The organism is Streptomyces sp. 142MFCol3.1 (assembly GCF_000424945.1).
In the GTDB taxonomy this organism is placed as follows: Bacteria; Actinomycetota; Actinomycetes; order Streptomycetales; family Streptomycetaceae; genus Streptomyces; species Streptomyces siamensis.
The window spans coordinates 1-57430 of the sequence record NZ_AUKV01000037.1 but is presented as its reverse complement, the minus strand read 5'-3'; the positions used below and the strand labels follow the sequence as shown (position 1 = coordinate 57430).

49 protein-coding genes and 2 pseudogenes (1 of these 51 cut by a window edge) are annotated in these 57430 nt (G+C 69.8%); 25 read left to right on the top strand and 26 right to left on the bottom strand.

What is annotated here, in order from left to right:
- The 5 genes from H305_RS0137390 to H305_RS0137370 form a co-directional block, all read left to right on the top strand.
- Positions 1-1365, top strand: the end of a protein-coding gene (locus H305_RS0137390; RefSeq protein WP_028804957.1) for an ATP-binding protein. 1380 nt of this gene lie to the left of the window's left edge; 1365 of the gene's 2745 nt are visible here — the last part of the coding sequence; the start codon falls outside the window, past its left edge; it ends in the stop codon at positions 1363-1365.
- A gap of 83 nt (positions 1366-1448) precedes the next feature.
- Positions 1449-2216: an alpha/beta hydrolase gene (locus H305_RS0137385; protein WP_324608133.1), complete on the top strand. Its 768-nt coding sequence runs from the start codon at positions 1449-1451 to the stop codon at positions 2214-2216.
- A gap of 305 nt (positions 2217-2521) precedes the next feature.
- Entirely contained in the window at positions 2522-3772 is a 1251-nt protein-coding gene (locus tag H305_RS0137380) for an ABC transporter substrate-binding protein (RefSeq protein ID WP_037766587.1), read from the top strand.
- 112 nt (positions 3773-3884) lie between these two features.
- On the top strand, positions 3885-4778 hold the full coding sequence (locus tag H305_RS0137375; RefSeq protein WP_028804954.1) for a carbohydrate ABC transporter permease: 894 nt from the start codon (positions 3885-3887) through the stop codon (positions 4776-4778).
- 11 nt (positions 4779-4789) lie between these two features.
- Positions 4790-5605: a carbohydrate ABC transporter permease gene (locus H305_RS0137370; RefSeq protein WP_028804953.1), complete on the top strand. Its 816-nt coding sequence runs from the start codon at positions 4790-4792 to the stop codon at positions 5603-5605.
- A gap of 104 nt (positions 5606-5709) precedes the next feature.
- On the opposite strand, the gene H305_RS0137365 is transcribed toward H305_RS0137370, so the two are convergent.
- From H305_RS0137365 to H305_RS0137340, 6 genes are all read right to left on the bottom strand, one after another.
- Positions 5710-6048, bottom strand: a complete 339-nt coding sequence (locus tag H305_RS0137365; RefSeq protein ID WP_028804952.1) for a GNAT family N-acetyltransferase — start codon at positions 6046-6048, stop codon at positions 5710-5712.
- Positions 6049-6104: 56 nt separating this feature from the next.
- Positions 6105-7856 carry an MFS transporter gene (locus H305_RS48205; RefSeq protein ID WP_078629435.1) on the bottom strand — a complete coding sequence of 584 codons (1752 nt, stop codon included), beginning with the start codon at positions 7854-7856 and terminating at the stop codon, positions 6105-6107.
- A gap of 167 nt (positions 7857-8023) precedes the next feature.
- Complete coding sequence (locus tag H305_RS0137355) at positions 8024-8761, bottom strand: YoaK family protein (RefSeq protein WP_028804951.1); 738 nt, start codon at positions 8759-8761, stop codon at positions 8024-8026.
- On the bottom strand, positions 8742-9266 hold the full coding sequence (locus H305_RS0137350) for a DoxX family protein (protein ID WP_028804973.1): 525 nt from the start codon (positions 9264-9266) through the stop codon (positions 8742-8744). Before H305_RS0137350 ends, H305_RS0137355 begins: the two co-directional genes overlap by 20 nt.
- Positions 9267-9309: 43 nt before the next feature.
- Positions 9310-9972: a hydrolase gene (locus tag H305_RS0137345; protein WP_028804950.1), complete on the bottom strand. Its 663-nt coding sequence runs from the start codon at positions 9970-9972 to the stop codon at positions 9310-9312.
- 127 nt (positions 9973-10099) lie between these two features.
- Positions 10100-11989 (bottom strand): amidohydrolase, encoded by a 1890-nt coding sequence (locus H305_RS0137340; RefSeq protein WP_028804949.1) that lies wholly within the window; start codon positions 11987-11989, stop codon positions 10100-10102.
- 419 nt (positions 11990-12408) lie between these two features.
- On the opposite strand from H305_RS0137340, the gene H305_RS0137335 reads away from it, so the two are divergent.
- Together H305_RS0137335 and H305_RS0137330 are read left to right on the top strand one after the other, a co-directional pair.
- On the top strand, positions 12409-13380 hold the full coding sequence (locus H305_RS0137335; protein ID WP_028804948.1) for an alpha/beta hydrolase: 972 nt from the start codon (positions 12409-12411) through the stop codon (positions 13378-13380).
- A 20-nt stretch (positions 13381-13400) separates the two neighbouring features.
- Positions 13401-14120, top strand: a complete 720-nt coding sequence (locus tag H305_RS0137330; RefSeq protein ID WP_028804947.1) for an alpha/beta fold hydrolase — start codon at positions 13401-13403, stop codon at positions 14118-14120.
- Positions 14121-14181: 61 nt separating this feature from the next.
- On the opposite strand, the gene H305_RS0137325 is transcribed toward H305_RS0137330, so the two are convergent.
- Positions 14182-15324 (bottom strand): low temperature requirement protein A, encoded by a 1143-nt coding sequence (locus H305_RS0137325; protein WP_028804946.1) that lies wholly within the window; start codon positions 15322-15324, stop codon positions 14182-14184.
- A gap of 62 nt (positions 15325-15386) precedes the next feature.
- Positions 15387-16754, bottom strand: coding sequence for a dihydrolipoyl dehydrogenase family protein (locus tag H305_RS0137320; protein ID WP_063611384.1), 1368 nt, complete (start codon positions 16752-16754; stop codon positions 15387-15389).
- 231 nt (positions 16755-16985) lie between these two features.
- Here H305_RS0137320 and H305_RS0137315 point away from each other — a divergent pair, with 231 nt between their 5' ends.
- Positions 16986-17561: a Dps family protein gene (locus tag H305_RS0137315; RefSeq protein WP_028804944.1), complete on the top strand. Its 576-nt coding sequence runs from the start codon at positions 16986-16988 to the stop codon at positions 17559-17561.
- A 389-nt stretch (positions 17562-17950) separates the two neighbouring features.
- Here the strand turns inward: H305_RS0137315 and H305_RS55335 are convergent.
- Positions 17951-18022 (bottom strand): annotated as a pseudogene (locus tag H305_RS55335) (GNAT family N-acetyltransferase); the annotation flags it as partial.
- Between the two features lie 1357 nt (positions 18023-19379).
- Here H305_RS55335 and H305_RS0137310 point away from each other — a divergent pair.
- Complete coding sequence (locus H305_RS0137310) at positions 19380-19592, top strand: hypothetical protein (protein WP_037766584.1); 213 nt, start codon at positions 19380-19382, stop codon at positions 19590-19592.
- 502 nt (positions 19593-20094) lie between these two features.
- Positions 20095-22185 carry a SpoIIE family protein phosphatase gene (locus H305_RS48200; protein WP_051371401.1) on the top strand — a complete coding sequence of 697 codons (2091 nt, stop codon included), beginning with the start codon at positions 20095-20097 and terminating at the stop codon, positions 22183-22185.
- Positions 22186-22780: 595 nt separating this feature from the next.
- Here the strand turns inward: H305_RS48200 and H305_RS0137300 are convergent.
- Entirely contained in the window at positions 22781-23446 is a 666-nt protein-coding gene (locus H305_RS0137300; protein ID WP_051371398.1) for a TetR/AcrR family transcriptional regulator, read from the bottom strand.
- A gap of 156 nt (positions 23447-23602) precedes the next feature.
- On the opposite strand from H305_RS0137300, the gene H305_RS0137295 reads away from it, so the two are divergent.
- The 5 genes from H305_RS0137295 (at position 23603) to H305_RS0137275 (ending at position 30443) form a co-directional block, all read left to right on the top strand.
- Entirely contained in the window at positions 23603-24556 is a 954-nt protein-coding gene (locus tag H305_RS0137295; protein ID WP_028804941.1) for a fumarylacetoacetate hydrolase family protein, read from the top strand.
- 95 nt (positions 24557-24651) lie between these two features.
- A complete protein-coding gene (locus tag H305_RS0137290; protein WP_028804940.1) occupies positions 24652-26589 on the top strand; it encodes an acyl-CoA synthetase in 1938 nt (645 codons plus the stop codon).
- Positions 26586-26936: a DoxX family protein gene (locus H305_RS0137285; protein WP_028804939.1), complete on the top strand. Its 351-nt coding sequence runs from the start codon at positions 26586-26588 to the stop codon at positions 26934-26936. Before H305_RS0137290 ends, H305_RS0137285 begins: the two co-directional genes overlap by 4 nt.
- A 443-nt stretch (positions 26937-27379) precedes the next feature.
- The gene (locus H305_RS0137280) at positions 27380-29146 is read left to right on the top strand and encodes an FAD-dependent monooxygenase (protein WP_028804938.1); all 1767 of its coding nucleotides are present in this window, start codon (positions 27380-27382) and stop codon (positions 29144-29146) included.
- A 154-nt stretch (positions 29147-29300) separates the two neighbouring features.
- Positions 29301-30443, top strand: coding sequence for a VOC family protein (locus H305_RS0137275; protein WP_028804937.1), 1143 nt, complete (start codon positions 29301-29303; stop codon positions 30441-30443).
- Between the two features lie 354 nt (positions 30444-30797).
- Here H305_RS0137275 and H305_RS0137270 read toward each other — a convergent pair whose 3' ends face one another.
- From H305_RS0137270 to H305_RS0137245, 6 genes are all read right to left on the bottom strand, one after another.
- Complete coding sequence (locus H305_RS0137270; RefSeq protein ID WP_028804936.1) at positions 30798-31490, bottom strand: hypothetical protein; 693 nt, start codon at positions 31488-31490, stop codon at positions 30798-30800.
- 140 nt (positions 31491-31630) lie between these two features.
- A complete protein-coding gene (locus H305_RS0137265) occupies positions 31631-31984 on the bottom strand; it encodes a DoxX family protein (RefSeq protein ID WP_028804935.1) in 354 nt (117 codons plus the stop codon).
- Positions 31981-34014 (bottom strand): acetoacetate--CoA ligase, encoded by a 2034-nt coding sequence (locus H305_RS0137260; RefSeq protein WP_028804934.1) that lies wholly within the window; start codon positions 34012-34014, stop codon positions 31981-31983. The genes H305_RS0137265 and H305_RS0137260 overlap by 4 nt, the downstream gene beginning before the upstream one ends.
- Positions 34015-34030: 16 nt before the next feature.
- Entirely contained in the window at positions 34031-35644 is a 1614-nt protein-coding gene (locus H305_RS0137255) for a bifunctional 3-(3-hydroxy-phenyl)propionate/3-hydroxycinnamic acid hydroxylase (protein ID WP_028804933.1), read from the bottom strand.
- Positions 35641-36579: a fumarylacetoacetate hydrolase family protein gene (locus H305_RS0137250; protein ID WP_028804932.1), complete on the bottom strand. Its 939-nt coding sequence runs from the start codon at positions 36577-36579 to the stop codon at positions 35641-35643. Before H305_RS0137250 ends, H305_RS0137255 begins: the two co-directional genes overlap by 4 nt.
- A complete protein-coding gene (locus tag H305_RS0137245) occupies positions 36576-37721 on the bottom strand; it encodes a VOC family protein (RefSeq protein WP_028804931.1) in 1146 nt (381 codons plus the stop codon). The genes H305_RS0137250 and H305_RS0137245 overlap by 4 nt, the downstream gene beginning before the upstream one ends.
- A 138-nt stretch (positions 37722-37859) precedes the next feature.
- Between H305_RS0137245 and H305_RS0137240 the strand changes: the two genes are divergently transcribed.
- Positions 37860-38498: a TetR/AcrR family transcriptional regulator gene (locus H305_RS0137240; RefSeq protein WP_028804930.1), complete on the top strand. Its 639-nt coding sequence runs from the start codon at positions 37860-37862 to the stop codon at positions 38496-38498.
- Here the strand turns inward: H305_RS0137240 and H305_RS0137235 are convergent.
- The 3 genes from H305_RS0137235 to H305_RS0137225 all read right to left on the bottom strand — a co-directional run bounded on the left by H305_RS0137235 (position 38464) and on the right by H305_RS0137225 (position 43651).
- Entirely contained in the window at positions 38464-39114 is a 651-nt protein-coding gene (locus H305_RS0137235) for a TetR/AcrR family transcriptional regulator (protein WP_028804929.1), read from the bottom strand. The genes H305_RS0137240 and H305_RS0137235 overlap by 35 nt on opposite strands.
- 108 nt (positions 39115-39222) lie before the next feature.
- Positions 39223-40269, bottom strand: coding sequence for a zinc-binding dehydrogenase (locus tag H305_RS0137230; RefSeq protein WP_028804928.1), 1047 nt, complete (start codon positions 40267-40269; stop codon positions 39223-39225).
- A 160-nt stretch (positions 40270-40429) separates the two neighbouring features.
- Positions 40430-43651: a bifunctional cytochrome P450/NADPH--P450 reductase gene (locus tag H305_RS0137225; protein ID WP_028804927.1), complete on the bottom strand. Its 3222-nt coding sequence runs from the start codon at positions 43649-43651 to the stop codon at positions 40430-40432.
- Between the two features lie 244 nt (positions 43652-43895).
- Between H305_RS0137225 and H305_RS0137220 the strand changes: the two genes are divergently transcribed.
- Positions 43896-44549, top strand: a complete 654-nt coding sequence (locus H305_RS0137220) for a TetR/AcrR family transcriptional regulator (protein ID WP_028804926.1) — start codon at positions 43896-43898, stop codon at positions 44547-44549.
- A 459-nt stretch (positions 44550-45008) separates the two neighbouring features.
- Here the strand turns inward: H305_RS0137220 and H305_RS55330 are convergent.
- From H305_RS55330 to H305_RS0137200, 5 genes and pseudogenes are all read right to left on the bottom strand, one after another.
- Positions 45009-45135 (bottom strand): annotated as a pseudogene (locus H305_RS55330) (protein phosphatase); the annotation flags it as partial.
- Between the two features lie 462 nt (positions 45136-45597).
- Positions 45598-46023 carry an SsgA family sporulation/cell division regulator gene (locus H305_RS0137215; RefSeq protein WP_037766580.1) on the bottom strand — a complete coding sequence of 142 codons (426 nt, stop codon included), beginning with the start codon at positions 46021-46023 and terminating at the stop codon, positions 45598-45600.
- 520 nt (positions 46024-46543) lie between these two features.
- Positions 46544-46873, bottom strand: coding sequence for an NIPSNAP family protein (locus tag H305_RS0137210; protein ID WP_028804924.1), 330 nt, complete (start codon positions 46871-46873; stop codon positions 46544-46546).
- 40 nt (positions 46874-46913) lie between these two features.
- Entirely contained in the window at positions 46914-47336 is a 423-nt protein-coding gene (locus H305_RS0137205; RefSeq protein WP_028804923.1) for an SsgA family sporulation/cell division regulator, read from the bottom strand.
- A gap of 244 nt (positions 47337-47580) precedes the next feature.
- Positions 47581-47994, bottom strand: a complete 414-nt coding sequence (locus H305_RS0137200) for a hypothetical protein (protein WP_028804922.1) — start codon at positions 47992-47994, stop codon at positions 47581-47583.
- 808 nt (positions 47995-48802) lie between these two features.
- On the opposite strand from H305_RS0137200, the gene H305_RS0137195 reads away from it, so the two are divergent.
- The 8 genes from H305_RS0137195 to H305_RS0137160 all read left to right on the top strand — a co-directional run bounded on the left by H305_RS0137195 (position 48803) and on the right by H305_RS0137160 (position 56284).
- Positions 48803-49021 (top strand): ferredoxin, encoded by a 219-nt coding sequence (locus tag H305_RS0137195; RefSeq protein ID WP_028804921.1) that lies wholly within the window; start codon positions 48803-48805, stop codon positions 49019-49021.
- Positions 49018-50421 (top strand): NAD(P)/FAD-dependent oxidoreductase, encoded by a 1404-nt coding sequence (locus H305_RS0137190; protein WP_028804920.1) that lies wholly within the window; start codon positions 49018-49020, stop codon positions 50419-50421. The genes H305_RS0137195 and H305_RS0137190 overlap by 4 nt, the downstream gene beginning before the upstream one ends.
- 60 nt (positions 50422-50481) lie before the next feature.
- Positions 50482-51750, top strand: coding sequence for a cytochrome P450 (locus tag H305_RS0137185; RefSeq protein ID WP_028804919.1), 1269 nt, complete (start codon positions 50482-50484; stop codon positions 51748-51750).
- A 23-nt stretch (positions 51751-51773) separates the two neighbouring features.
- On the top strand, positions 51774-52820 hold the full coding sequence (locus tag H305_RS0137180; RefSeq protein WP_028804918.1) for an NAD(P)-dependent alcohol dehydrogenase: 1047 nt from the start codon (positions 51774-51776) through the stop codon (positions 52818-52820).
- Positions 52821-52931: 111 nt separating this feature from the next.
- Positions 52932-53387 carry a transposase gene (locus tag H305_RS48195; protein WP_234021382.1) on the top strand — a complete coding sequence of 152 codons (456 nt, stop codon included), beginning with the start codon at positions 52932-52934 and terminating at the stop codon, positions 53385-53387.
- A 32-nt stretch (positions 53388-53419) separates the two neighbouring features.
- Positions 53420-54715, top strand: coding sequence for a 4-carboxymuconolactone decarboxylase (pcaC, locus tag H305_RS0137170; RefSeq protein ID WP_028804917.1), 1296 nt, complete (start codon positions 53420-53422; stop codon positions 54713-54715).
- Positions 54716-54748: 33 nt separating this feature from the next.
- The gene (locus tag H305_RS0137165; protein WP_028804916.1) at positions 54749-55384 is read left to right on the top strand and encodes an MBL fold metallo-hydrolase; all 636 of its coding nucleotides are present in this window, start codon (positions 54749-54751) and stop codon (positions 55382-55384) included.
- 120 nt (positions 55385-55504) lie between these two features.
- A complete protein-coding gene (locus H305_RS0137160) occupies positions 55505-56284 on the top strand; it encodes an exodeoxyribonuclease III (protein ID WP_028804915.1) in 780 nt (259 codons plus the stop codon).
- Between the two features lie 30 nt (positions 56285-56314).
- Here H305_RS0137160 and fdxA read toward each other — a convergent pair whose 3' ends face one another.
- Both fdxA and H305_RS48190 read right to left on the bottom strand, forming a co-directional pair.
- Positions 56315-56635, bottom strand: coding sequence for a ferredoxin (gene fdxA / locus H305_RS0137155; protein WP_028804914.1), 321 nt, complete (start codon positions 56633-56635; stop codon positions 56315-56317).
- The coding region (locus H305_RS48190; protein ID WP_051371396.1) for a thiamine pyrophosphate-dependent enzyme at positions 56604-57430 on the bottom strand (827 nt) is incomplete at its 5' end. The genes H305_RS48190 and fdxA, both read right to left, overlap by 32 nt.

Sequence of the window (57430 nt, the reverse complement as noted above, 5' to 3'; positions counted from 1 at the left end):
ATGGATCTCGCCGACGAATTGCGCCGCCGGGCCGAAACGGCCCTCGCAGTCGGGGGCGCCGCCCCGGAGGTCGGGGCGAGGCTGGCCGCCCTGCGTACGCTGGCCCTGTCGCGAGGGCATGATCTTGTCGCGGCACGTGAGGCCGGCGAGAACACGCTGCGCGAGGCCATCGCGATCGGTGACCGGGAGGCGCACGTCCTGGCGCTGTTCGGGCTCGGCGAGATCGCGCTCAACACGGGAGAGAACGCCGTCGCACTGGAGCGCTTCACCGCGCTCAGCGCCGTCGATTCCGCCTTCCTTCCCGAAGAGATCGTCGCGTACCAGCACCTGGATGACTTCGAGTCCAGCGAACGGCTGCTGCAGGCAGCAGACAACGCCGGGTCGCCCCGTCAGGCAATGCTGCTGTGGGCCCAGGCCCAGCAGCATCTGGGGCTTGGCAGGCTCGACGACGCCGAGGCCGACTTCGTGACGATGGAGCGCCTGGAAGAAGACGTACAGGTACCCGTCCAGCAGCTGAACTCTCGCGTGATCCGCTCCCGGATCGCACTTCTGCGCGGCGACCGGGAAGCGGCGCGGCAGCACCTGGCCGCAGCGCGGGAAAGACTGGTGATCAAACCGAACCCGGGCAACACGGCCGCGGTGCGCTTCCTGGAAGCGGTCCTCGCCGAGGACGACGGCGACATCGGGCTTGCGATCGACAAGATTCGGCAGGTGCAGGAGAAAGGTTCCTTCATGCGCTGGCGGCTGTTGCGCACCTGGGTCGACTCCGCGATACGCGTGGCTCTGCGAGGCGCGGACCAGGGGCTCGCCGAGGACCTGGCCGCACAGGCCCAGGCCCACGCCGAACGCAACCCGGCCGTGCCCACCGCCACCGGCATCGCGGCGCAGGCCCTCGGGCTTGTGAACAAGGATCTCGCCATGCTGGAACGTTCCGTAGCACTGCTCAAGGCGAGCCCTCGCCCGCTGGTCCGGGCCGCCGCCTCTGCCGACCTCGGACAGGCACTACTGGCAGGGGGCCGGAAAGCTGAAGCAGTGGCCACCCTGGCTCACGCCCATGCCACGTTCGCCGAGTCAGGCGCCCACGCGGCAGCGGCACGCGCGCAGCGTGACATGCGTGGTGCGGCGGCCGGCAGCCGCAGGTCAGAGACCAGGCAGCGCCCCGTCCAGGGATGGGAGGCCCTCACGGCCTCGGAGAAGAAGATCGCCCGCCTCATTGCCGAGGGTCACACCAACCGGTCGGCCGCCGACCTGCTCGTCGTCTCCCCGCACACGGTCAACACTCACCTGACCTCCGCCTTCCGCAAGCTGTCGGTCAACTCCCGGGTCCAACTCGCCAACCTCGTCATGGCCTTGCGCGACGACTGAGCGGACACGTTGGTACGTTCACGCGATGCCTGCCCCACCTGGACGCGCTTGGCTGGGACCGAACGCATTCGGAGGCCACCGACGTGCACGGACCCACCCCCTTACTGCCGACCATCGTGCTTGTGCACGGGGCATTCACCGACGCCTCATCCTGGGCGGGGGTCATCAGACTTCTTCACGCCGCCGGACTGACGGTGCGTGCCCCGGCGAACCCGCTGCGCGGCCTGGCGCAGGACGCCGCCTACATCAGGAGCGTGGTGTGCCACCTCGACGTCCCGGTCGTGCTGGTCGGCCACGGCTACGGTGGCGCGGTCATCACGCAGGCCGCTGCCGACGCCGACAACATCGTGGCGTTGTGCTACGTCGCGGCGTTCGGCCTCGACGCCGGAGAGTGCGTTGCGGACATCACGAACCGTTTTGCCCCGATGCCGGTGACCGACGCGACCGTCACCGTCGCTCTCCCCGGCCGGTTTCCCGCCGAGCCGGACAGCGAGCTGAACATCCGTAAGGAACGCTTCCCGCAGGTGTACGCCGCCGACCTGCCGCCCCGCGTCACGGATGTCCTGTCCGTGGCGCAACGCCCGATCGCCTGGAGCGCGCTGACCGGAAGATCGGGCCCGCCGGCGTGGGCCTCCAAGCCGTCCTGGTACGCCATCGCGACCGCCGACCGGATGCTCAACCCCACCGCTCAGCGCTTCATGGCACAGCGCATGGCGGCCACCGAACACCTGCTGGACGGTTCGCACGCCGTCGTGCTGTCGCAGCCCGGCGCCGTGGCATCGATGATCCGCGAAGCCGCCGAACAGGGCACCGGTCGCGGAGACGGCGACAGGCTTCGACGAACCTTGTGAGCGGATGAAGGAGGCAACGGCAGAGTCTCGCCGGGTGCTGTGTCCTCCCCGAGCCGCTGTGTGGCGGGACGGCCACCGTCGAGCAGCTCAATGGCCGCAGCCTGTCCTCGCAGCTGACCTGGGCGAACGCCGGGCTTGATGGTCACCGGGAAGTCGCTGCTACAGACCGCCTTGTTACCGACCCGGACGTCTTGGCCTTGACCCGTGCGCTTACGCTGACCGAGTCGTCACGGGACCCTCGAATCTCCTTCACTTCCCGAGACCGACATTCCGGCCACAGATGTCACTCGGGAACAGGCACCATCATGTTTTCACCGGTCAGACCGCCGGCGCGGCGGTTCGCCGCCCTCTTCGGATCCGTCGCCCTGGTACTGGCTGCCACCGGCTGCGGTGGCGGAACCGGCGGGGGATCCGCCACCGGCAAGGTCACCTCCATCACCGCGCTTGACTACTACACCGACGCAACCGAACACAGCCAGTGGGGCACACGCCTCACCGCCTGCGGCAAGAGCGTCGGCGTGAAGGTCGAGCACACCAGCGTTCCAGGCGCGTCGCTCATCCCGAAGGTCCTGCAGCAGGCGTCGTCACGGACCCTTCCCGACCTGTTGATGCTGGACAACCCCGACCTGCAGCAGATCGCAGGGACCGGCGCGCTGACCCCACTGGACCAGTACGGCATCGACTCCAGCGGCTTCGCCGAGGGCATCCTGTCGGCGGGCACCTACAAGGGAAAGGTGTACGGGCTGGCACCCACCGTCAGCACGATCGCGCTCGTCTACAACAAGGACATGCTCGCAGAGGCCGGCGTCGCCGTGCCGAGGACCTGGGACGAGCTGAAGGCGGCGGCGGCCAAGCTGACCCGCCCGGGACGCTACGGCATGGCGGTCGACGCCAACGCCACTTTCGAGGGCACCTGGCAGTTCCTGCCCTTCCTGTGGTCCAACGGCGGGGACGAGAAGCAGTTGGACACACCGCAGGCCGCGCAGGCACTCCAGTTGTGGGTCGACCTGGTGAAGAGCGGTTCCATGTCGAAGTCGGTGCTGAACTGGACCCAGGCCGACGTCCACGACCAGTTCGTCGCCGGCAAGGCAGCCATGATGGTCAACGGCCCCTGGCGGATCCCCGCCCTGAACCAAGCCAAGAACCTGCACTGGGCGGTGGCACCCATCCCTGTCCCCCGGGCGGGGCAGGCACCTGTCACACCACTCGGCGGTGAGGTGTGGACGGTCCCGCAGACCAGTTCCGAGGCCCGGCAGGAGAAGGCCGCCCAGGTACTGGCCTGCCTGAACGACTCCAAGAACATGCTCGCCCTGGCCAAGCAGTACTTCACCGTTCCCTCCCGCACTGCGGTGGCCTCCCAGTACGCCGAACAGGTCCCGTCGATGGCTGCCTTCGTAAGAAGCGCTGAAGGGGCCCGGGCCCGTACCCGCGAGCTCGGCGTCAAGTGGCCGAAGGCGGCGACCGGGATATACACCGCGATCCAGTCCGCGCTGACCGGCGAGCAGACACCGGAGGAAGCGCTCAAGGATGCACAGCTGATCGCGACGGGTTCCTGATCTGTCCAGGGCCCTGCGGACCGGCACCGGGCAGGAAGCCGGCGCCGCCGACGCCGGGACACCCGGCACTGGTGCGACAGAGGACGAGGACGCGCGCCGCAGGGAGAGGGTCGTGGTCCGGGCACGCAGGTGGGAGTCCCTCGCCCGGGGGATGTTCATCGTGCCCGCCGCGGCGTACCTGCTGCTCTTCTTCGGCTACCCGATCGTCAAGAACATCGTGATGAGCTTCCAGCAGTACACGCCCGCGACGTTCTACACCGGTGCCGCGCCGTTCGTGGGGGTGGAGAACTACTCAAGGATCCTGTCGTCGGACCTGTTCCCCAAGGTCTTGCTGACCACGGTCCTGTTCACCGCCGGGTCGCTGTTCGTGCAGTTTGTGCTCGGCCTGGCGTTCGCCCTGTTCTTCCAGCGGCGCTTCCCGCTCGGCGGTGTTCTGCGGTCCCTCCTGTTGCTGCCGTGGCTGCTGCCACTGGTCGTCTCCGGAACGACGTGGAGGTGGATGCTCGACACCGACTCGGGAGTCGTCAACAGCACACTCCGTCACCTCCACCTGCTGTCGTCCGGCATCCCCTGGCTCACCGGCACCTCGCAGGCGCTCGTGTCGGTGATCCTGATCAACATCTGGGTCGGAATACCCTTCAACACCACGATCCTCTACGGCGGCCTACAGGACATCCCTACACATCTGTACGAGGCGGCGAAGCTGGACGGCGCCGGTCCGGTGAAGTCGTTTCGCCATGTCACCTGGCCACTGCTGCGGCCCGTGGTCAGCGTCGTTCTGGTGCTGGGCGTGGTCTACACGGTCAAGGTGCTGGACATCATCCTCGTGGTGACGGGCGGAGGACCGGCCAACGCCACGGAGACCCTCGCCACCCAGTCCTACGAACTGTCCTTTCAGCAGTTCGAGTTCGGACGCGGCGCCGCGATGAGCAACCTGCTCATCGTCATCTCGCTCGTCTTCGCCCTCGTCTACCTGCGCGCCAACCGGCGCGCCCAGAACGCCTGAGAGGAGGTCTCGTGAAGCGCGCGCCGAAGCGGGGCTGGCCGTCCACGATCGTCGGGATCTTCCTGCTCGCGCTGATGCTGTTTCCCGTCTACTGGATGGTGAATGCTTCCCTGCAGCCGGCGGGCAACGCACTGTACGGAGCCTGGTTCCCCTTCCACCCGGACTTCAGCGGTTACGCCACGGCACTGCGCGATCAGGGACGCAACCTCGTAACCAGCCTCGTCGTGGCTCTCGGCAGCGTTGCGCTCAGCCTGGTGCTCGCCACCCCGGCGGCCTACGCGCTGGCCCAGTTCCGCCTCCGAGGAACCAACCTCGTGCTCTTCGGCGTTCTGATCACACAGATGGTTCCGAGCATCGTCGTGGCCAACGCGCTCTACAGCGCGTATACAGACCTGGGGCTCCTGAACTCCTACCTCGGACTGATCCTCGCCGACTCGACCGCCGGAGTCCCCTTCGCGATCATCATCCTGCGTTCGTTCATGCAGGGCATTCCCAGGGAGATCATCGACGCCGCGCGAGTGGACGGCGCGGGGAGGCTGCGCGCTCTCCGCTCCGTGGTGCTTCCGGTGAGTGTGAACGCGTTGATCACTACCGCCCTCTTCACCTTCCTCTTCACGTGGAGCGACTTCCTCTTCGCCCTCACGCTGACCACCACGGAGACCGTACGGCCGATCACCCTGGGCATCTACCAGTACATCGGCGCCCACACGAACCAGTGGAACGCCATCATGGCCACCGCCGTTCTGGCTTCCGTCCCGGCGGCCGTGCTGCTTGTCGTCGCTCAGCGCCACGTCGCCGCCGGCGTCACCAGCGGAGCCACCAAATGAGAGGCGGTCCCCTCTCCATGCCTATACGTCGGTGACCTGCCGATGGTCAGCGAGGGTCCCAGTTGCGAGGCGGGAGGACGCCGCCGCATGGCCTCTCCCGGCCGTCAGCCCAACTCCGTGTCCAGCCACTGCAGGATCTCCGGGGTCACCGAGTCGGTGATGTCGTTGAACTCCTCATGCCGGTTCAGGTACTTGGCCACATAGGGACAGACCGGCACGATGCGCTTGCCCGACGCGCGCACATCGGTGAGTGCCTCATGGACCAGCTGCGCGGCCAGCCCCTGTCCGGCGAAGGCGTCGTCGACTTCCGTGTGGAAGAAGACCCGCTGCTCACCACGGTCGCGGTACGCGGTCAGGCCGACGCGCTGTCCGTCGACGAGGATTTCGTATCGTTGTTGGTTGTCCACCCGCTCGACGGTCGGGGTGGCGGAAGGCTGGCTCATCGGGATCCTTTCGGTTGGTGCTGGTCAGCGGCGCGGTGGATTTCCACGCGGTGCGATCACGGTTCTGTTTCGAGGTTGCTCACCACGCACCGCCTCCCTTCCACGACTTGGTTCGTTGCCTGCTGATCCTGTTCCTCCGGTATGCGACGGAGGCTCGGCGTCGGGATCCCTTCGCCGTCTTCCGGGACGACGGGTCCCGAGGACGTGTCGAAGGCATGGGTGACCTCTGGCCGGGTGCCTGGGACGAGGAGACGGCGTGCCCGCTCCTCGTAGCGGCGGTCGGTGAGGGTGAGCCTGTCGCTGTGCTGGGCGAGATGCTCGGACCAGGAGGCGACGAGGTAGTTCTCGATGAAGTGCCCGGGATCCTGTCCGTCCTGGTACAGCCCCCATGTGAGGGCTCCTGTGCGCAGCCGGGAACGGGCGACGTGATCCATGCAGTCACTGAAGGCGGATCCGTTCCCGGGGGCGACGCGGTAGGAGACGGTGACCAGCACGGGGCCGGCGGCCGGCCCGGGCTCGAACACCAGGGGCGGGACCGGCCAGTGCTCGGACAGGGAGGGGTCGACGCCCTCCGCCCCGTACAGCGGCCAGCGGCGCAGGCTGATGGTACTGACCAGGAGCAACGCGCTGCCGGCCAGGAGGGGGACGGCGAGCCCCAGCCGGTCGGCGAGGGCGCCCCACAGTGGCGCCACCAGCGCCTGGCCGCCTTGGAAGACAAGGAGATAGACGGCGAGGCCACGGGCCCGGACCCAGCCGGGGAGCCGCGTCAGCATGGCCGCGTTGAGGGTGGACAGGACCCCGATCCACGCCAGACCCGCGAACAGCAGCACCACCGTCACCAGCCACGGGATGTGTACGGTGGTCAGTACCACCAGGACGCCCGCGAAGACCAGGGCACCGCTGCCCAGAGTGCCGTTGGCGCCGAGCACCCGGTTGCTGTGGGGCAGTACGAAGGCGCCCGCGACCGCTCCGGCGCCGACCGCGCCCAGGAGTAGCCCGTAGCCGCCCGAGCCCAGGTGCAGGGAGCGGCTCGCGACGAGCGGCAGCAGCGCCCACAGAGCGGCGCCACCAGGGATGAACAGCATCATGCGCAGGAGGACCCGGCGGATGCCCGGTGCGTACCACACGTAGCGACGGCCCGCGTCGAGGGCGGTCAGCAGCTTCTCACCGCTGAGGGCGGGGACAACCGTCCGGGGAGGCCGCCAGAGCAGCAGGACGGCGGCGATGCCGAGATAGGAGGCGGCGTTGAAGGCGAATACCCACCCCGCGCCCGCCGCTGCCACGACCACTCCGCCCACGGCCGGTCCGAGGGCGCGGGCCAGATTCATGTTGACGCCGCCGAGCGCGGCAGCCTGCCCTAGCTGGCGGCGTTCCACCAGCTCCGGCTGGATCGCCTGCCAGGCCGGGCCCATCAACGCGGTGCCGCATCCCAGCAGGAAGGTGAGCACCAGCAGCAGCACCGGGGTGAGCGCGTCCGCGAACGCCAGCGCGGTGAGCGCGCCGGAGACCGCGAGCATGGCCAACTGCGCGGCCAGGAGCACCCTGCGACGGTCGTAGCGGTCGGCGACCACGCCCGAGGGCAGAGCCAGGAGCACGACGGGCAGGCTGGAGGCCGTCTGGACGAGCGCCACCAGTGCCGCGTCGTGCCCGATCAGCAGCCACTGGGCGCCCACCATCTGCATCCAGCTGCCGACGTTGGAGACCAACTGGGCGATCCACAGCGCCCGGAAGACGCGCGCCGCGAGCGGCGCCCATGGCGAATCCGGTTTTGGGGAGTGTGTCGGTGTGGTGGGTGGTGCGGGGCTCATGGTGGTCCATGCGGGGTGGGTGCGGACGCGTTGGCTCCGGCAGATGCCGCGTATGCCAGGCGGCTGTTGTCGTGTTGAAACTAGGACCGGCCCACCGGCTGTTGTTGACCGTCAGCGCACAGGGTGTGTGCCCTCAGCGCAGTGCCACGGGTGGGCCGGTGTGTTGTTCAGGGCCGTGGCCGGATCCAGGTGGCGTCGGCGGTCGAGAGAAGGTGGGTGCTCACGGAGGTGACCGCGAGCAGCACCAGCGTCAGGCCCAGGGTGAGGACGAGATGGCCGTGCAGGACGAGCTGCGCTCCGACGAGGGCGCCGAGGAACATGGCGAGCACGGAGAGGATCCGGCGGCCGGGACGTGGCGCCTCGCCGCCGGCCGGGGTGGAGTCCGCTGCCAGGCCCGTCAGGGTCAGGGTCAGGACGGTCGTGGTGAGGTCCGGAACGCCCAGGCGTCGGGCGACCGCGTTCTGCAGGCCCATGGCGAGCCCCAGGCACACGATGAGGGGGTACCGGACATCGGTGGTGACCTTGCCGTCCGATACGGCGGCGACCATCACGGCGACCGCGACCAGCACCGTCTGCACGGCCGTCGCCGTGCGCAGCAGGTGCCCGCGGTGCATGGCGAACCGCGTGCCGAGCCTGCCTCCTGCGAGCGCGCCGAGGAGGAATGCGGTCAACGAGACGATCGACGCGAGCGCGGACAGGCTCTTGGCGCCGGCCAGGGCGAACCCGAGGAAGACCACGTTGCCGGTCATGTTGGCGACGAAGACGTGTCCGAGCGCCAGGTAGCTCACGGCGTCGACAAGGCCGGTGGCCACTGTCAGGATCAGCATCAGAGGAGGCAGCGGTCCGTGCCGTTCCTCTCCGCGCGGTACCAGGGTGCGGACCGCGTCACTCAGCAGCCTGTGCATAACGCGTTCCTTCCGTTGCGGTGGCCGGCCGGTGCAGCACCACGCGGGTGAGCAGTGCGCTCGCCGGCCCGATCACGATCACGACGACGGCGAGCCACACCGGCCAGGAGGTGACCCCCAGTGCGTGGTCCACGGACCATCGCCCGGCCCCGGTGAGGGCCAGTGCGGCGGAGACGACGACAAGGACGAGGGGGTATTCGTAGCCGTCGTTCTGGACCCACAGTCCCTTGGGCCGCTTCACGGTGCCCGCGACCGTCATCACGCCCATGGCGACCATCGCGGCCAGGGGCGTGAGCAGGCCGGCCGCCAGGAAAAGGCCGGAACCGATCTGACTGGCTCCCGCGACGAGGGCGGTCAGCCGGCCGCCGCGGAAGCCGTCACGGCGGAACTCCTCGGTCCCTCCCGCCAATCCGTTGCCTCCGAGCCGGAAGCTCACCTTCTGCACCCCGTGCCCGGCTATGAGCAACCCCACCACCAGCCGGAGGACCAACAGTCCAGCGTCCATCGTGTTCCTGCCTGTTCCTGGCGTTCTTGTTCCAGCGTGAGGATCAGCCGGCGGCGTGGGCGCCGATGACGGCCTGCGCGTAGACCATCCCGAGGCCGTAGGCCCCGCCGTGCTCCTTGACCACGTCGCCCACGGCGGCATACGTCTCGGTACGGGCCCAGTCACGCTGGAGCTCCAGGAGGACCTGCACCCAGGTCACCGGGACCGCGCCGCCCTGCACCATGCGCTGGATCGCGTGCTCGTGGGCCTGCGGGCTGACACCGCCGGACGCGTCGGTGACCACGTAGACCTCGTAGCCCTGGGCGATGGCGGAGAGCGCGGGCAGGACGACGCAGACCTCGGTCCACAGGCCGGCGATGACGAGCTTCTTGCGGCCGGTGGCCTTGACCGCCTCGACGAAGGCGAGGTCCTCCCAGGCGTTCATCGTGCTGCGGTCGATGATCTTCTGCTCGGGGAAGACCGCCGCCAGCTGCGGCATGATCGGGCCGGAGAACGACTCGGCGGCCACGGTGCTCAGCACGACCGGCACGTCGAACGCCTTGGCGGACTTCGCCAGGCCCACGGTGGAGTTGATGATGGCGGTGCGGTCGCCGCTGCCGGTGCCGAAGAACATCTGCGGCTGGTGGTCGACGAACAGCACCGCACAGTTGTCTGGGGTGAGCAGGTCGGGGCTGGGGGCGGCGGTGACCTCGGAGATGTTGACCATGAGTGTGCCTTTCTCGGTAAGTGGTGGCGCGGACCGCTGTCCGTGCCGTGGGAAGAACCGTCCGGTTGGACGGAGCTGGTGGGTGTCCTGGAAGGGGCGGCTCAAGAGCCAGGCGCCTTATGGGAGTTCAGAGAACGAAGCAGGGATCGAAGGGGGTGCTCGCGGCCTCGGGAGTGAGACCCCGCGCGATGCGCCACTGGCGGTGCTGCTCCGACTCGGCGATGGCCTGGCCGAGCAGCTCCGCCTGGCGCGCGCCGGGAGGGGCCGCTCGACGGGACGCCTGGTAGCCGCCGAAGTGGGCTACTGGGCTCCAGGCAGGGCTGACGGGGGGAAGTTCCTCGTCGAGGCCCCCGTACTCGGCGGCGGCGTAGACGATCCGGCCGCCGGTCACGGTCAGCAGCGACTCGATGTGTGCGATGTCCGGTTCGGGCACGGCGAAGTAGTCCTCGGACAGCACCGCCAGGTCCGCGTAACACCCCGGCCGCAGCACGCCCTTGACCTCGTCCTCACCGGTCAGTGCGGCTCCGGCGCGCGTGAACATCGCCAGCGCCGTCTGCCGGTCGACGCGGTTCGTCGGCGGGCGCAGCGCCAGATCGCCGACCGAGCGGCCGCTGACGAGCCAGTGCAGGGCGACCCAGGGGTTGTAGGTGGAGACCCGGGTGGCATCGGTACCGGCGCCCACGGTCAGCCCGCGGTCCAGCATGGCTCGGATCGGCGGGGCGTCCGCGGCGGCTCCGGGGCCGTAGCGCCGTACGAACGCCTCGCCCTGGAAGGACAGGCGGTTCTGCACGGACATCGCGCCGCCGAGCGCGGCGATGCGATCGAGGCTGTCCGGGGAGACAGTCTCCGCGTGGTCGAACAGCCACCGGTTCCCGCCCGGGAAGAGCCCTTCCGAAGCGAGCTTCTCGAACACCGCCAGGTCACGGCGGATGGTTTCGTCATAGGTGGCGTGCAGCCGGAATCCCCAGCCGTTCTCCATGAGAAGGCGCACGGCCTTCTCGAATTCCACCTCGTAGTCGGGGGAGTGCTCGGGGCGCGGCTGTGCGAAGTTCTCGAAGTCCGCCGCCGCCCAAGTGAGATTCTCGCCGGCTCCGTTGAGACGCAGCCATTCGTCCCCGTCCTCTGGACGGACCATGCCGATCCAGCGGGTGAGGTCGTCGATCTCCTGGCCTGCGGTCTGCGGGAAGAGGTGATAGGCGATGCGCAGGGAGAGCTGTCCTTCCCTGGCCAGTTCCGTGACCGTCTCGTAGTTGTCGGGGAAGTTCTGGAATCCACCCGCCGCGTCGATCGCCGAGGTGAGGCCGAACCTGTTCAGCTCCCGCAGGAAATGGCGGGTGGACGTCTTTCTGTGCTCCTCGTCCAGCACCGGCGCCTTGGCGAGGGTCGAGTAGAGGATCAGGGCGCTGGGGGATGCCAGCAGCATGCCGGTCGGTTCCCCGTCCCGGCCTCGCACGATCTGGCCGCCCTTGGGGTCGGGTGTGTCCCTGGTGAAGCCGGCGGCCTTGAGCGCCGCCCGGTTCAGCACGGCCGACTGGTACAGGTGCAGGACGAACACCGGGGTGTCCGGTGCGGCGGCGTTCAGCTCGGCGACGGTGGGCAGCCGCCGCTCGGCGAACTGCTCGGCCGACCAGCCGCCGACCACCCGCACCCACTGGCCCTTGGGTGTGCGGGTCGCCTGCTCGCGCAGCATGGCCAGCCCCTGGCGCAGGGTGCGGACGCCGTCCCAGCGCAGCTCCAGCACGTAGTTGAGGCCCCCGCGGATCACGTGCAGATGAGCGTCGTTGAGGCCGGGGATCACCCGTCGCCCGAGCGCGTCGACCACCTTCGTGCCCGGGCCGACATGGGGAGCGACGTCCTTGTCGTCACCCATGACCGTGATGACGCCGTCGTGGACGGCGAGCGCCTCCGCATGCGGGCGGCCCGGGTCCCCGGTGTGGATCTTCGCGTTGCGGACGATGAGGTCCGCGGCATTCTCGATGGCATGTGGAACCAGCCCGCCGACAGGCATTGTTGACATCTCTTGAAACTCCCTCTGGGAAATCGACTTCGATTCGAGTCATGGTCGGAAGCGGCGGGCTTTGGCTATTCCGACCGCTCGCAGGCCCGTTTGCTCGAATCGCACCGAGCGAATTCCACCGACACTCGTCGTGCCCTGAGAACGAGGACAGGCCCTGTGTGTGAGAGGCCGCGGCTGCTTCGCCATCACGATAGGCACGGCAGATGCGCCCCCATGTTCTGCCCGTGCACAGGACTTGTCCCCTCAGTGCACTGACTCATCCGCGCTCTGAATGTGATGGGAGAGGCTCGAAGGCAGCCGTGCACTGTGAGGACAGCAGCGGTGCGCCCGTGGGCAATTGCCGCGTGCTCGGTGGTTCTAGCGTGGCGGCTGTATTGCCGGAAGGGCCGGCGTCCCCATGACCATTCCAGGAGACTCACATGTCCGATGCCATCGAGCCGGTTCAGCCGGTGCTGGAACCCGCGGCAGCCGCTTTCGCTAAGGCGACCGCCAATCCGCCGTACCTGTTCGACCTGCCTCCGGCGGAAGGGCGCAAGGCCGTCGACGAGGTGCAGTCCGGCGAGATCGACAAGCCGGCCGTCGACGAGGAGTGGATCACCGTCTCGGGCGGGCCGACGGGCAGCGTCCGCGCGCGCATCGTCAAGCCCGCCGGCGCCGAGGGCACCCTCCCGGTGATCATCTACATCCACGGCGCGGGCTGGGTGTTCGGCAACGCCCACACCCACGACCGCCTGGTGCGGGAACTCGCCGTCGGCGCGGGCGCCGCCGTGGTCTTCCCCGAGTACGACCTGTCGCCCGAAGCCCGCTACCCGGTCGCCATCGAGCAGAACTTCACGGTCGCCCAGTGGGTCGTGCGGCAGGGCGCGTCCAAGGGCCTGGACGGCAGCCGCCTCGCGGTTGCCGGCGACTCCGTCGGCGGCAACATGACCGCCGCGCTCACCCTGATGGCCAAGGAGCGCGGCGATGTCCCGCTGCTCCAGCAGGTCCTGTTCTACCCGGTCACCGACGCGAACTTCGACACCGGCTCCTACCACCAGTTCGCCACCGGCTACTTCCTGCGCCGCGACGGCATGCAGTGGTTCTGGGACCAGTACACGACCGACGATGCCGAACGGGCGCAGATCACCGCCTCCCCGCTGCGCGCCACCACCGAGCAGCTCGCGGGTCTGCCCCCGGCCCTGGTCATCACCGGCGAGGCGGACGTGCTGCGCGACGAGGGCGAGGCGTACGCCAACAAGCTGCGCGAGGCGGGCGTTCCGGTCACCGCGGTCCGCTTCCAGGGCATCATCCACGACTTCGTGATGCTCAACGCCCTGCGCGGGACCCACGCCGCCGAGGCCGCCATCACGCTGGCCACCGGCACCCTGCGCGCCGCCCTGCACACCGCCTGAACCCGAGGAGACACCCCGACATGACCACGACCACGCCCACCGTCCTGCTCGTCCATGGCGCCTTCGCCGACGCGGCCAGCTGGTCCGGCGTCATCGCCGAACTCCAGGGCTACGGCATCCCTGTGATCGCCCCGCCCAACCCCCTGCGCGGCCTCGCCGCCGACGCCGCCTACGTCGCCTCCGTGGCCGCCCAGATCGACGGCCCCGTCGTGCTGGTCGGCCACTCCTACGGCGGCGCCCTCATCACCGTGGCCGGCGTCACGGAGAACGTCGTCGGGCTCGTCTACGTCGCCGCCTACGCCCTGGAGGAAGGCGAGAGTCTCGGCGAACTGCAGGGCCGCTTCCCGCTCTCCCCGCTGGCCAGCAACCTGAAGCAGTGGACGTACCCCGTTGAGGACGGTGACCCCGCGGTCGAGGTCACCATCGCCGCCGACGCCTTCCCGTCGGTCTTCGCCGCTGACGTGCCCGCCGACGTCACCAAGGTCCTGGCCGTGGCCCAGCGGCCACTGGCCGCCGCGGCGTTCGAGGAGACGGCCGCCGCGGCCGCGTGGAAGACAAAGCCGTCCTGGGCCCTGGTGGCCGGAGCGGACGAGGCGATCAACCCCGAGGTCGAACGGTTCGGCGCCAAGCGCGCCGGGGCGACCGTCGTCGAGATCGAGGGCGCGTCGCACGCGGTCGCCGTCTCCCAGCCCAAGGAGGTAGCCGACCTGATCCGCGACGCCGTACGGGCGACGAGCTGAGATGAGGGGCAGAGCAGCTGCGCGGACGAACTCGTTTCGTCCGCGCAGCCGTGTTTTCACCTCAGTGCGGCACTCGCTCGGTCCGGTCGGCCACCGTGACCACGACGACCAGAGCCGCCGCCAGCAGACCGGCGATTACGGCCGGCGCCGGGGAGCGACCGGCCACCAGCACAGCGACCGCGACAGCGGGAAACGCAAGCTGTTCGGCCCCGCTCCGCTGGTGCGGCCGGACGTGTATGGCCCACACGGTGATCAGGAAGATCGCTGCCGGCATGGTGATCGCGACACCTGCTGCCGGCGATGGGACATCGGCGCGCCGCGTGATCAGCTTGGCGTACGCCGCCAGGCCGGCCCCCTCGGCGGCCGCCGAAGCGAAGATCAGGTAGTGGCCGTACGCCCAGGTGAACCTCTTGCGGTGGGCCTGGTGCGTCGTGGCGAGCAGAGTGTGCGCCGGTCTGGCGAAGTACAGCCACCACATGGCGAAGACCATGAGCAGGCCACCTGCCGCCAGCAGGTACAGCGCATCGGCGTTGTGGTGCCGGTCGAAGGCGCCGCGGACCGCCGTCGTGGCGGCTGCGACGGACTCACCGAGCACGATGAGAGTGAACAGTTCGTACCGCTCGGCGATGTGGTGCGGGTGCCACGGGGTCATCCCGGCGGACTGCGCCCACACCGGGACGGAAAGCTCGGCGACGATCAACCCGATGATGGCGGGCAGTTGTGCCGGGGCCGGGAGGAAGAGCACTCCGACCCAGCCGATCTGGCAGCCCGTCACTCCGACGGCGAAGCGAAGCGCCGTCCGCCGCCGGCCGGGGTCCGATCGCGCGGCACGCAACCATAGGACGGCCAGGGCCGTACGCAGTAGGGCGTATCCCAGCGTGATGACACGCAGGTCGCCTTCCTCGAATGCCCGTGGGACGCCGGCGGCGAGAATGAGGGACCCCGTGATCTGGACCAGCACCGTCAACCGGTACGGGACGTCGTCCGGGTCGTAGGCGGAAGCGAACCACGTGAAGTTCATCCACGCCCACCAGATGGTGAAGAACACCAGCGCGAAGCGCAGGGAGCCCGTGATGTAGTGCCCGCCGGTCACCGCTGTGCTCAGGCTCGCTGACGCCTGCGCCACCGCTATGACGAAGCACAGGTCGAAGAGGAGTTCCAGCGATGTGGCGGTCCTGTGCGGTTCACCGGGGTCCCGGCCCATGGTGCCGCCGGATCGCCCGTGCCATCGTCCGGCTCGCCGCGTACGTCGAGAGGAGAGGTGGCTCAGCGAAGGGCTCCCAGAGCGGCTTCCACAGTTCGGTGGAAGGTGGGATAGGTGTAGATCATGTGCCTGAGGCGCTCGACAGGCACCTCCGCGTGGACGGCGACGTTCAGCCCGTACAACACCTCACCTCCCACCGGTCCCGCCGACGTCGCCCCGATCAGCACGCCTCGGTCGGCATCCTCGACCAGTTTGATGAACCCCTCGTTGCCCCGCCCGTGGATCCAGCCGCGTGTGGAGGAGGCGATCGGCACCACGCTGGTGCGCACTCGCAGCCGCTGGTCGCGCGCCTGCCGTTCGGTGAGTCCCACGGCCGCGATCTCGGGGTCGGTGAAGGTGACGCGGGGCAGCGCCCGGTAGTCGGCGTCGGGGCCGGGACGCCCGAGGATGTCCCGTACGGCGATCTCCGCCTGGTACATCGACACATGCGTGAAATTGCCGTGGCCGGTGACGTCCCCGATCGCCCAGAGCCCTTCCTCGGCCCGCATCTGCCCGTCCGTGCGCACGGCTCGTGCCGAAGGGTCGAGACCCGCTGCATCGACACCCAACTCGGCGAGGTCGGCGCGGCGCCCGGTGGCGACGAGAAGCCGTTCGGCGCGCAAGGGCTCCTCCTCGCCCTCGAGGTGGACGATGAAGCCGGTGCCGTCATGGCCGACCTGTCGGGCCCGGACCGAGGTGAGAACGGCGACGCCGTCCGCCCGCAGGACCTCCTCGGCCAGCTCCCCGGCTTCCGGTTCCTCCTGCGACAGCAGCCGCTCCTGCCCCTCCACCACCGTGACCGCGCACCGGAAGCGGGCGAAGACCTGGGCGAGTTCCACGCCGATGGCGCCTCCGCCGAGCACGATCATCGAGGCCGGCAGCTCCTTGGCCGCTATGGCGTCCCGGTTGGTCCAGTACGGCGTCGAGGCCAGGCCCGGGACCGGAGGAATCCGGGGCCGGGTGCCGGTGGCAAGAACCACACCCCGCCGGGCGTCGAACGTGCGATCGCCGACCGTCACCTGCCGTGGTCCGGTGAGCCGTCCCGTTCCACGCACGAGCCGACCGCCCTTCGCCGCGAGGCGGTCGGCGGCTACCCGGTCGTTCCAGTCGTCGGTGGCCTCGCCTCGAATACGTCCGGCAACCGGGCCCCAATCGGGAGTCACCTCCGCCTCACCGGCGAGGAAGGGCACGCGGCCTGCCTCGGCGAGCAGGTTCCCGGCTCGGATCATCATCTTGCTGGGCACGCATCCCCAGTACGGGCACTCGCCCCCGACGAGCTCGGCCTCGATCCCCACCACATCCAGTCCGGCCTCTGCCAGCGTGCCTGCGACGTACTCGCCCCCGGGCCCCAGACCCAGGACGACCACATCGGCCTGCTCGCTCACCCTCATGTCTCTCCTCGCTGGTCGTCGGCTCACGCCGTCCGCGACAGGTTAGAAGGGCCAAGGCACCGGGCCCTGTCCGTCGGCGCACGGTGACTTGCCCGAGGACGCACAACGGGCACGGACCCCTCGCCCAGTGCGCTGCCGAGCACCACCGCATGCGCTCCTGGGCAACGAGTCCGCCGTGCGGGCACCTAGCGTCACCCCTGCACACAGAGCCCAGACCGCAGGAGGCGGATCATGACCACCAGTGCCCAGCACGTGAGCAGCCAGCCGTGGCTGCATCAGAAGGGAGAGATCATCCAGGAGTTCGGGACCGTCAAGCAGTTCCCTCTCGGCCTGTCCTACGAAACCCGCATGTACTCCTGTCAGCAGCTCAACAGAGTCCTGGCGGACACTCAGATCCTTTACGGCCTCTACAAGAAGCACCACTGGCTGATGCGCGGGGCGACCTTTTACCAGCTGCACCTGGTGCTGGACAAGCATGCTGGGGAGCAGCTCGAACTCGTCGACGCCCTCGCCGAACGGGTCCAGACCCTGGGCGGTGTTGCGGTGGGGGACCCCCGGCACGTCGCCGAGATCACCTCGATCCCACGCCCCCCGGACGGCGTGGAGGAGGTGCCGGCCATGCTGTCCCGGTTGCTGGCGGCGCACGAGACCATCCTGACCGAGGCCCACGACGCGGCTGCCCGTAGCGCGGAGTTGGGCGACGACGGCACCAACGACCTGCTGGTCTCACAGGTGATCCGGACAGGTGAACTCCAGGCGTGGTTCCTGGCCGAGCATTTGGTCGACACACCCCTGGTCCGTGCCTGAACGGGCCTGAAGCGCTGATGTTCGCGGCGTGGCTCGGCGCGAGCAACGCCGCGGCGTGCCGTTACACGGCGTGGGTCCGCGGTCAGCGGGGCGCGGGCTCTATGGCGGGAGCGGGCACCGGCCGCTCTGCGCCGCGCCCCGCGCCGGGTCCTCATCGCCTCGCGGCGTAGACTGACGGACCTTAACGCCCGGCTCGTCGACATCCGGACTCTGACCCCGCAGTCCGCTGCCGAGCTCATCACCAGTGCCCCACACACCGGCGATGAAGCTGATGACCACCCTGCCCGCGAACCCGACGCGCTGCTAGAACTCGCAGCCTTGTGCGGGTACCTGCCGCACGCACTGGAGATCGTGGTCAGTCTTCTGCGTAGACGCCGGCACTGCGCCAACTGCTCGGCGCCGTACGCCTCTAATCGCTCCAGCTCGGTGAACCCGAGCTTCGCCGCGAGGCGCATCGAGCGGACGTGGCTTGGCGTGTGGTCTTCGGTCACGCCGCCTGCTTGAGCTCGTGCTCGACAGGGCGGATCCAAGGCGCCATCGAGCGGTCGTCGGCCTCGGCGCGGACACAATCGTGTACGCAAGAGCCGCGCGAGGCGACAGGCGCAACGGCCGCACCCAGAGACGGGACCGTCTGGCCTTCCAAGGCAGCAGGCCGATGACCGTGGGAGCGCGCTGATCCCTGTCCGGTAGTTGGACCGGGGCCCGTCATGCGCTGGCGCCATTGGTGAAACTTGCGGGTTGAACGTGTTGTCGCCCTTCGTGATCCGTTGTGGTCGGCCAGAGGCGGATTCAGGGTGTTCCATGTGCTAGGGATTGAGCATGTTCTGCGGGCCTGGGCCGGGGGCTGTGGGTGTGAGGAGCATTGGTGGGTGCTGTCCTGCGGCGGGGTTTGACTCTTGAGATCTCTGACCGGGGTGTCTCGCTCACGCTGTGCCGACCGACACCCTGGACGCTACGGCTGCAGACCGCGCGTCTGGGCCCGATCCAACAAGTCAGGAGCCTGCCGATCAGTTGTGGCGTCGTCACGATTCTGACCGCCCGATGCGGCTCGGTACCGGCAACGTGACGCGCCATCGGACCGGAAGGGGGACGGGCATGTCCAGTTCGACCATGTCCAGTACGCTGCCTGCCCCGCAGACTTGTCGTCGACGCTCTGCGGGATACCGCGATCTGCTGAAGTAGGCCAGGAAGTGGGGAGCCGTGAGGCTGCCCGCGAGGTCTTCCACTTGGTCGGAAAGCTACAGCCAGGACCCCGCTCATAGGGGCTGTCGTGACAGATGAGAGGGTCAGACGGGTGAGCGAGACACCACCGAACACCCTCCAGTACCGCTTTGACGGGCCAGAAGACGCTCCTGTCCTGATCCTCGGTCCCTCACTCGGCACCACCTGGCACAGGTTGTAATGGCCGTCCATGGGCGTCCAGCCACTCCAGTGCGGGCACGAAACCGCAGGTCAGGGCCTCCTGGTTCGGGAGGGTCCGCCCAGTTCGTGATCGCTGTGTGATAGCGGGTGATACGGCGAAGCCCCTCCGGGAAGCATCCTGACGGGACTTCAGCGCGTGTCGGAGCCGTGAGACGACGAAGCCGCACCGGAGCGCTCCGGTGCGGCTTCGTCGTGAGATCGGGTGCGCTGGCGCGGACGATGCGGTCGGCGCTTCATGCGGTCCGTGTTCTGTGACGCTTCCGGGTGTGCGGGGATTTGCGATCGCACCCGTACCCCTCCGTACAAGGATCCGTTCCCCTGAGGACACGCCCCGCCCACGGATGGGCGGGAGCGCTCCCGAACCGCACCGGGGAAGCGCAGTGCTCAGGCGTGTGCGTGCCCGGTACGACGGCGTGCGACCCAGCCGAGGACGACGTCCACCGCGAGGAAGCCGGCGAGCGGGACTCCGGCAAGCGCCCCGGCAGCGCCCCCGCGGTCCCCAACACCACCAACACGACGGCCGATGATCGGTTACACCATCACGTGGGACGCCATCCCGCACATCCGCACCGCAGCCGCAGCGACTACGTCAGCCGTGAGGCGAGCTGACAGGCTCACTCGCGGACTACAACGGCCTGCTGCGCCATGGAACACGGGGGTCGCGACATCGCGGTCGCGGTGCTAGATCAGCCGGCCTCTCGGCCCTGGAGAGTCCTGGCTGCGACACCAGCCGCACCAGTCACACGTAGTGGTCAGACACTGTCTGGGACGGTGGGAGTGCCTGACGGGACTGCCGGGGCAGGACGCGTCCGCCAGAGCCTGCGCACCGCATCCGGCTTCTGCGATGCGGTGAGTGCCGTCTGGTCCGAGCCGCCGCCACGGCTGAGGTGCGCACCGATCGCCGACGTCGCCAGGCTCAGTACGGCGGCTGCGCACCGGGCGATCCGGAAGTTGTGACGTGAGGTGGCACCGATGTGGGAGCCGACCACCGCGACCAGGACGGTGACGCCGATCGCGGCAGAGATCTGGCGGCATGTCCGGGCACGTCGCGCGATGCGCGGGAGCGGCGCGCAGGAGCCAGGCGCAGTCTGGATAGTGGAGGTGGGTTGCCGTGGCGCACAACGAAGCCATTTCGCCCGTCGAGGGTGCGGCAGTACTGGAAGCTCTGTTCCACCGATCCCCGACTGGCCTGATGGTCCTGGACACGGAACTGCGGATCCTATGGACCAACGTCAACACGCCGGTCCTGAAATCGGGCCCCCCTGAAGAAATCATAGGCCGGTACTTCACCGACGTATATGACCTTTCCGCGCCCGGTGAGGTCGAGGCGATGCTGCACGGCGTGCTGGAGAGCGGTGCGCCCGCCCGGGGGCGACGAGTGGGGGTGCGTCCGAAGGGCGCGCCGGGGCCGGAGTACCGGTTCTCCGTCTCGGCATCTCGTCTTGAGGACGCGCAGGGCAGGATCTTGGGAGTGCTGACGGAGATACTTGGTGTCACCGAATGCGAACAGGTACGCGCCCGTCTGCGCCTCCTCGGCTCGGTACGCGACCGCGTGGGACAGACCCTCGACGTTGTGGCCACCTGCGAGGATTTGGTGCAGGCGGTGGTGCCGGACCTCGCCGACATCGCCGTGGTGGAAGTGGTGGAGGCAGTGGTGCGTGGCGAGGAACCTCCGCCGAGTCCTCTCGAACGGGGGGTGCCGCTGCGCCGTGCCGCCTTCGCCCGCAGCGGCGGCAAGGACCAGGTCCAGGCACATCCGGTGGGTGACGTGCGCGCTGTGCCGTTCCCGACGCCCTACGCCCAGACGCTGACCGACCTCAAGCCACGCCTCGTCGCCCTGGGTCCCGAAACACCTTGGCTGGCGGCCGTCCCGCAGCACGCCGAGGCGATCCGCGCCTCCGGTGCCCACAGCCTTATCACCACTCCCCTGACCTTGCGGGGAAAGGTGCTGGGACTCATGAGCCTGTACCGCACCAACCAGGGCGACGTCTACGATCAGGGCGATGTCACCCTCGCCGACGCAGTGGCCGCTCACGCCGCACTGTGCATCGACAACGCCCGCCGTTACACCCGCGAACACACCATCGCCCTGACGATCCAGCGCCACCTGCTGCTTCCCGAGGCTGCGACGCAGACGACCGTTGAGACCGCGCACATACTGGTGCCCTCTGAAACCGGCGGAGGCGGCGGGTTCGACACATTCGCCCTCTCCGGCGCCCGCACCGCACTGGTGGTCGGCGAAGTAGCCGGCCAAGGCATCCATGCGGCCACCACCATGGGACAGATAGGGACCGCCACGCGCTCCCTGGCCGCGCTCGACCTGGAGCCCGACGAGCTCCTCGCCCGCCTCAACGACTCCGCGATCAGCCTGGCCCAGGAACGCGCGGCTCTGCCGCCCGGCGACCCCATGCCGCTCACGGGAAGCTGCGCGTACGCGGTCTACGACCCGCTCGCTGGGACCTGCACCATCGCCCTGGCAGGCCACCCCCCACCCGTCATCGCCCATCCCGAGGGGAGCACCGAGATCCCTCACCTACCGAGCGGACCTCCCCTGGGCAGGACCGAAGGACCCCCCTTCGCGGCCACCACGGTCTCTCTCCCCGACGGCAGCATCCTCGCCTTCTACACGCCATCCCTCCTGCACACCTCCCAGGACCCGGAGACCCTCCAACGGGTGCTGGCCCACCCTGACCGGCCACTGCAGGATCTGTGCGACGACGTGCTCTACGGGCTGCGGAACGACACCCGCCACGGCGACGTCATCCTCCTCCTCGCCCGCACCCACACATTCCCCGCGGACCAGGTCGCCGCATGGCATCTCGACCCCCACCCCAAAGCCGTCGCCACGGCGCGCACCCACACCCGACACCAGCTCACCCATTGGGGAGTGGACGAGGAAACTGCCTACACCACCGAAATGATCGTCAGCGAACTGGTCACCAACGCCATCCGCTACGGCACACCGCCTGTGCAGTTGCGGCTCATCATGGACCACACGCTCACCTGCGAAGTCCACGACAGCAATGCCCTCGCGCCACGGCTGCGCCACGCGAAGACCATCGACGAAGGCGGGCGCGGCTTGTTCATCATCGCCCAACTCGCACAGAACTGGGGCGTCCGTTACTCCCTCGACGGCAAGACCGTCTGGGCCGAGCAGACTCTCCCGTCCGCAACCTCGCCCCGCCCCCAACAGCGGTCATAGCGGCACCGAGGACGCCCGGATCGTCGTCGGCCGGCCTTGCCGGCGAGAGCACGCCGGTGCAGCTGCAACTGCAGCTGCTCGGCCGGGTTTCGCCGAAGACGCCGAAGACGCCGCAAAGCACGAGCATCACGGCTCCGCCTTCGGCCAGGGCAGTCGCCCGGATTCAGCAACTGGGCAGCCGCTGGCGCTTTCAGCCGGGGAACTCCGCCACGGTATTCGGTCGCGCTCGAGGTCACCAGCAGCGGTCGCGGCCCCGCGGGACATGAAGTGGTTGTTGAAGGAGCCGAGGCCCATGTCCGCACGCTCCGCGATGGCTCGGACCGAGCGACTGCGTTCGAAGCCCTGGAGGCATGGCTGCGGACAGCCGCCTCCGCCGGGATCAGGAGGGCCACTCTGTCAGTGTCCAGCTGACAGGTGCCTCCGGCTCGATCGAGGTGCTGGTGGACGGAAAAGACGTCGCCCGGGGCAGCGCCTCCCGGGCAGGCAAAACCGTCCTCTACGCCGAGATCCGTCGGGGATCCGCCGCGCCCTCTGAGCGTCACAATCGCGGACATGGGCGACGTGTCTCATGCGTCACCGAACTTGCTCACCATTGTCAGGTCCGGGGCAGCGATGGCAGGGGCCGAGTGGCGATCTCCTGTGCTTCGGCGCGCGTCATGCCGAACATGCGCAGCAGGCGGAAGGCCAGCTGGTCGGAAACATGCGCGGCATCGAGGTCCGGGCGGGTCTCCAGCAGGTGGAGCACTCCGAGCAGGGCGCCGCCGACCATGGCCACGGAAGTGCGCGGGTCGTCGATGTCCAGCCGTCCGGTGTCGGCGGCGGCCCGCAGATCCCGCATCGCCTGCGGAGCCAATCCGCTGTCGGAAGTCAGATAGGACATGCCCGTACGGACGAGGATCCTGGCTATCTGTGTGTGGGTGCGCTGCAGTCGGCCGGTCAGGCGGACGCTGGCGGCGAAGATCTCCGCGGGGTCCTTCAGGTCTCCCACGACGGATTCCAGGAGTGCGCCGTGTTCCTCGAGGGTGAGGGCGACGGCCGCGTCGAACAGCTCGTCCTTGCTGGTGAAGTGGTTGTAGAAGGAGCCGAAGCCGACATCCGCCGCCTCGGTGATCTCCTGGATGCTCACATCGGTCCGCCCCTGATCCGCCAGGAACCGCTGCGCGGCGGCGATCAGCGCGGCACGGGTGCGCGCCTTGCGTCGGTCCACGCGGTTGGGCGTGTGGCTGGGTGTGTTGGCCCTGCCCTGTCGATCGATACTCATCTCTCCACCATGATCAGACGCATCATCTTTGATTGTTTCATCACGACTGACTGCTGTTGACGGGGTTGTCATCTGGACTGATTCTCTCATCACTGCTGACTGGAGCTGCTCGCGGGAGCGTTCCGGTCGGTGCCTGTCCAGGACTCAGGAGAGCCGATGAGTATCCAGGTCGTCCGCACCACAGACGGCTGGTGGGTGGAGAGCGGCACAGGACGGCTGCACCGCGTCGACACCGACGCGGACACCACCGCCGGCCTGCTCGCCGACCGTTCCGCCGTGCAGCAGGCGGCTGCCCGCGCCACGGGTGACCCCGACGCCGGGGTTTCGGTTGGAGAGGCCGAGCTGCTGTCGCCCGTCACCACGCCCTGCCGGGTGGTGGCGCAGATGGTCAACTACCGTTCCCACGCGGTGGACTCCGGATTCGACCCGGACACCGTCCCGCCAGCGTTCTTCCGCAAGGCGTCCGGGTCCGTCAGCGGGCCCTACCAGGACATCGAACGTCCACAGCACGTGCGTTTCCTGGACTACGAGGTGGAGCTCGGGCTGGTGATGGGTGCCGATCTGCCGGTCGGTACCGAGGTCACCGACTCCACTTTGCCGGCGTTCGTCGCCGCGCTGGTGGTCGCCGACGACGTCAGCGCCCGCGATCTGCAACTGCCCAAGACGCAGTTCTACGAGGCCAAGTCGTACCCGACCTTCACTCCGCTTGGGCCCCGGCTGCTCCTGGTAGATGCCGACGATCTGGCCCGCCTGCCGGACCTGCGGCTCACGCTGAAGGTCAACGGGGCCACCCGGCAGGACCGCACCACCACGGACATGATCGTCCGGCCCGCCCACGCCCTCAGTCTGCTCGCCCGCTTCCAGCACCTGCAGCCCGGTGACGTCCTGCTCACCGGAACCCCCGGCGGCACCGCGCTGAAGTCTCCGGGCAGGCTCCTGACCACGCTTGCCGCCCTGCTGCCCCCGCACAAGCGCTGGCAGAAGTTCTTCGCCCGCCAGCGGGCGAACCCCGACTACCTCAAGGACGGCGACGTCGTCACGGCCCGTATCGCGACCGACGACGGCGCACTCGATCTCGGCGAGCAGCGCACGGTGGTGCACGCCCGCTGACGGCTCCCGGGACCCCCGCCCGGGACCGGCCGGCCCGGCATCCCCGTACCGGGCCGGCCACCTGAACCCATCCCTCACCCTGCAAAGGCGCACCGGTGACACTCACACCCACCGACCTGCTGTGGCCCGCCCCCGACAGCAGCGCGGACCTGTCCGCGATCGAGGCCGTACCGCTGCACGAGCGCGGCCTGCCCGCCACCACCTACGATGCCCTGCTGCGCGCCGCCCGCCTGTGGCCCGACCGGCCGGCCCTGACGGTGCTACCCGATGCCGCTCGCTTCCTGCGCCCCGCCACCGCCACCTTCGCGCAACTGCGTGACCAGGTGCATCGCACCGCCAATCTTCTGGGCTCTCTCGGCGTCACCCGCCGGGCCGTCGTGGGCCTGCTCGCGCCGAACACCGCGGAGCTGCCCGGCGCGCTGCTGGCCGCGCAGGCCGCTGGCATCGCCGCCCCGGTCAACCCGGGCCTGGCGTCCGAGCACGTCGAGCAGTTGCTGCGGCGCAGCGGCGCGCGGGTGCTCATCGCCGCCGGTCCACAGCTGGATGCACAGGTGTGGGCCACGGCCCGGCAGGTCGCCACGGCCTTGCGGCTGGACGCGCTGCTGGCGCTGGCCCCCACCCTGGCTGACGGCCCCGCGCCCGCTCTGGACCCCATCGAGGGCGTACGCGTCGGCTATCTCACGGAGCTTGCCGCGTCCCATCCCGCCGATCGGCTGGTCGACATCAAAGCCCCGGCCGCCGACGACCTGGCCGCCTACTTCCACACCGGCGGCACCACCGGCATCCCCAAGCTTGCCGCCCATACGCACGCCAACGAGGTCGTCGACGCCTGGATGGTGGCCGCGAGCATCCCCCTCGACGATGACGCGGTGATGTTCGCGGCGCTGCCGTTGTTCCACGTCAACGCCCTGATCGTCACCCTGCTCGGCCCGCTGCTGCGCGCTCGGGAAGTGGTGTGGGCCGGGCCGCTGGGCTACCGCGATCCCGAGCTGTACGGCGTGTTCTGGAAGCTGGTGGAGCACTATCGCGTCGCCGCCATGTCGGCGGTGCCCACCGTGTACTCCGTCCTCGCCCATGTCCCCGTCGACGCGGACATATCCAGCATGCGGTTCGCCGCCGTCGGCGCCTCGCCGCTGCCGCCCGCCGTACGGGAGTCCTTCGAGAAGCATTCCGGTATCCCGCTGTGCGAGGGCTACGGGCTGACCGAGGCGACCTGCGCCTCCGCCCTCGGCCTGCCCGGCCACACCCGCCCCGGCAGTGTCGGCCGGCGCCTGCCCTACCAGCAGGTCAAGACGGTGCGGATCGACCTGGACACCGGTGAGTGGCACGACCTGCCGCCGGGCGCCACCGGGGTGCTCGCCGTCAGCGGCCCGGTCGTCTTCGCCGGGTACGTCGCCGAGCACACCGCCCACGGGCCAATCCTGGAGACCGCCGGGAAGATCCGCGACGGCTGGCTGGACACGGGCGACCTGGCCCGCATCGACGCCGACGGCTTCATCCATCTCGCCGGCCGAGCCAAGGACCTGATCATTCGCGGCGGCCACAACATCGATCCCGCCGCGATCGAGGACGCCCTCCTCACCCACCCCCAGGTCACCGCCGCCGCGGCGGTGGGCCGTCCCGACCCGCACGCCGGTGAGGTGCCCGTCGCCTACGTCACCGTCGCCCCCGGCGCCCAGACCGAGCCCGCCGAACTGCTCACCTGGGCCACCGAACGGGTCCCCGAGCGCGCCGCCACCCCGCGCGAGGTGCTCGTGATCGACGCCATCCCGCTCACCGCCGTCGGCAAGCCCTACAAGCTCGGCCTCCGCCTGGACGCAACCCGCCGCGCGGTCCACGCCGAACTGGCCGCCCAGGGCGCGGACTGCGACCCGGAACGCATCCTGTGCCGCCCGCACGACGGCGGTGTCCGCGTCACGGTGCCCGCCCCTGCCGACGAGGCGGTACAACGCAGGGTCACCGCAGCCCTCGACCGGTACGTCCTGCACTGGCAGTACGCCCCCAGCAAGCCACTTGAGAGAGAAACCCCATGAGCACCACCGCCATCGTTCTCGCCCTCCTCCTCGCCGGGATCCTCCTCCTGCTCGGGTCGGCCAAGCTCGCGGCAGTACCCGCGATGCGCCAGGCCGCGGCCCACGTCGGCATGACCACCACCCACTACCGCCTCCTGGGTGCCCTGGAGGTGGCGGCAGCGGCCGGCCTGCTGCTCGGCCTTCGGATCACCGCGCTCGGCGCCGCCGCATCGGTCGGCCTGATCCTGCTCATGGCCGGAGCCGTCGTCGTCCATCTGCGCAGCGGCGATCCGGCGGCCCGCTGCCTGCCGGCCGTCATCGCGGGTGCCTTGGCCGGAGCCCATCTCGTCGCGCTGGTCGGCGGCTAGCATTGCCGCCGCCTGGGCTCCGAGGAGCATCACGATGAGCCGCATCGACGTCCGCCAGCATCTGCCGCCCTGCGCCTCCACGCGGTGGCTGGCCTAGCACAGCGTTCATACCCAGCCCGCCTCCGCGGGCCGCCTTTCGCACGGCTCGGACGGCACCCACCGCATCTCACCGCCTTGGCCGCCGAGGCCGGGTGCGGCCTCTGAATCGACATCACTGTTTCCGGCGTCCCTTCCATGCCGTCCGGGCTGCCGACGCCCGCCCGTAGCGAGCGGGCGCCTCTCGGAACGACCAGCCTTTCGCATCCGTGCGCCGCCGCCCGCTCAATCCGCGGACACCCCGCCTCGATCAATCGACCGGGGAAACGCCCTTGGCGCTCTTCCCCCGCCGCTCCTGAGCCGTCCCCCACCCCATGGCCCCGAGCCGTGACACCCATGGAGTACCCATGAACGACATCGACGTCCCCGTCCTCATCGTCGGCGGAGGCGGTGCGGGGCTCACCGCCTCCATGCTGCTCAGCCGCATGGGCATCGAGTCCCTGCTGGTCACCGCCTGGCCCAGCACCTCCGTCCTGCCCAAGGCCCACGTCCTGAACCAGCGCGCCATGGAGATCATGCGCGACGCCGGCGTGGCCGACACCATCTACGCCGCCTCCACCCCGGCCGAGCAGATGTCCCACACCGCCTGGTACGTCGGCCTGGCAGGCGACCACGAAGATTACGGCCGCAGGGTCGCCAGGATGGAGGCTTGGGGAGCCGGCGGGCACTCTCCGGAGTGGCTCGCGGCCAGCCCCGAGCGGCAGGCCAACCTGCCCCAGATTCGCCTGGAGCCGGTCCTGCGCGCCGGCGCCGAGGAACTGGCGCCCGGCCGGGTCCGCTTCCACCACGAGCTGACCGAACTCGCCCAGGACGACGAGGGCGTCACCGCCGCCGTCACCGACCGCGAGACCGGCGAGACCTACCGGGTGCGTGCCCGCTACCTGCTGGGCTGCGACGGCGGCCGCACCGTCGGCCCCGCCGTGGGCATCGTCCAGGAGGGCGTGCGCAACCTCGCCCGCGTGGTCTCCTTCCACATCTCCGCCGACCTGTCCCAGGTGGCGACCGACCCTGACGTGCTGATCCGCTGGCTGTGGCTGCCCGACCTCGGCATCCCCGGTGTTCTCGTGCCCATGGGCCCCAAGCACTGGGGTCCCGAGTCCGAGGAGTGGGTCTTCCACCTCAACTACGGGCCCGATGACGGTCGCGCGCTGGACGACGAGTCCGTACTGGCCGACCTGCGCACGGGGCTGGGCCTGAGCGAGGAGGACGTGACGGTCCACATGATCTCCCGCTGGACCCTGGAGGGCGTGGTCGCCGACCGCTACCGCGCCGGCCGCGTCCTGATCGCCGGCGACGCCGCCCACCGGCATCCGCCCACCGGCGGCCTCGGCCTGACCTCCGCCATGCACGACGTCCAGAACCTCACCTGGAAGCTCGCCGCCGTGCTGAAGGGCCATGCCGGCGACGCCCTGCTGGACAGCTACGAGGCCGAGCGGCGACCGGCGGACGCCACCAACGTCCAGCGCTCGCTGGAGAACGCCATGAACCACATCGCCCTCAACGCCCTCTTCGGCGGCGGGCCCGGGGCGGGCGAGGAGGAGAACTGGCGGCAGGCCCGCCGCCTGTGGAGCGAGGACGCCGCCGACGGCGACTTCCGTCGCACCTTCCTGGCCGCCGTGGCCGCCCAGTCCATGGAGTTCAACGAACTGGGCGTCGAGTTCGGCTACACGTACGAGTCCGCGGCCGTCGTCCCCGACGGCACTCCCGCACCCGAGAACCCCGACCCGGTCCGCATCTACCAGCCCGCCGCCCGCCCCGGACACCCGCTGCCCCACGCCTGGCTTGAGGACCTCGACGGCCACGGCGTGGCCCTGGCCCGCCTGGTGCGCCCCGGCCGGTTCCTGCTGATCGCCGGGGAGGAGGGCCAGGCTTGGCGCGAAGCCGCCGCAAAGATCGCCGCCGAGAGGGGGCTGGCGCTGGATGCCATCCGGATCGGCCACGTCGACGGCGAGTACCGCGACCCGCGCTCCACCTGGACCGCCGCACGAGGCCACACACCGCAAGGCGCCATCCTCGTGCGCCCGGACCGCTTCATCGGCTGGCGCGCCCACGGCGCAGCCACCGACCCGGTCGCCGAACTCACCACCGCACTGGACACCCTGCTCGCACGGTAGGAACCGCTCACCTGCCGTGCCACCCGGCCTGCCGATCAGCGCCGCAGTCGGCGGGCCGGGCCCCCTAATCTCCGCCTCGCCTCCGGGACACAGCGGCACTGCGGCACCCGCCCCATCCTCGCGACAGGTCGTGGAGCCCACAGGAAGGAACCCCGTGAACGATCCGACACCCACCCCCGCCGACGCCCATCAGGGTCTGCACAGCGAGCAGGGCGCCCTGCGCGGGGAGCACCCCGGCCGCGCCGCCCAGCCCGTCATCAAGGTGGTCGACCTGGCCTGGCTGGAGTTCACCAAGCCCGACCTGGACCGCGCCGAGACCTTCGCCCACGACTTCGGGTTCACCACTGCCGCCCGCACCGGGGACACCCTCTTTCTGCGCGGCGCCCTGGCCGGACCGCACTGCCTGGTGATCCGCCGTGGTCCCGCCTCCCGGTTCATCGGCCCCGCCTTCCAGGCCGCCGACGCCGCCGACCTCGACCGGCTCGCCCGCGCCACCGGCCACACGGTCCGCACCCTGACCGAGTACGGCGGTGGCCGCGCCGTGGACCTGCTGGACCCCTCCGGCATCCCGGTCCGCGTCGTCCACGGCGTCACCGAGCAGCCCGCACAGCCGCTGCAACAGCCCCTGGTCCTCAACACGGGCACCACCACCGCGGCCGGCCGCATCAACGCCATCCAGCGCCCGCCCCGCGAACCCTCCCAGGTGCAGCGCCTGGGCCACGTCGTCCTCTCCACCCGGGTTTTCCGGCGCGCCCTGGACTGGTACCTGCAGCACCTCGGCCTGGTCGTCAGCGACTTCCTCTACCTGGACGGGCAGCGCGACCGCGGCCCCACCATGGCCTTCATCCGCTGCGACCGCGGCAGCGAACCCGCCGACCACCACACCCTGGCCATGCACCTCGGCCCCGACACGGGCTACGTCCACTCCGCCTACCAGGTCGCCGACCTCGACACGCTGGCCGCCGGAGGCGAGTACCTGCGCGAACGCGGCTACCACCACTCCTGGGGCATCGGCCGGCACATCCAGGGCAGCCAGATCTTCGACTACTGGCGAGACCCCGACCGCTTCATGCTGGAGCACTACGCCGACGGCGATGTCTTCGACAACACACTGGAACCCGGCTGGGCCGCCATGTCCGCTTCCGGCCTGGCCCAGTGGGGCCCGCCCGCCACCCGGGACTTCCTCGGCACCACCCCCTCGCCGGGGGCGTTCCTGCAGGCGATCTCCGCATTGCGCGAGGACAACGAGATCGACCGCGCCCGGCTGCTGGGCCTGATGAAAGCCCTGAGCAAATGACCGCCACCGCCCCTGAGCATGTACCCGTTGTGGTGATCGGTGCCCCGCCCACCGGGCTGACCGCCGCGACCCTCCTCACCCGTGCCACCTGGTCCGTGCATCCGTCGGCCCCCGGATGCAGGACCTCGCCACTTCCCAGCAGTGGCTGGCGAATGCTCTGCAGCACCCAAAGCAGGGACGCTGTCGCCGAACTGAGCGGAGGCATTCAATCTGCTGCGCCAACCGTCCCAGCTGTCGCAGGGCTGTCGGGCGTTGTTCCGGGCGCTCCTCCCGCGGGCCGGCCTGTCGGCGTGACCGCAGGAACCGTGATCTCCTGATCGCAGCGGGAGCGGTGCTCGGCCGGCGGGTGCTGCGTCAGCGGCTCGTGTCGGCGTCGCCGTCGTCATGGGAAGAACGCCGCGGTCTCCTGCCGCCCGGCGCGGAGTCGTCCCCTTGCTCTTGCAACAACTCAAGGAGTGCGGCATCCGCTCTTCTCTGATCTTCCTTCGTCAGCTCGACCGGTGCGTTGTTGTAGACGGTGTAGCGATCCGGATCGATGATGTTGGCGGCCCGCAGGGTGAACGTCAGCAGGCGGCGCCACCCCTTGCGGTGGCCGACTCTTGCTTGCAGCTGGACCTTGTAGTCACGGGCTTCCGGTATGAACCCGGAAAAGGGTGCCTCGAACTCGATGAAGAGTTGTTGCGCTTCTCTTCCGGGCACGACGAAGCCGGCCGGCAGTTTCGCGTCCTCGTCCGGCCCCGGCTGGAGGCGGGACGGTGAGGACACCCACAGCAGCGGCAGGTGAGAAGCGGGCTCGTCGGGGAAGGTCAGGATGAGGTCCTGTACGACGATCGGCTTGGGGCCGGTGTTGTGAAGGACGAGCGGGAGCCGCAGGCGGGCCGTGGACGAGTGAATGATCGCTGCGAAGGCGTGCGGCTCCCAGGTCTTCAGCCGCCCTTGCCTGGCGTTGAGCCACCAGAACGACGCCACGGTGAAGAGCAAAGCGCAGACCGACACCACGCCGGCGCCCGTGAGCGATGAGGACGCGGCCTGCTCGGTCGCGGTCATCAGCGGAACCACAGATTCAGTGTGTCAGCCCCGGCGCGGGCTCGCTAACAGGACCAGGGTCCTGTGCCGCCTGCGCGCAGAGACGGCTAGCACGACGCTCATGCCTGTCACGGGCGGCTGCTACGGCGCCCACTCCAACGTCACCATCCGCCACCGGCAAGGAGCACGAGATACCAGGCGACCAGTGCCGCGCACGCCACCGCGGGGACGAGTTTCGGCGGCCCGTCTCCTTTGCGCACGTGCGTGGTCACGGCACCGGCGAGCAGCATCAGCAGGCCGAGGCCGGCCAGCTCTCCGAGCAGCGGCAGGACCGGGCCGGTCGCCACGCCGATGACGCCTGCCAGCTCCAGCGCACCGATCAGCCGGTAGGCCGAGGTGGTGAAGCCGGCGTGGGCGGCCAGCTCGGGCATCGGGCCGAGGGCCATGATCTTGGCCACGCCCAGCAGGGCGAAGATCAGCACGATCAGACAGGCCAGGGCGGCGGAGAGGCTCATGAAACGTCCTTGACGGTGTGCGGGTGACGGGCCTGGCGGCGTTCGGCTCCCAGGCCGGCGAAGTAGGCGACGAGGTCCAGGTTGTCGACCGCCGAAGGGTTGAGGACCTGCTCGGCGGGGCTGCCCTGCAGCAGGCGCTTGACCGGGACCTCGAGCTTCTTGCCGGTTCTGGTGTGCGGGATGGCCGGTACGGCGAGGATCTCGTCGGGGACGTGGCGGGGTGAGGCGCCGGTGCGGATCGAGTCGCCGATCTTCTCGCGCAGGGCGTCGTCCAGCGTGACACCGGGCGCGGGGACGACGAAGAGCGGCATCCAGTAGCCGCCGTCGGGTTCCTCCGCGCCGATGACGAGGGCCTCGGTGATCTCGGGGAGGCGTTCGACGATGTCGTGGATGTCGGCGCTGCCCAGGCGTACGCCGTTGCGGTTGAGGGTGGCGTCGGAGCGGCCGTGGACGATCACCGAGCCGTGGGAGGTGAGGGTGATCCAGTCGCCGTGCCGCCACACGTCCGGGTAGGCGGTGAAGTAGGCGTCGCGGTAGCGGCTGCCGTCGGGGTCGTTCCAGAAGTACAGCGGCATGGAGGGCATCGGGCGGGTGACGACGAGTTCGCCGACCTGGTCGACGACCGGCCGTCCCGCGCCGCCGTAGGCCGCGAGCGCCACGCCGAGGTTGGGGGCCGACAGCTCACCCGCCCACACCGGGGTGGTGGGGGCGCTGCCGGCGAAGCCGGAGACGACGTCGGTGCCGCCGCTGGTGGAGGCCAGCTGGATGCCTGCGCCGACGTGGTCGCGGACCCAGTGGTAGGCGGATGCGGGCAGGGTGGAGCCGGTGCTGCCGATGGCGCGGACGGCCGACAGGTCGTGCACGGAGGGTTCGATGCCCAGCTTGGCCATGGCCAGCAGGTACTGGGGGCTGGTGCCGAAGACGGTGACCCTGTGGCGGGCTGCCAGCTCCCACAGGACGTCCGGGCGCGCCACCGGCGCGGGGCTGCCGTCGTAGGTGCAGGTGGTGGCGCCGGTCAGCAGGGTGGAGACGACGAGGTTCCACATCATCCAGTGGGTGGTGGTGTACCACAGCAGGCGGTCGCCGACGCCCAGGTCGCTGTGCAGGCCCAGGGTCTTGAGGTGCTCCAGCAGGACGCCGCCGTGGCCGTGGACAATGCCCTTGGGCAGGCCGGTGGTGCCGGAGGAGAAGACGATCCACAGCGGGTGGTCGAACGGCACCGGAGTGATCCCGAGGTACTCGGTGCGCCCGGCCGCGTCCTCCCAGGGAACCGTCAGGCCCGCGGCCCGGGTCTCGGACCACGCAAGGCCCATGTGATCCACGAGAACCGTGGCCTTGAGCGTGGGAAGGGCGGCGGCCAGTTCGAGGGAAGCGGCGCGGCGGTCGTGGCGGGTGCCGTTGAAGAGGTAGCCGTCCGCCGTGATGAGCACCGTGGGTTCGAGCTGGGCGAAGCGGTCGGCTGCGGCCTTGGGCGCGTAGTCCTGGCCGCACACCGACCACACCGCGCCCAGGCTGGCCGCGGCGAGGAAGGCGATGACGGCGTGGGGCGTGTTGGGCAGGTAGCCGACCACCCTGTCGCCCTGTCCGACGCCCAGGTCGCGCAGGGTGGCGGCGACGGAGGCGACCTGGGCGCGCAGCTGTCGTCCCGTGATCTCGTAGGCGGCTCCGGTCTCGTCCAGCGCAGTGATCGCGGGTGCGTCCGGGTGCAGGTTGCGCAGGGCGTGGTGGGCGTAGTTGAGGGTGGCGCCGGGGAACCAGCGGGCGCCGGGCATGGTCTCCTCGGCCAGCACCCGCTCGTACGGTGTGGCGGCGTCGATGTCGAAGTACTCCCACACCGCGGCCCAGAAGCCTTCCAGGTCGGTGACGGACCAGTGGTGCAGGGCCTGGTAGTCGGTGGGGTCCTGGATGCCGTCGGCGCCCTGGTGCCGGGCGGCCCAGCGGGCGAAGTCCGCGATGCGGCTGCCGGCGGCCGCTTGGGGGTCGGGCGGAAGGAAGGGCTCCGGACAAGGCGTGGCGTGCGGGGTGGTCATGGTCTGGTGTTCCTCGTCAGGGTGCGTGCGGGGCTTCGGCGGGGCGGCGGGCCGTGTGCAGCAGGGGAGCCCAGGCAGCGGCGTCGGTGAAGTGGCCGGTGCCGGTGGGGACGGTGTCCAGTACGACGCGGTCGGGGCGCAGCAGGGCGGCGTCGGCCCGGCCGTGTGCCAGCCAGGCGGCCAGGGTGCCGTCGTCGTCCAGGTCGTCGACATGGATCACGGAGGCGTCCAGGGCCGTGGCCACGCCCGTCATGCGCGGGGTGGGCGGCACAGCGGTCAGGAGGGCGAAGGAGTCCCCGAGGATGTCGTCGAGGCGCTCTCGCCTGCCGTCGTACAGCACCCAGGGTTGTGGGCAGATGGTGCCGGCCAGCGAACGGCCGGTCAGCCGGGGGCGGCGTCGTACCAGCGGATTGGCCGTCAGTACGGGGCTGAGGTCGCGGCTCACCGCCGCGGTCACGCCCGGGAGGCGGCATGCGGCGCTCACCATGGCCCGGCGGATGGCCGCACCGCGGTCCTGTCCGCCGGTCATGGCCCAGCCGACGGCGACGGCGACACGGATCACGTGGCGGGCGTGCGGCTTGCGCTCCTGCTGGTAGGTCTCCAGCAGTCGGTCGTCCGCGCCCTGCTGAAGGACGCGGGCGAGTTTCCAGGTGAGGTTGCGGGCGTCGCGCAGGCCCGCGCACAGGCCCTGCCCGATGAAGGGCGGGGTGAGGTGGGCCGCGTCGCCCAGCAGGAAGACGCGTCCTCGGTGCCACCGGTCGGCGAGGCGGGCCCGGAAGGTGTACCGCGCCTGCCGGATCACCTCGAAGTCGCCGCCCCCGCGGGCAGCGGACGGCAGGTCGACCCAGGGGGCGACCAGCTCGTGCAGCCGCTCCAGCCCTTCCGGGCCGTCCAAGGGCTCACCCTCGGCCAGCCGGAACTCCCAGCGGTAGCGGTCCTCGCCGACTCGCATGAAGGTGGCCGGCCGGGTGGGGCAGCAGATCTGCTCGGCGCCTTCCCAGGTGCGCACCGGGAGGCTGGTGCGTACGTCGATGACCCGCCAGCTCTCCTCGAAGTGCAGGTCCTCCCACACGGCGCCGATGGCGTCGCGGGTGAGGCTGCCGGCGCCGTCGCAGCCGAGGACGGCATCGGCCCACACGTGCTCGTCCTCGTCGCTGCCGTCGCGGCGGAAGGTCACCCGCACCGGACCCGCGGCAGCGGGCGATCCGTCGCTGGCCTGGGTGACGGACACGACCTCCACCCCGCCCCACAGCTCGCACTCGGGGCGGCGCGCCAGGGCGTCGCGCAGCAGCCGTTCCAGCTCCGGCTGGTCGAACATGCTGGTCTGCGGGAAGCCGTGGTGTCCGTGCAGGGACCGCGGGAACTCGGCGATCACGCGACGCCGGGCGTCCAGCAGCCGCAACCCGGGCGCCGGCCGGGCGAGGGTGGCGAACTCCTCGTGGATGCCGACGCTCTGCAGGATCCGGCGGACCTCGTCGTCCACGACGACCGCGCGCGGCAGGGGGTAGACGTCCCGGTGGCGTTCCAGGAGCAGGCTGGGCACTCCGTGCCGGGCGAGCAGGAGCGCGGCCGTGACGCCCACGGGTCCCGCGCCGATGATGACCACCGGTCTCCGGGCTGTGGCGCTCACGTCGCGTCCGCCACGGCGGTCCGCTGCTCGCCCAGGTCGATGTGCCCGTCGGGGGTGGCGATGGTGGCGGTGACGAGGTCACCGTCGCGCAGGTACAGGGGGTTCCTGGCCTGGCCCTTGAAGAACGCCTTCCACTTCAGCGCGGGCGGCAGCAGGGCGGCGATCTTCTCTACCGGCTTGGGCGGGGCCTTCAGTGCGGTGCCGCCGGGTGTGCCGGTCAGCAGCAGGTCGCCCGGGTCGAGGGTCTGGAAGCGGGCGAGCAACGTGAGCGCCCGCGCCGGTCGTACGATCATGTCGGCGAGCGTGCGGTCCTGGCGCGGTACGCCGTTGACCGACAGCCGCAGCCGCAGGTCGATCAGACGTGCGAAGTCCTCGGGCTCCAGCAGGGCCAGGTACGGCCCCGTCGGTGTGAAGGTCGGGTAGGACTTGCTCTCGTAGAACTGTGTCTTGGTCAGCTGGACGTCGCGGGCGCTGACGTCGTTGGTGAGGACGAGGCCGGCGACGTAGCGGGGGAGGTCCTGCTCTTCGACGACGGTGCCCACGGGCAGCGGCGCACCCATGACGAGGCCGAGTTCCACCTCGTAGTCGAGGAATCTCACGTGCGCGGGGCGGACGATCGGCTCGTGCGGACCGCTGACCGAGCCGGACGCCTTGCGGAAGAAGGTGGGCGGGATGTCGCCGGTGAAGCCCGAATCCTTCGCGTGGCTGCGGTAGTTGACCATCTGGGCCACCACCCGGCAGGGGGTGGTGACCGGGGGCAGTGCCACCAGACCGGCGACGGGCGTGCCGCTGTCGTCGGAGGCGGCGGCCTCGCGGACCGCGTCCCGGTCGGCGATCAGCTCGGCGGTGGTGACCGCCTTGGTCTCGATACGGACGGCGCGCTCGCCCCGGACGGCCCACCAGCCGTCGGGGGTGCGCAGAACGTTGGTGCTCATGAGCTCATCGCTTTCATCAGGCCCAGCAGGCGTGCGGGGTCGAGTTCGTTGTCGCCACGCAGGGCCGTCATGACCTCGCGGATCTTGGCGGGGGAGGGGTTGGCGCCCAGGAAGTCGCGGGTGACCGGCGGCCCCCACTGCGCGAGGCCGCTCGCCGACATAGGTGCCCATCCGGGTTCGAGGTCGCAGGAGAACAGGTCGCCGTCGGCGAAGTGCTCCAGCATGAAGCGGTCCGGGTCGCGCCAGTAGTCGAAGAGTTGGCTGCCCTGGATGTGCCGGCCGATGCCCCAGCTGCGCCGGTAGCCGCGTTCGGCCAGGTACTCACCACCGGCGGCGATCGCGTCGAGGTCGGTGACCTGGTAGGCGGAGTGGACGTAGCCAGTGCCGGGCCCGAGGTGCAGGGCGAGGGTGTGGTGGTCCACGGGCATGCTGCCCTGGTCGCAGCGGATGAACGCCATGGTCGGCCCGCGCTGGCGCTGCCCGTCCAGGAAGAGGAAGTCGGACACGATCAGCCCCAGGGTGTCCAGGTACCAGTCCAGGGCCCGCATGAACACCCGTGTCTCCAGCACCACGTGCCCGAGCCGCTGAATACGCGACGGCTCGCGGGGCGGCCGCTGGGTGGCGTTCGTACGGCGGCCTTCGACTCCGGTGTTGATGATCAGCGGCTGCTGCCCCGGCAGGGCGGGCAGCTGCTCGGCGCAGTGCACGACCCGGACCGGGAAGCCGGAGGGATCGAGCAGGGTGACCGACTGTCCGCCGCCGGGTACGTCGATGTCCCGGACCTCACTACCGGTCGCGCGGGCGAGCCGGTCCAGATCGCCCCGCTCGGCCGCGCGGAACGCCGGCCCGATGAAGCGGGATGCCGACCCGGAGCGGATGACCATGCAGGGGGAGCCCGCGAAGGTGCCGCGCAGCCACAGTTCCCGCTCCGTGCGGGCGGCGACGGCGAATCCGAAGTCACGGGCGAACACCTCGGCCCGGTCCAGGTCCGGCTTCTCGAACTCCAGCCAGGCCAGATCCGCCACTTTGATCACCGGATTCCGGGCTCGTCCTGGGTGTTCACCGCGTAGGGCGCCCTGCTCACTGTGGAGGTCTTGGTGGGGCGTCAGAGGACCGCCCTTGTTAACGGGGATGTGGGACATGGTGTCCTCCAAGCAACACTGCCGTAATGAGGAAATCATCAACTCTGCCGTTTCTCGTCGTCAATAGGTGCAGCCCAAATAATTGAGGATCTCATCAGTAATGGCAGTGTCATCGTTGCGGCGGTTACACTGGGCGGTATGCCGACGTCAGCCCCGCCCAGGAACCGCTTCGAGCGACGCCGTGCCGAGACCCGCCAGGCGCTCGTCCGCGCGGCCCGGCAGATCCTCGCGGAGACCGGGGACACGAGCGCGAGCATCCAGGCCATCGCCGAGCGCGCCGATGTGGGCTTCGGGTCCTTCTACAACCACTTCGAGTCGAAGACGGAGCTGTTCGACGCGGCGGTGACGGACGCCCTGGAGGAGTTCGGGCAGGTCATCGACGCACGCGTGGAAGGCATCGACGACCCGGCCGAGCTGGTCGCGGCCGGCTTCCGGCTCACCGCCCGGATGGCCGACTCCCACCCGGAACTCATGCGGATCCTGCGCGACCGCGGCTTGGTCCACATCCACTCCGACCGCGGCCTCGCCCCACGCGCCCTGCGCGACCTGGAGATCGGCATCGCCTCAGGCCGCTTCACCTGCGGCAACGCGACCACCGCCCTGTCCGCGCTGGGCGGCACCCTGCTCTCGCTGGTGGCTCTCCGGCTGGACCGCCCAGAGCTCGACGGCGACGAGGCCGCCTCCGACCTGGCCGAGATGGTCCTGCGCATGCTCGGCCTCGCTGCGGACGACGCCCACGAGGTCACCCGTCGCCCGCTGCCCGGCCTCGCCCGATGACCTCCCGCACCTGAAGCGCGGCCCTCTGTGGTGCTACGCCGGCGGCGACGAGGAACGCGGTCGCCGCGGCCTCACCATTGGGGTCCGCCCACGGGCGTGCGGTGTTCTCCTCGGCGAGGGCCAGCATCAGTGCCTCCAGTGCTCGGGCGAGGACGGGTGCCGGAAGGTGGTCCGCGAAGACGCCTTCGCGCTGACCGCGCCGTAGGGTTGCGACGGCTTCTGCGCGGGCCGGTGCCAGGGTGGTGCGGATCGCGTCCTCTCCCAGGTGGCGCCGTCCCAAGGTGATGAGCAGGCGGTAGTGGTCGCCGACCGTCCATGCCGCCAGCACCATCCGTGTCATCGCCTCGATCGGGTCGGCGTCCGCGGTACGGGCCTCGGCGAACGCCTGCCGGAGTTCATGGCCTGTTTCCTGTGTCAGGTCGGCGATCAGCGCATGCCGGCTGGGGAAGTGTCCGTAGAGGGTGCGCCGGGCGACGCCGGCCGCCTCGGAGATGCTGTCGAGACTCGCGTCCGGGTCGTCCCGCAGTTTCCGCCGGGCGGCCGCGAGGATGCGCCTGTGGTTGGAGTGGGCATCCCTGCGCTGCGGAGTACGGCCCGGGGTGTCGGTCGTCTGCATGGTTGTTCCTCTCCACGGTTGCCGGAAAGCCGTGGGCGCCGGTGCTCCCTCACGCACCGGCGCCCACTCACCCCTGCCCAGGGTGGCTTGTCGTCCTGCTGACGGGCGTCAGGGGACGAGGATGAGGCGGATCGGGTCGCCGATCTTGTTCTCCAGTCGGTTGACGGCGTCGGCGGCCTCGATGAGCGGGATGTGGTCGGTGATGGAGGGGGCCAGGTCGAGGCGGCCGGCCGCGGTCAGCTGCACCAGCTCGGAGACGGACTCGGGGAAGCCGCCGTAGTGGCCGCGCACCTGCTTCTGCAGGTAGTTGAAGGTCAGGCCCTCGGTGATGGTCAGTGGCCGGGGGGTGATGCCCACCAGGATGAGGGAGCCGCCGAGGCCGAGGACGGAGGCGGCCTGGTCGCGGACGGCGGGCACGCCGGCGCAGTCGAAGGCGAAGTCGAGGCCGCGTCCGCCGGTGGCCGCGCGGACCTGGTCGGCGAAGTCCGGGGCTGCCGGGTCGAGCGCGAGGTCCGCGCCGAAGGCCAGGGCGCGCTCGCGGGCGCTGGGCAGCGGGTCGACGGCGATGATCGGGGCGGCGCCGACCAGGCGGGCGAGGCGGACGTTGTGGGCGCCGACTCCGCCGACTCCCCAGACGCCGACGGACTGGGCGGCACGGACGCCCGCGGTGGCGACGACGGCGGCGTAGGGGGTGGAGACCGCGTCGGGGATGATCGCGGCCTGGTCGAAGGGGAGGCTGTCGGGGATCGGGATGAGGGTGTCCTCACGGGCGATCATGTACTCGGCCCAGCCGCCGTCGTAGTCGATGCCGGCGGTGAGCATCTGGGTGCAGGGGCGGTGGCGCACGCATCCGGCGCACGTGCCGCAGGTCTTGCCGGCCTCCAGGGTGACGCGGGTGCCGACGGGCAGGCCGCGCTTGAGGTCGGGGCCGTGCGTGTGGATGACGCCCGAGACCTCGTGGCCGACGGTGACCGTGTCGGAAGTGGCGAACAGAGGGACGAGGGAGCCGTCGAGGAGGTGGACGTCGGAGAGGCAGACACCGGCGGCCTTGACCTCGATGAGGACCTCGCCCGGGCCCGGCACGGGGATGGGGACCTCTTCCACGGCGAACTTCTTGCTGTCCAGGTGGAAGCGTCCGGCGAGCATGGTGTCCATGGTGATCTGCTTTCTGTGAGCGGCACGGCCCCGTGGTTCGGGCCATGGGTGCCATGGGGTGTCTGAGTGGCTGGTGGGGCCGGGAGGCGTGCGGGGGAGGCAGGACGTCCGCACGCCTCCCGGCGGCTGGGGGTCGGCGCGCCTTGACGGCGTGCGACGGTCAGGCGAAGACGTCCTGCTGGTAGCGCTCGTCCGCTTCGAGCTGGGCGAGCCACTGCTGGGCGGTCTCGTCGTCGCTGCCGGTCTTCTGGCGGTGGATGGCGGCGAGTGCCTCGCGGACGGCGGGGGCCATGCGGCGGCCGTCACCGCAGACGTAGATGTACGCGCCGTCCTCGATGGCCTGCCACACCGTGTCGGCGGCATGGGCGATGGCGTTCTGCACGAACCGGGCCGGGTGGCCGGTCACCGCGGAGAAGGCGGTGTGGATCTGCGCGATGCCGGCCTGCTCCCAGTCCTGCATCTCCTGCTTGTAGAAGTAGTCGTGCTCCGGGTGGCGGCAGCCGACGAAGACCTGCGACACGCCCACCCGGGTGCCGTTCGCGTGCTGTGTCGCCCGCTCCTCCAGGAAGCCGCGCAGCGGCGCGATGCCGGTGCCGGGGCCGATGAGGATCAGCGGGGTGGCGGGGTCGGCGGGCGGGGCGAACGTCGGGGAGGGCACGCGGACGTAGCCGTATATGACATCCCCGGGCTCCAGGCTCGCGATGTAGGAGGAGCAGGTGCCGCGGTACCGGCCGTCGCCGGACAGGGCCGGGCCTTCCAGCAGGCCGACGGTCAGGCGTACGTGGCGTGGGTTGGCCGACGGGGCGGAGGAGATGGAGTAGAAGCGGGGACGGATGGGGCCCGTCATCTCCAGGAAGACCGCCAGCGGCAGCTCGACCGCCTCGAAGCGCTCCAGCAGGCCCAGCACCGAGATGCGCTTGCCGAGGATCTCCTTCTGGTAGCGCTCCTCGGCCTCCTCCGTTTCAGCGGTGTACGCCTGGAGCTGCGGCCGGGTCCACGGGCACTTGGTGTACTCAGCGAGCGTCTGGATCTGGGACCGGGTGGCCACGTCCTGCAGCTCCAGGAACTCGGTGAGCAGGATGCCGGCGGTGACCGGGGTGCCGACCGGCAGGTGGGTGCGGCCACCGGCCGGCTGGTCGAGGCGGAGCACCTGGTCGTAGTCGACGCCGAGCCGCCTCAGCGCGCGCTCCACCAGGGCGAGTTCGTTCTTGGCGAAGACGGCCAGGTGGTTGCCGGTGTCGTAGGTGACGCCTTCGGGCAGCTCGAAGGTGATGGACTTCGCGGACGGGCGCGGCGGCTCGATGCTGAAGTCCCACAGTCCGGTCGCGTCGGCCACCAGTTCCTCGTTGGCGACCACGGTGAGCGGATACGCCTGCTCGGAGACGATGGCGGGGCGCACGTCGGACTCGGTGAGCAGCTGGACCTGGTAGCGGGGGCCGCTCGCCTGGGAGGTGTCGGCGGCGTACTCCTCGGCAAGGGTGGCCCACAGGTTGTCCATCCACCGCGTGGCCATGCCGTCGAAGTCACCGGCGGCGTCCGCGATGCCGCGCTCGACGACCGGGGTGGCGCCGGCGGCCAGCAGACCTTCCTCGATCCGCTTGGGGAATGCCTGGTAGGTGGCCACCCACTGGGTGTTGCCGGCGCCCAGCAGCGCGTACCGCACATTCGCCAGTGAGCCCTCGGGCAGCCCGGCGGCGATCAGGTCGTCGAAGCGCTGGGCGTTGTCGGGGGCCTTGCCGTTGTAGCTGGCGGCGACGACGGCGAGCAGGCCCTCGGAGGGCAGGTTGTCACCCAGCTCGTCCAGGCTCACCAGCGTGGTGCCGAAGCCGGAGCGCTCGCCGCGGTCGGCGATGGTGCGGGCCAGGTCCTCGCACGAACCCAGGCTGGAGCCGTAGGCGACAGTCAGGTTCACCCCGACACCGCTGACCGCTGCCGGCGCCTGCGTGTCGCCGGTCTGCACGTCCGCGGCGCCGAAGACGGTCCGCTCGTGCTCCTGACGACGGCGGACGATCAGCTCGAAGTTGCCGGGCTTGCGCGTCAGCGCCTCCCGGGGGTCCATCTTGTAGTCGGTGGTGTCGGAGAACTTGAACTTCTGCAGCACCAGCGCGAGGGCCAGGCGGGCCTCGGTGAGCGCGAACTGGCGGCCGATGCAGGCACGTACGCCGTTGCCGAACGGCTTGTAGGCGTGCGGGTGCTGCTGGACGCGGTTCTCCGGCAGCCAGCGGTCGATGTCGAACTCCTCCGGCCGCTCCCACGCCTTGGGGTGGGTGTGCAGCGGGCCCTCCAGGATGAGGACCTTCGCGCCCTTCTTCAGCTCGTAGTGGCCGCCGATGACGGTGTCCTCCCGCGCCGTCTTGCCGAACGCCGGGATGGGAGCCCACAGGCGCAGGGTCTCGTCCAGGATCCGCGGGATGACGTCCAGCTGCATGATCGTGTCGTAGTCCGGGACGGTGTCACCTGGCATCAGCCGGTCCACCTCGGCGTACGCCTGGGCCAGCACGTGCGGGTTGCGCATCAGCGAGTACGTGGCGAAGGACAGCAGGCCGCTGGTGGTCTCGTGACCGGCGATCAGGAACGTCAGCACCTGGTCGCGGACGTTGTCGTCGGCCAGCAGCTTGCCGGTCTCCGGGTCGGTGGCCTCCAGCATCAGGCCCAGCAGGTCCTCCTCCCCGCCGCCCTTCCCCTCGCGGCGCTCCTTGATCACGCTCTCGACCAGCTCCTGCATCAGCTGGACGTTCTCGCCGTACTTCTTGGCATCGGCCTTGCGGAGCTTGGTCATCATCGGCAGCTCCTGCGAGCGCCGCAGCGACTCCACCAGCGCACCCAGCAGCGCGTTGAGGAAGGGGTGCAGCTCCTCCTTCTCGAAGGAGTCGAACCGGTAGCCGAACCCCGACAGGGCGATCGTGTCCAGCGTCAGCCGGGTGTAGTCGTCGGTGATGTTCACCGACCGCCCCTCCTTGCGCTCCCACTTGCCCGCCAGGTTCTGGGCGATCTCCAGCATCTGCCCGTAATAGGCCCTCATGGCCCGCTGGCTGAACGCCGGCAGGAGGATCCGGTGCGCCATGCCCCATTCCTCCTCGTGCTGGTGGGCCGTGAACAGGCCCGCGCCCGCGAAGTCCCGGACATGCTGCAGCGGCGTCTTCTCGATCTGCTTGAAGAACCGCGTCTCGTCGGAGACCTCGGCCACCAGGTCCGGGTCGTAGACGAAGACCTGCTCGACACCGGCGATGTCCAAGCCGTAGATGCCCTCGGGGAACTGCTTGGACAGCTCGCCGAAGTACTCCACCGGGTTGGTGCCGGGGATCTGCGGCGTGTTGCCGAGCAGGGGGATCCCGCGCGGGGACCGGATGGGGCGAAGGTCGTTCGCGGAGTGCGTGGTCATGTCTTGCTCCTCTGCGTGGAGGGGATGGGCAAGGGCGCGCTGCTCAGGTCGATGCCGTGGCGCCGTACGGAAACATACGCCGTATGGAATTGGTACCGTACGACGTATGGAAACGTGAAGCAAGGCCGGTCGCCCTGGTGAGTGCTGTGATTCAGGTCATTTTCATACGGCGTACGAAACTGATACCGTACGAGGTATGGAAAAGAAGGTGAGGCGTCCCCCGCGGGGAACGAGGAAGAGGGACGTGCCTCTGACCGAGGCCGGGATCTACGCCGCCGCCCTGCGGCTGATCGACGCGGACGGTGTCGAGGCGCTCACCATGCGCAAACTCGCCACCGAGCTCGACGCGAACCCGATGTCGCTGTACCACCACGTGCCGAACAAGGAAGCGGTGCTGCGTGGCGTGACGAGAATGGTCGGAGCGCAGTTCCGCACCGTGACACTGGAGGACGCTCCCTGGCAGGAGCGGATCCGTCTGCTCGCTACAGACTTCCGGACCCTGGCGCACCGTCACCCCAAGCTGCTGGCTTACTCGTTCAGCCACCAGCCGGACTTCATCCAGCCCGACGACCCGTTCTGGACCGCCCTCACCGCCATCGTGGCCGCTGCCGGTGTGCCGCAGTCAGAGGTCTCGAAGATCGCCGCGCTGATGGTCGCCGTCGTCATCGGCGTCCTCACCGCAGAACTAAACGGCGCACTCCACCAGTGGTCGACCCTCAAGCCCCACGGCCCTGAAGCCGACGAAGACGGGGCCACGGACGCACACCCTGGCTCTACGGGTGCGGCCCCCGAAGGCCCTGACCAGGACCACATGTTCCGCCTCGTGATGGACACGCTGATCACGGGCCTGGAAAGCCGCCTCACCGCCGGTCGTGACGGCCGGCACGCCGGCCATTGAGCCAGTCAGCCTGAGAGCTGCGCCCCAGGCACTGGCGGCTGAGGCGCACCCGCAGTCGGGCGATCTCAGGCTGCGACACACGGGAGCCACCCCGTCACATCGGTGAGACCGCCCGGTGGGGTGGTTCCACATCCAAGCTCTACACGGCAGCCGTATGCCGACGCTGAACCGTGAAATGACCATGGTCGTTGGCTTGTTCCTGGTCTCCCTCCTGGAGGGGAACCGTCGGCCTCGTCGAGCTGCCGACTCCAGCAGTACCCGGCCTCACCGCTCGCTGGGGCTGCCGCCACAGCCAGAGCCGCAGGACGATCTGGCTCGAGCAGCGCATCGAACGTCGTTCCTACTGAGCCCCCGAGCTCGTGGTCGACGCATCCGCTCACCGCAGAGCTCCGTCCGTCGTCGCGCCTACAGGGAATCTCATGCCGGGGATCCAGCGGACTCCTTTTCGCTCAGCTCGGCTCAGACCGTCTTGACGTGGCGGACGTGCCGCGTTCCCCAATGCTCGGCGAACTGAGCGACCAGGAGCAGACCCCGTCCCCCCCTCGTCGTAGGTGCGGGCCCGGCGCAGGTGAGGTGTCGTGCTACTGCGAGATCTCTTCATCGGGCAGCCGCCCGTCCCAGTAGCCGTCCATGAGCCGAGCAGTTCAGCAGGCTCGGCCAGCACTCCGGCTGACCGCAACTCGGCCGTCGTCCACCAGTGGGCCTGCGGGGCGAGCGCGAAGCGGACAAACGGCGGCCAGACTTCCGCTGCAGGGCGCACCACGACGACGTAGACGCCTTCAGATGCGTCCCTGCGGCAGAGCCTGCCGATGAGTGGCGAGCTACGGAGCGCGGGAAGGTGGGCGACGCGACGCAGGTAGCGGGTTGCCGCGTGGCGGCTGGTCTCACCGGGGCGGGTCGGCCGCGGAGTCGCGGCGAACATCCTGACCGAGGCTTGCTTCGGCCCGACCGTCCTCGACGCCACGACTGCTGACAGCCACTCACCATTGCGGTGAACACCGAGGCGCAGACGTCCGTGTGCCTGCCTCAGGTCGCACCCTGACAGGACTCACCTTTCGGCGAGGAAGTGCGCCAGCAAGCGGTCGAAGTCGCTGTGGTCAAGCTCGGCCCCCCGGGGCACCACTGCCTCCGTTTCCTGCAGGAACGCCTTGAATTCCTGCGCTGGGGCCTTGAGCAGGGCCGTACCGGACGGCGGGTTGAGAAGGATGTACAAGTCGCGGCAGCCCTCCTCGCCGGTGGGCCAAATGCGAACGTCTCCCTCGCCGGCGGGGCCCTCCAGGCCGTCGATCAGCAAATCGCGCCCGATGATCCATTCCACCGACTCGTCGCTGTCGACATCGGTGGCGAATGCGGCATGGACCACGTAGGGATCACTCGGCTCGTACCGCAGATTCATGATCACGGGCAAGGTCGTCGCATACACGCCGACAAGCTTCACAGGTAGGCCCTGGATCAGGGTTCTCAATGACTTCATTGGGTCTTACTCCTGGTGCTTCGAGTCATCCGGGGAGCGCCATCGGAAGGGCTGTCGTCGGATTCAAAGGGGCTGCACAGAGACGCGGTTACTGCGAGGACCGGTGGCGGTCGGCACGAGGACACCAGCAGGAGCAGTTCTTCATGCCGTCGCACGGGCGCCCGGCCGACGGGAGCAGGCGAGGCCACTGCCGGCCGTGGCCATCACGGAGATGTGGCCAACGGTGGTTGCCGGACAAAGGGCGCCCTTGGCCTCAGCGATCGACGCTGTACCGGTCGTGGTTGTAGTGAACCGACTCGTCGCGGTCCCCACCTCGACGCCGGCCGTGGTTGCCGGGGCCCGGTCACGCAGTGCAGAGCCGTCCTTGGACCGGAACGACATGCTGTCCGAGTCCGAGGAGATGCACATGACCGCACAGGCGCCCGCCACTGGTGGGTCGTCATCGACGACACCGGAACCACCATCGCAGGGCCGCCGGATACCGGCCCTGCTGGCCGTGTCACTCGTCGCAGGCCGACCGTCAGCGCAAGGGTGATTCCACGGTGGGAGTCAGGAGGGTCTCGTCGAGGCCGACGATCTGGCTGATGTCGAAGCCCTCCATGTCCGCGCGGAATCCAGGACTCGACAGGTATGCCTCCAGCCGCTCCTGCACGTCGTCGGCGTCCTTGTAGGAAACGAGGGCGTACAGCCGGGGAGTGTCGCTTCCGGGCGCCGCGGGCACCGTCCAGACGCCGTGGGTGGTGATCCGGTGCTTGGCCATACCGGGGATGTGCTGGGCCCAGATCTTCTCGTAGGCGGCGAGCGCGTCGGAGCTGCGCAGGGTGTAGACGCGAAGCTGGTACTGGGACATGACTCTGGTTCCTTTGCTTCTGAGCGTGGATGGTCGGCGGTCAGCCTTGGGGGAGCAGGTGTGCCAGTTCGGCATCCCAGTCGATGAGTCCGGACTCGGTACCCCGTGGCACCAGAGCCTGGGTGTCCTGAAGGAAGGACGAGATGTCCTGCACGGGGACCTCGAGCAGGGCGGTGCCTGCGGAAGCCCCGAGGGCGATGTAGATCGACTCGTCACCCCGCCCTGCGGCCGACCAGATCCGGACGTCCGCGTGGCCTGCGGAACCCTCCAGACCATCAGCCAGAAGATCCCGTCCCAGGACCCATTCGACCGGCTCGTCACAGTCGACGAAGAAGGCGGCACGGACGACATAGGGATCAGCGGGCTCGTAGCGCAGACGTACGCAGAGGGGCAACGAGTAGACGTGCGAGACGACCAGCTGCACGGCCACCCGCCGTTCTACGGCTCTCAAGGACTTCTTCATCGGCTTCCGCTCCCGGGTATGGCTCGGCGGTGCCTCACACCGGCCTGTGGCGAAGAGGCAGCGCGGGCGGAGGCGGTACAGCAGGGCGCGGGCGCCGGACGGCACCGGCGCACCGCATGATGGGTGGCGCTGCATTCACTCGGCCGGCAGTCGGGGACGCCGCCCCCCGACCGCCGGACGGGTCCCCGCCGCCGGCAGGGACAGGGCCGAGGGGAACTGCTTGCGCACATGGCCGATACCCGTCTCACCGGTCGTCGCGGCTCAGGTCATGGTGGTGCCTGCCCCCGCCGTCGTGCTCCCAGCGGTTCCCGTCGTGACGGTAGGAGCTGTCGGACGTCCAGCCGCGTCCCTCGCCCTCCCAGCGGTAGAAGTGACCATCGCGGTAGTAGAGACCGTCGCAGTCGTGCCGGGTCGAATCGGTGCCGTGGCGGTCCTGGTGCCAGCCTCGGGTCTCGTCGCAGGAGTAGCCCCGCTCGAGCAGGTAGCCGACACCGTGGTCCCAGCTGTAGTCAGCGGTCACGGCCCCGTCGGTCGGGTGCTGGGCGTGCGCGGACGCAAGGGGCGCGGCCGAAGCAGTGCCACCGGCACCGAGGACGGCGGCACCGGCGACCGCGACGGAGGAGACAGTGAGGGCGATGCGCTTCGCGAGCTTGTTCATGATCTTTCCTTCCCGAGGGGGTGATTTGCGCCAACGGTGGTTCTGCCAGGCGATGTATGGCGCCCGGCGTGGTCCGAGCGAGCAGTTCCATACGTCGTATGGAAGCGCGCTTTCATTGTTACCATACGACGTATGGAAATGTCGAAGTGGCGAAGGTAACCGTTGACCGGCTGGCGCAAGCGCCAACAGATGTCGCTCTTCAGCGCGAGCTGCCCGTCGCCGTCCCCTCGGCACGTCGGCCGTCCTTGCCTTGGCCGCGGCGGTGTGCGTCCACTCGGCGCAAGCGCAAGCGCAAGCGCAAGCGCAAGCGCAAGCGCAAGCGCAAGCGCAAGCGCAAGCGCAAGCGCAAGCGCGAGGACGCGGTCGGGTTGGCGGGAGGGCGGCCGGAGCGGGGGCCCGGTGATCGGTGGCCTCAGCGGCCCCGAGATCGCCTCACTCCGGGGTGTGAGGGCTCGCAGTCACGGATGCGTCCAGTTCGCCGCAGAGGCGGGTTTGCGATCGCCGGAAGGCGGGACGACTATTTTTTTAGGGCGTGATGACCGGGGCACGGCCTGATGCCGGCACCGTCGATGCAGCGCCCCCATCTGGTTACGCCCACGCTCACAGCCGACAAGCGTCACCGTGAAGGAAGCGGCGCAGCGAACAGGACCGAACCTGCTCATTCGGTGCCCTGGCCGGGGCGGCCGGTGGGGCATCCGGCCCTTCGCCTGACGGGAGGCTTGAGAACCGGCCTGGGCTTCATGATCGAGGCTGCATGACTGGGTCGATGGTCGCCGTGGGGCGGAGGCAGAGGGGAAGGAGTCTGCCCATGCGGATCGTCGTGGACCTGAATCGATGCCAGGGATACGCGCAATGCGTGTATCTGGCGCACGAGGTCTTCAGGTTGAACGGCCAAGAGGCGCTCACCTATGAGCCGAACCCCGACGACGAGTGGCGCCTGCAGGTCGAGCGGGCCGCCGCGGCGTGCCCGGTGCAGGCGATCTTGATCGACCGCTCGGACGGCGCGAAGCGGGGCGAGACGCCATGACTTTGCGGGCAACGGTCGCAGAGCTGGTGCGCGAGTTTCGGGCCAGCGGGCGGATCGTCATCGTGGGAGCCTCTCTGGCCGGGCTGCGGGCCGCGGAGACCTTGCGCGAGGAGGGCTTCACCGGTTCCCTGACCATCATCGGGGACGAGCCGTACGAGCCGTACGACCGTCCTCCGCTGTCCAAGCAGGTGCTCAAGGGCTGGGTGCCAGCCGACCACACCAAGCTGCCTCGCATGCGAGAAGTGGATGCGGACTGGCGGCTCGGGGTGGCCGCCGTCGGGCTGGACCGTGCGACCAAGCAGGTGTGCCTGGCCGACGGTGAGCAGGTTCCGTACGACCGGTTGCTGATTGCCACGGGCACCCGCGCGCGGCAGTGGCCGAACCCGGACGAGGCCGTCCTGCACGGGGTGCAAACGATTCGCTCGCGTGATGATGCCGCACAGTTGCAGAAGGCGCTGGCCGAGCCGCCGTCAAGGGTGTTGGTCATCGGCGCCGGGTTCATCGGCTCGGAAGTGGCCTCGGTCTGCCGGGAACTCGACATCCCGGTGACCGTCGTCGAGCGGGGTTCGGCGCCGTTGGTCGGTGCGCTGGGCGGGGTGATCGGGGAGATTGCCGCGCAGTTGCAGCGCGATCACGGTGTGGATCTGCGCTGTGGGCTGGGCGTGTCGTCGCTCGAGGGCGACTCCGGCGGACATGTGCGGCGGGCGCATCTGTCGGACGGATCCACTGTCGATGCCGATGTGGTGGTGGCCTCGCTGGGGTCGATCCGCAACGTGGAGTGGCTGGAGGGCTCCGGGCTGGCGGCCGGTTTCTGGGGCGTCGGGTGCGACGCCGGGGGACGCGCCTTCGACATCAACGGCGTGGTCACCGACAGCGTCTTCGTGGCCGGGGACGTGGCGCGCGCCCCGCATGTGCTGTACGAGTACCAGTTCCTCGCGATGGAGCACTGGGACAACGCGGTGCTCGGCGCGCAGGCCGCGGCCCACAACATGGTGAACCTCGAGCCCCACTATCGTCCGCATCTGCTGCTGCCCGGCTTCTGGTCCGGTCAGTTCGGCGTGAACATCAAGTCAGTCGGGGTGCCCCCCTTCGGCGACGAGATCGTCTTCACCCAGGGATCCGTCGAGGAACGCCACTTCGCCGCCGCCTACGGTCGCCGGGGCCGCATCGTCGCCGCCGTCGCCTTCGACCACGGCAAGTGGCTGGAGTACTACGGGAAGCTGATCGAGCAGTCCGGTCCGTTCCCGCCTCCGCCGCCGGGCTGGGACCAGCCGCCCGACATGAAGCCGATGCCGGCCGAGTTCCCGGACCCCAGGGTCCCGACGGCGGTCCCCGACGTCGTCCTGACCGGCCACGCCCCAAGCGAGCGCACGGCCGAGTTCCGGCCGCGACATCGCTGACCCGACCGTCGGCCGGGCGAGTGAGCGGACAGCACCGACAGGAAGAAGGAGGGGAGCCCCGTGGTAGAGGAAACCCCCTGGCAGCAGGCCCTGCGCTACGCCAACCGCGCCAACCCGTACCCCTTCTACGAGGAACTGCGCAAGACACCGGTGGCACGCCAGCCGGACGGCACCTACGTCGTCAGCACCTACCGGGAAATCGTCACGCTGCTCCACGACCCCCGGGTGAGTTCGGATCCGCGAAAACGCCCCGCCCCGGCCGCGGCCCACGCGGAGGGCTCGGGGGAGCAGGCGGCCGAGCCGATCAGGGAGGTGCTGACGGAGCCGAACATCATCAGCTGCGATCCGCCCGAGCACGACCGGGACCGCCGCGCGATGATGCCGCACTTCGTCGGCCCGCCCCATGCGCCCCACCTGATCTCCGACCTGGAACCCGACATCCGCCGCCTGGTGGACGGCCTCCTGGACGACATGAAGGGCAAGACCCGGATCGACGCCGTCGACGACCTCGCCTACCCCCTGCCGGTAACGGTGATCTGCAAGGTTCTTGGCGTGCCACTGGAGGACGAGCCACGCTTCCACCATTGGATCGAAACGGCCCTGGACGCCCTGGACTTCGGCCCCGAGGCCGCCTCCGAAGAGATCCAGAGCCGGCTGGCCGGGGCCCGGCAGGCCGTGCAGGACTTCGGGCAGTTCGCAGCCGAACTACTCGACCGGTACGCCGACCAGCCCGGTCCGGGCATGCTCTCAGCCTTGGTGAACGAGGACGGCACGGAGGGAAGGATGTCCAAGGGCGTGCTCGCGAGCAATGCCCTGCTCCTGATCTTCGCGGGACACGAAACCACGGTCAACCTCATCGCCCACAGCGTGCTCACCCTGCTGCGCCACCCCGACGCCCTCGAGAAGCTGCGCCGCCACCCGGAGCTGATCGTGCCCGCGGTGGAGGAGCTGTTGCGCTTCGAGTCGTCGGTGCAGTTCTGGCACACCCGCTCAGCCGTGGAAGACATCGACATCGCCGGCACCACCATCCCCAAGGGGGCTCCGATCTTCCTGGCGTACGGCTCGGCGAACCGGGACCCGCAACGGTTCACCGACCCCGACGAACTCGACCTCGAACGCCCCGACAACCAACACCTCGGATTCAGCCAGGGCATCCACTTCTGCTTCGGCGCCCCGCTCGCGCGACTCGAAGTCCAGGTCGCGGTTGGCGAGTTCGTCCGCCGGGTGGAGAACCCCCGGCTCGTCGAGGACCCGCCGCCGTACCGGCACAACCAGATCTTCCGCGGACCACGGCACGTCCTGGTCGACATCGACGGCATCCGCGACTGACCAGACGTGTGTGGGGGATCGCCATGCGGGCTTTCCAACTGATCGGGTGGCGGCAACCGCCGGAGCTGCGCGAGGTGCCGGTGCCGGAGCCTGGGCCGGGGCAGGTCCTGGTGAAGGTCGCAGGTGCCGGTGCGTGCCACTCCGATCTACACATCATGGAGGCCCCCGGGCCACCACCCGGGCTCGCCACCGAGCTGCCCTTCACCCTCGGCCATGAGAACGCGGGATGGGTGGAGAGCCCGGGACCGGGCGTCACCGGGTTCACACCCGGGGAGCCTGTGATCGTCTACGGCTGCTGGGGCTGCGGGGTGTGTGCCAACTGCCGCCAAGGGCGGGAGAACTACTGCCAGACGCTCGGGGAACAGGGTCCGGGCCTGGGAGGTGGTCATGACGGCGGAATGGCCGAGTACCTGCTCGTCCCCGCCCCGCGATACCTGATTCCGCTGGGCAACCTCGACCCCCGCCAGGCCGCCCCGCTCAGCGACGCCGGACTGACCAGCTACCACGCCGTCAAACGGTCGCTGCACCTGCTGGGACCGGGCTCGACCGCGGTCGTGATCGGGGCCGGCGGTCTCGGCCAGATGACTATCCAGATCCTGCGCGCCCTCACCACGGCGACCACCGTCGTCGCCGTGGACACCGACGACCGCAAGCTGGAAACCGCTAAGCGCATGGGAGCCGACGAGGCGCTTGCCTCGGGGGACGAAGCGATCGCGCGCATCAAGGATCTGACGGGGCGGCAGGGCGCCGAGCTGGTGCTGGACATGGTCGGCATCGACCCGACTCTGCGGATGGCCGCTCAGGTGGCCAGGGTGCTCGGCCACCTGACTATCGTCGGCCTCGGCGGCGGAGCCCTGCCCGTCAACTTCACCAGCCTGCCGCACGAGTGCTCCGTCGCCTCCCCCTACTGGGGCACCCTCCCCGAACTGATGGAAGTGATCACCCTCGCACAACAGAAAAAGATCAGGATGCTGGTCGAGCAGTTCCCTTTGGAACGCGCCGACGAGGCGTACCAGCTCCTGCACCACGGCAAGATCCAAGGACGCGCCGTCGTCACCCCCCACGCGTGAGTCCCGACGCCAACGCGACTGATATGCGTATGCGGGGTGGTCGGGTGACGACGGACATGCACTCCACTGACGCGGCGGTGCGGTGCCCAGGCCACCCACCTGACGTTGCGTATGCTCGCCGAGCGCGTTGAGCAGCTCACCGGGCAGATCGATGAGCTGAACCAGTGCCTGACCCGGCTCGTCGAAGCCCACGCCCCACAGCTGCTCGTACCGGTGGGCATCGGCCCGGACAGCGCCGTCACTCTCCTGATCACCATGGGAGACAACCCCGAGCGGCTGAGCACCGAGGCATCCTTTGCTGCCCTTTGCGGGGTCAGCCCCATCGAGTACTCCTCTGGCCGTCGGAGCACGCGCAGGCTCAACCACGGCGGCGACCGGCAGGCCAACGCCGCCCTGCACCGCATCGTCTTCACCCGGCTGCGGCACGACCCGCGCACCCAGGCGTACCACGAACGCCGCACCCAGGAGGGCCAGACCCGACGCGAGATCGTCCGATGCCTCGAGCGATATGCCGCCCGAGAGGTCTTCAACCTGGTCAGACCGGTTTCCCGCGCCCCCGCGATATAGGGGCGTCCGTGAGACGTGAGAGGGTCTGGGGCGTGAGTGAGACACCACCGAACACCCTGCAATACCGCTTCGACGGGCCAGAAGACGCTCCGGTCCTGATCCTGGCTCCCTCACTGGGTACCACATGGCACATGTGGGACCGGCAGGTCCCCGAGCTCGCGAAACACTGGAGGATCTTCCGGTTCGATCTGCCCGGGCACGGCGGGGCGCCCGCCCACCCGGCGGGTTCGGTCGGTGAACTCGCCTGGCGGCTGCTCGCCACGCTCGACGGGCTCGGTGTGCAGCGCTTCGGGTACGCGGGCTGCGCGCTCGGGGGCGCGATCGGGACCGAACTCGCGCTGCGTCACCCGAAGCGCCTCGCCTCGCTGGCGCTGATCGCGTCCTCGCCGCGGTTCGGCACCGCGGACGAGTTCCGGCAGCGCGGAGTGATAGTCCGCACGAACGGCCTCGACCCGATGGCGCGCACCTCGCCCGAGCGCTGGTTCACCGGCGGATTCGCCGCGGCCCAGCCCGCGATCACGGAGTGGGCCGTGCAGATGGTGCGCACCACCGACCCCGGCTGCTACATCTCGTCCTGCGAGGCGCTCGCCGCGTTCGACGTGCGCCCCGAGCTGGGCCGGATCGGTGCGCCGACCCTCGTGCTCGTCGGCTCCGACGACCAGGTCACCGGGCCCGCCGAGGCGCGCACGCTGGTCGCGGGGATCCCCGACGCCCGGCTCGCGGTCGTGCCCGGCGCCTCCCACCTCGTGCCCGTGGAGCAGCCCGCCGCGGTCACCGACCTGCTCATTCGGCACTTCTCCACCGCCTGGCAGCCCGCCTTCGACTCGACCACCGGACAGATGGCGATCCCCGCCGCGCCGGTCAAGCCCGTCCTGGCCGCGCCGCAGCCCGTCGTACCCGTCGCCGAGATCGCCCCGGCCGTCGTGCAGTCCCCGGTGCTGGGCCGCCCCGACCCGTACGACGCCGGGATCAAGGTCCGCCGCGAGGTGCTCGGGGACGCCCACGTCGATCGTGCCCTGGCCACGGCCGACGAGTTCTCCGAGGACTTCCAGGACTTCGTGACGCGCTACGCGTGGGGCGAGATCTGGGACCGGCCCGGCCTGGACCGGCGCTCGCGCAGCTGCGTCACGCTCACCGCGCTGGTCGCGGGCGGCCACCTCGACGAGCTCGCCTTCCACACCCGTGCCGCCCTGCGCAACGGACTCACCCCTGCGGAGATCAAGGAGGTGCTCCTCCAGGCCGCCGTCTACTGCGGTGTGCCGGCCGCCAACAGCGCCTTCAAGGTGGCGCAGCAGGTCATCCAGGAGGAGACCACGCCCCAGGAGTGAGCTCCCGGGCCGGAGCAGGGGCAGGATGGACGCATGAAGCTCACCAAGAAGTCGCACGCGTGCGTCCGTCTGGAGAAGGACGGCCGCACGCTCGTCATCGATCCCGGCGGTTTCAGCGAGGAGGACGCCGCCGTGGGCGCGGACGTCGTCCTCGTCACGCACGAGCACGCCGACCACTTCGACGAGGGCCGTCTGCGGGCGGGGCTGGAATCCAACCCGGCGGCCGAGATCTGGACCCTGAAGTCGGTGGCCGAGAAGATCTCCGCGGCCTTCCCGGGCCGTGTGCACACCGTGGGGCACGGCGACACGTTCAGCGCGGCCGGCTTCGACGTCCAGGTGCACGGGGAGCTGCACGCCGTCATCCACCCGGACATCCCGCGCATCACCAATGTCGGCTACCTCGTCGACGGCGGCCGGGTGTTCCACCCGGGAGACGCCCTCACCGTGCCCGACCAGCCGGTCGAGACGCTGATGCTCCCGGTGATGGCCCCGTGGAACAAGATCTCCGAGGTCATCGAGTACGTCCGCGAGGTCAAACCGCAGCGTGCGTTCGACGTCCACGACGCCCTGCTCACGGACCTCGCCCGGCCGATCTACGACCGGCAGATCGGCGCCCTGGGCGGCTCCGAGCACCTGCGGCTCGCACCGGGCGGCTCGGCCGAGGTGTGAGCCTCGCCGGCCACCACGGCCACCGCCATCGCGCACTTCGCGGCCCCGCACGGGCCGACGGCCGGCTGCTGCCGCACGGCCGTCGGCCCGCTGTCGTACCCGCCGGGTAGGTTGTGAGGCATGCGCATCGCCACCTGGAACGTGAACTCGATCACCGCCCGCCTCCCGAGGCTGCTGGCCTGGCTGGAGAGCACCGGCACGGACGTGCTGTGCCTCCAGGAAGCCAAGGTCGCCGCCGAGCAGTTCCCCGTGGACCAGCTGCGGGAGCTGGGGTATGAGGCGGCCGTGCACGCCACGGGCCGGTGGAACGGCGTGGCGGTGCTCTCCCGCGTCGGCCTGGAGGACGTGGTCAAGGGCCTGCCCGGCGACCCCGGGTACGAGGGCGTCGAGGAGCCCCGCGCCGTCTCCGCGACCTGCGGACCGGTCCGTGTCTGGTCGGTCTACGTGCCGAACGGCCGTGAGGTGGGCCACCCCCACTACGCCTACAAGCTCCAGTGGTTCGAGGCACTGAAGGCCGCGGTCGCGGGCGACGCGGCGGGCAGCCGCCCGTTCGCGGTGCTGGGCGACTACAACGTGGCGCCGACGGACGACGACGTCTTCGACGTGGCCGCCTTCGAGGGCCTCACCCATGTCACCCCGGCGGAGCGGGCCGCGCTGGCCTCCCTGCGCGAGGCGGGCCTGTCGGACCTCGTCCCGCGCCCCCTCAAGTACGCGCACCCCTTCACGTACTGGGACTACCGTCAGCTCGGCTTCCCGAAGAACCGCGGCATGCGCATCGACCTCGTCTATGGGAACGAGCCGTTCGCGAAGGCCGTCACCGACTCCTACGTTGACCGCGAGGAGCGCAAGGGCAAGGGGGCGTCGGACCACGCCCCGGTCGTGGTCGACCTGGAGGTGTAGCCCCCGCGGCGGGCGCGCGGGGGAGGCACGTCACGCCGTCGGCAGCGGCGCACCGGCGACCACGGGATGGTCGTGCTCGGCCGGGCCGAGCGCGGAGGCGCCGCCCGGCGAGCCGAGTTCGGCGAAGAACTCGGTGTCGGCCCTGCGGAAGTCCGCCCACTCCTGAGGGGTGTCGTCCTCGAAGAAGATGGCCTCGACGGGGCATACGGGCTCGCACGCACCGCAGTCCACGCATTCGTCCGGGTTGATGTACATCTTGCGGGGGCCCTCGTAGATGCAGTCGACGGGACACTCGTCGACGCAGGCCTTGTCCTTCAGATCAACGCAGGGCTGTGCGATGACGTACGTCATGAGTGCTCTCCACGGTCCAGGTGTCGTTGCCGGCGAGAAGTGTGGCGAGGTCGCCCTTGCCGTTCTGTTCGATGGCGGTGTCGAGCTGGTCGGCCATCTGGGTGTCGTAGACGGGGCGGTCGACGGCGCGCAGGACGCCGATGGGGGTGTGGTGCAGGGTGTGGGGGTCGGCGAGGCGGGAGAGGGCGAAGGCGGTGGTGGGGGAGGGGGAGTGGGCGTCGTGGACGAGGATGTCGGCTTCGTTGTCGGGGGTGACGGTGACGATGTCCAGGTCGCCGGTGTGGGGGTTGCGGATGACGCCGCGGGTGTTGTCGGTGCCGAAGCGGATGGGCCGGCCGTGTTCGAGGCGGATGACGGCTTCCTGGGCCTGTTGCTGGTCCTTGAGGGCGTCGAAGGCGCCGTCGTTGAAGATGTTGCAGTTCTGGTAGATCTCGACGAGGGCGGTGCCGGGGTGGGCGGCGGCCTGGCGCAGGACGTCGGTGAGGTGTTTGCGGTCGGAGTCGATGGTGCGGGCGACGAAGGAGGCTTCGGCTCCGAGGGCGAGGGAGACGGGGTTGAAGGGGGCGTCGAGGGAGCCCATGGGGGTGGATTTGGTGATCTTGCCGATTTCGCTGGTGGGGCTGTACTGGCCTTTGGTGAGGCCGTAGATGCGGTTGTTGAAGAGCAGGATCTTGAGGTTGACGTTGCGGCGCAGGGCGTGGATGAGGTGGTTGCCGCCGATGGAGAGGGCGTCGCCGTCGCCGGTGACGACCCAGACGGACAGGTCGCGGCGGGAGGAGGCGAGTCCGGTGGCGA

What these genes read in the sequence shown, in the direction of transcription:
- H305_RS0137380 (WP_037766587.1), top strand. Translation starts at nt 2,522, where the DNA reads ATGTTTTCACCGGTCAGACCGCCGGCGCGGCGGTTCGCCGCCCTCTTC.
- H305_RS0137365 (WP_028804952.1), bottom strand. Translation starts at nt 6,048, where the DNA reads ATGAGCCAGCCTTCCGCCACCCCGACCGTCGAGCGGGTGGACAACCAA.
- H305_RS48205 (WP_078629435.1), bottom strand. Translation starts at nt 7,856, where the DNA reads ATGAGCCCCGCACCACCCACCACACCGACACACTCCCCAAAACCGGAT.
- H305_RS0137355 (WP_028804951.1), bottom strand. Translation starts at nt 8,761, where the DNA reads ATGCACAGGCTGCTGAGTGACGCGGTCCGCACCCTGGTACCGCGCGGA.
- H305_RS0137350 (WP_028804973.1), bottom strand. Translation starts at nt 9,266, where the DNA reads ATGGACGCTGGACTGTTGGTCCTCCGGCTGGTGGTGGGGTTGCTCATA.
- H305_RS0137345 (WP_028804950.1), bottom strand. Translation starts at nt 9,972, where the DNA reads ATGGTCAACATCTCCGAGGTCACCGCCGCCCCCAGCCCCGACCTGCTC.
- H305_RS0137340 (WP_028804949.1), bottom strand. Translation starts at nt 11,989, where the DNA reads ATGTCAACAATGCCTGTCGGCGGGCTGGTTCCACATGCCATCGAGAAT.
- H305_RS0137335 (WP_028804948.1), top strand. Translation starts at nt 12,409, where the DNA reads ATGTCCGATGCCATCGAGCCGGTTCAGCCGGTGCTGGAACCCGCGGCA.
- H305_RS0137330 (WP_028804947.1), top strand. Translation starts at nt 13,401, where the DNA reads ATGACCACGACCACGCCCACCGTCCTGCTCGTCCATGGCGCCTTCGCC.
- H305_RS0137325 (WP_028804946.1), bottom strand. Translation starts at nt 15,324, where the DNA reads ATGGGCCGGGACCCCGGTGAACCGCACAGGACCGCCACATCGCTGGAA.
- H305_RS0137320 (WP_063611384.1), bottom strand. Translation starts at nt 16,754, where the DNA reads ATGAGGGTGAGCGAGCAGGCCGATGTGGTCGTCCTGGGTCTGGGGCCC.
- H305_RS0137315 (WP_028804944.1), top strand. Translation starts at nt 16,986, where the DNA reads ATGACCACCAGTGCCCAGCACGTGAGCAGCCAGCCGTGGCTGCATCAG.
- H305_RS0137300 (WP_051371398.1), bottom strand. Translation starts at nt 23,446, where the DNA reads ATGAGTATCGATCGACAGGGCAGGGCCAACACACCCAGCCACACGCCC.
- H305_RS0137295 (WP_028804941.1), top strand. Translation starts at nt 23,603, where the DNA reads ATGAGTATCCAGGTCGTCCGCACCACAGACGGCTGGTGGGTGGAGAGC.
- H305_RS0137285 (WP_028804939.1), top strand. Translation starts at nt 26,586, where the DNA reads ATGAGCACCACCGCCATCGTTCTCGCCCTCCTCCTCGCCGGGATCCTC.
- H305_RS0137280 (WP_028804938.1), top strand. Translation starts at nt 27,380, where the DNA reads ATGAACGACATCGACGTCCCCGTCCTCATCGTCGGCGGAGGCGGTGCG.
- H305_RS0137270 (WP_028804936.1), bottom strand. Translation starts at nt 31,490, where the DNA reads ATGACCGCGACCGAGCAGGCCGCGTCCTCATCGCTCACGGGCGCCGGC.
- H305_RS0137265 (WP_028804935.1), bottom strand. Translation starts at nt 31,984, where the DNA reads ATGAGCCTCTCCGCCGCCCTGGCCTGTCTGATCGTGCTGATCTTCGCC.
- H305_RS0137260 (WP_028804934.1), bottom strand. Translation starts at nt 34,014, where the DNA reads ATGACCACCCCGCACGCCACGCCTTGTCCGGAGCCCTTCCTTCCGCCC.
- H305_RS0137250 (WP_028804932.1), bottom strand. Translation starts at nt 36,579, where the DNA reads ATGAGCACCAACGTTCTGCGCACCCCCGACGGCTGGTGGGCCGTCCGG.
- H305_RS0137245 (WP_028804931.1), bottom strand. Translation starts at nt 37,721, where the DNA reads ATGTCCCACATCCCCGTTAACAAGGGCGGTCCTCTGACGCCCCACCAA.
- H305_RS0137240 (WP_028804930.1), top strand. Translation starts at nt 37,860, where the DNA reads ATGCCGACGTCAGCCCCGCCCAGGAACCGCTTCGAGCGACGCCGTGCC.
- H305_RS0137235 (WP_028804929.1), bottom strand. Translation starts at nt 39,114, where the DNA reads ATGCAGACGACCGACACCCCGGGCCGTACTCCGCAGCGCAGGGATGCC.
- H305_RS0137230 (WP_028804928.1), bottom strand. Translation starts at nt 40,269, where the DNA reads ATGGACACCATGCTCGCCGGACGCTTCCACCTGGACAGCAAGAAGTTC.
- H305_RS0137225 (WP_028804927.1), bottom strand. Translation starts at nt 43,651, where the DNA reads ATGACCACGCACTCCGCGAACGACCTTCGCCCCATCCGGTCCCCGCGC.
- H305_RS0137215 (WP_037766580.1), bottom strand. Translation starts at nt 46,023, where the DNA reads ATGAAGTCATTGAGAACCCTGATCCAGGGCCTACCTGTGAAGCTTGTC.
- H305_RS0137210 (WP_028804924.1), bottom strand. Translation starts at nt 46,873, where the DNA reads ATGTCCCAGTACCAGCTTCGCGTCTACACCCTGCGCAGCTCCGACGCG.
- H305_RS0137205 (WP_028804923.1), bottom strand. Translation starts at nt 47,336, where the DNA reads ATGAAGAAGTCCTTGAGAGCCGTAGAACGGCGGGTGGCCGTGCAGCTG.
- H305_RS0137200 (WP_028804922.1), bottom strand. Translation starts at nt 47,994, where the DNA reads ATGAACAAGCTCGCGAAGCGCATCGCCCTCACTGTCTCCTCCGTCGCG.
- H305_RS0137195 (WP_028804921.1), top strand. Translation starts at nt 48,803, where the DNA reads ATGCGGATCGTCGTGGACCTGAATCGATGCCAGGGATACGCGCAATGC.
- H305_RS0137190 (WP_028804920.1), top strand. Translation starts at nt 49,018, where the DNA reads ATGACTTTGCGGGCAACGGTCGCAGAGCTGGTGCGCGAGTTTCGGGCC.
- H305_RS0137180 (WP_028804918.1), top strand. Translation starts at nt 51,774, where the DNA reads ATGCGGGCTTTCCAACTGATCGGGTGGCGGCAACCGCCGGAGCTGCGC.
- H305_RS48195 (WP_234021382.1), top strand. Translation starts at nt 52,932, where the DNA reads ATGCTCGCCGAGCGCGTTGAGCAGCTCACCGGGCAGATCGATGAGCTG.
- H305_RS0137165 (WP_028804916.1), top strand. Translation starts at nt 54,749, where the DNA reads ATGAAGCTCACCAAGAAGTCGCACGCGTGCGTCCGTCTGGAGAAGGAC.
- H305_RS0137160 (WP_028804915.1), top strand. Translation starts at nt 55,505, where the DNA reads ATGCGCATCGCCACCTGGAACGTGAACTCGATCACCGCCCGCCTCCCG.
- fdxA (WP_028804914.1), bottom strand. Translation starts at nt 56,635, where the DNA reads ATGACGTACGTCATCGCACAGCCCTGCGTTGATCTGAAGGACAAGGCC.